Raw genomic sequence first — 57,671 nt, forward strand, 5'->3', positions numbered from 1 at the left:
GAAGTGAAAAGCGTCATCGCCGATGGTAGTGTGGGGGATCCCATGTGAGAGTAGGTCGTCGTCAAGCTTATAATTAAGAGAAGCCCCATCCTGCTACGCAGGGTGGGGTTTTTTCGTTCCAGTGCATAATAACCTCACACCTGTGTGGGGCTCTTATGAAGGAACGCATGTGAGAGTAGGTCGTCGTCAAGCTTATAATTAAGAAAGCCCTGATCGCTAACGCTGTCAGGGCTTTTTTTTGTCTGAAATAAACCAAAAAACACAGAAGGGACCTAACCCTCCTACGAAAAGTCGCCTCTTAGTCTTGTAGTAAGAGTCGTTTCTTGTTCTTCCATTTGCTTGCGCCTGTCTCGCAAGCTCGACGCGTCAGCACAAATGCAAAACAAGAGCCTTTAGTATCTATTGCGCAGGGTCAGACCCCTTAAACAGTTGCGCAGCGTTCAAGCAACCACATCATTCAACGTTTAAGAGCTCTGATCATACTGTCCAAGCATCTTTTTAAGACAGGCATGCGAAAAAGCCAGTAACCACGGCACTTTCAGCTTTTTTCGGTTTATTTTCCAGTCTTCTTCTATACTTAATTTTTGTTTACTCAAGGAAGAGGAGCAGGATTATGCCTATGCCGAGAAGTCAGCAAGTATGCTTAGACGATACCCCTTATTATCATTGCGTTGCCCGATGTGTGCGTCGGGCCTTTTTATGTGGTGAAGATCCATTCACAGGAACAAGTTATGAGCATCGGCGAGGTTGGGTAGAGAGCCGCTTGCTGTTTCTCGCCAGTGTCTTTTCAATCGATATTTGTGCCTATGCGGTGATGACCAATCACCTTCATGTGGTGCTGCATATCGATTCAGAAAAAGCGAAGCATTGGACTGTGTTTGAAGTGTTAGAGCGTTGGAATAGGATTCATAAAGGCACGACGTTTACTCAGCAATATCTAGCCGGTGGTTCGCTTCCAGCCTATGTGATTGCTTTAGCAGAAGCCGCGGCAGAAACCTATCGAGAACGCTTAACAGACTTAAGCTGGTTTATGAAAGAACTTAACGAGCCGATTGCACGGCGAGCTAATTTAGAGGATGAATGTACCGGTCATTTTTGGGAAGGACGCTTTAAATCCCAGGCTTTGCTCGATGAAGCGGCGCTTATGGCTTGCATGGCCTACGTCGATTTAAATCCAGTAAGATCAGGCATCAGCGATACCCCAGAAAGCTCTGATTTCACCAGTATTAAGAAGCGAGTGGCGGCGACGAAAGGAAAGTATCAAGCTAAGGCGCTTTATCCATTTGTCGGTAATCCACAAAAAGATATGCCAAGTGGTTTGCCTTTTAAACTAGTGGATTACTTAGAACTCATCGACATGACGGGGCGAATAGTGAAAGAAGGTAAAAAAGGCTCTATTGATGCATCGTTGCTTCCCATTCTGCAAAGACTGAATATTTCATCCGACAATTGGCTGTGTATTGCCACTGAATTTGAAGCCAGAACGGGTAGTGTTGTCGGGCAAGAGTTATCGATTGATCATTACTGTGAATTGCACAACCGGCAGTGTAATAGGAAAAGTACTCAACTACTCGCCTGAGTGATTGTTATTTAGTCTCGCTTGCTTATTACTATCCTGTATATTTTGATTTACGAGTAATAAATATGTTTCGGCATGGCGTCTAATTCTCTGTTTTTATTGGATTTATTAGGTGCCTGTCTTTAATGTTTTTTAATGAGGTTTCTTATATGTTGATTAAGTTTTACAGTGAAGAGTCGGCGAGTTTTGTCATGCTTGATGGCGTGGCTAATCAATTACTTACGATTATGGGTCACGGTAGCAGCACGGAAGGGTCAGTCAGTGGTGAGGCATTGAGCTCTGCCTTAGATTATTTGACTTTGGCGACTACGAACAACAAGGATGAATCTGTTAGTGGTAACCCTGATGAGCCAGAAGAAGTTACGTTATCAGCTCGCGCCGCACCTTTGATCGCAATGTTACGTCGAGCCAGCGATGCTGATGGTTACGTGATGTGGCGTCCGAACTAATGCTATGAAATAGTTAAGACAGGCATGATTGAAAATCAGTAAACATATGTCCTTTGGCTCTTTATGGGTTAATTCACCGTATCTTTTATAAACTTTACTTTTGTTTTCTTAAGGCAGAGGCGCTGGGTTGTGTCTGCTGCCAGATGTTAGTCGTTATTCTAATAACAGTGTCTGTCTGTTCCTTTCCGTGACCTGTGTGATGCTTGGCTACGCAATATTTAATCAGAGGTGGTAAAATTTCATATCGATATTTTCAAGTCAATGTAGCCAGTCTGCTGTTATGGAGTATGTATGTCGGATAAAGGTCTTCTTGGGTCTGTGTATGAAAAAATCGCTAATGAAGAAGATGCAAGGGCGTGTGAGAAGATTGATAGCTCGGTGTGTAAGCAGGTGCCTGGTAATTTTATCAAGCTGATCATTGCGCAGTTTTTTACCAATTTAGGCGATGCGTTGATCAATCCAAAAGTGACTTTGCCTTGGGTGTTGCAAAGTGTAGGAGCGCCGGCGTATTTATTGGGTTGGTTGGTGCCGATCCGTGAGTCTGGGTCTTTACTTCCGCAGTTGGCGATTGCGAGTGTTATTCGTAAGTTACCCATTCGAAAATGGGTGTGGATTGTTGGTAGTGTGCTCCAGTCTCTGAGTATTATTGCTATTGGCGTTGTTGCCGCTACTTTTGATGGAGCATTAGCTGGCTGGTTAATTATTCTATGTCTGATTGTATTTAGTTTAGCGCGAGGCTTGAGTTCCGTTGCTTCGAAAGATGTCTTAGGTAGAACAGTTCCTAAGAGTCAGCGAGGTCAGGTCTCTGGTTGGTCTGCGAGTTTGGCAGGCTTGGTTACGGTTGGCGTTGCGGTGATGATGATGCTCAGCGCTTTTACGGCCTTTGAGGCCAGTCCTATTGTCTATGGCGCTTGTTTGGTGATGGCGTCTATGGTTTGGTTGATCGGTGCGGCGGTGTATTCTCGGGTGGTGGAATTTCCTGGTGAAGTCGATAACGGTCGCAATGGCTTGATGGAAGCATTGAAACAGTTGACCTTGTTGAAAACAGATCGAGCGTTTCGTCTGTTTGTTGTTACGCGCTCTTTGTTTCTTTGTTCCGCACTGAGTGCGCCTTATTATGTGGTTTTAGCTCATCAAAAACTGGGCAATGGTGTCTGGGTGTTGGCGATGTTTCTCTTTGCTAGCGGCCTTGCTTCTTTAGTGTCAGCGCCTTTTTGGGGGCGTTATTCGGATCGATCTAGTAAGAAAGTGATGGTGGTTGCATGCCTTCTCAGTTCTACTGTTGGTTTTGTTCTTTTTGCTATTTCTTACTTTAAACCCTCTCTCTTTAATCAGGCTATTATATTGCCTGCGTTATATTTTCTGTTAACGATTGCTCATCAAGGTGTGCGTGTAGGGCGTAAAACGTATCTAGTGGATTTGGCTGATGGCAATAAGCGTACAAGTTATGTGGCAGTGAGTAATACGGTGATTGGTTTTATGCTGTTATTGATGAGTCTTATAGGGACGCTGACTCAAGTCATCTCAATAGAGGGGCTTGTGCTTGTGTTTGCGATTATTGCTTTGATTGGCGTGCTAATGGCTATGCGTTTACCGGAAGCATGATTAAAAATAGACAAAATAATGTTAGTAAAAAGCCGCTTAACAGTGATGTTAAAGCGGCTTTTTATTCGACATAGAATCTTAAGCAGGTAGGTTGGCTTTAAGCCATGTGATTGCTTCAGGATAAGGCGCTGGCATAGCAAGGCTGTTAAGTGCTGAATGTAACACTTCTAGATTGCCAGTACAGAAGTTTAGATGGCCGACTTTACGGCCAGGTCTGACGTCTTTTTTGTACCAATACAATTCCAAGCTTTTGATATTTAGCCATTGGTAGTCTAAATCGACACCAATCAGGTTGACCATCATGCTTTGGTTTTTGATTTCAGCTTCGACAAGAGGTAAACCTGTTACCGCGCGAACATGGTTTTCAAACTGACAAACATTACTGCCAGCTTGGGTCCAATGGCCGCTATTATGAACGCGAGGAGCCAGTTCATTGATGAGTAGCTCATCTCCCACGCGGAAGCATTCCATCGCCATAACACCAACGTAATCTAATGCATCCATCAGTTTGCTAAGCATGACTTCTGCTGTGCTTTGGTATTGATCAAGGCGTTTTAGCGGTGAAATAGATGCGTACAAGATGCCATTGATGTGAAGGTTAAGTGTGAGTGGGTAAAAATATTTTTTACCGTCTTTACCACGCACACCCACCAAGGATACTTCTTCATCAAAGTTAATTGCTTGTTCGGCAATGGCTTGGCCTTTCCAATCATCTGGGATCTCTGACTTTTCTGCTTGCTTAAGCCAATATTGGCCTTTGCCATCGTAACCGCCACGACGGCGTTTCATAAGTACACGCTCGCCTAAGGTTTGGTACGCGTAATCAGCAGTCGAGTCTTGCTCTACTGGAAACCAAGGCGCTGTCGCAAGCTCAAGGCGGTCTAGCCATTGTTTTTGCGTCAGGCGGTCTGCCAGTTGAGGGAAGGTCGCCAAGTTAACAAAGTTCTTATGTGTGGCAAGTTGTTTTGTTGCCACCGTTTCCGGCCACTCTTCACGTTCAGCCGTAACGATGTCATCCGCTTGCAAAGGCAGCGCTTCAGTGGCTTCTATGTCGACAGGGCGAACATCAAGACCAAGTGGTGTGCCTGCTTGTTTTAGCATGGCGCCAAGTTGTCCGGCGCCTAATACCCATAAAGTTGACATTTACACCTCTCGAGGGTCAGGGTGAGCAAGAACGGTTTCCGTTTGTTGAGTTCGGAACGCTTCAATTTTCTTAGCCAGCTCTGGATCAGAGTTGGCAAGAATCTGACAAGCCAGTAGGCCGGCATTAAAGGCGCCTGCCGTACCAATGGCAAGCGTGCCAACTGCAACGCCTTTTGGCATTTGTGCGATCGACAGTAAGCTGTCCATGCCGTTTAGGGCTTTGCTTTGTACTGGCACACCGAGTACAGGCAAGCGTGTGTGTGCGGCAACCATGCCAGGTAAATGTGCTGCGCCGCCAGCGCCGCCAATAATTACTTGGAAGCCTTTTTCAACGGCTTGTTCTGCAAACTGAGTTAATTTAACGGGCGTTCTGTGAGCAGAAACTACTTCTACGTGATAACTCACGCCAAGTATGTCCATTATTTCAGCGGCACTTTCCATGGTGGCCCAGTCACTTTTAGATCCCATAATAAGGGCTACTTTTGCTTGCAAAACAATTCTCCTGATGGCGGTTGTCAACGTGGTGTGCTGAGGGGCAAAGTTACGTTGGCGTATGAAATAGAGTCGCTTGATATGACGTGGCCTATCACGTGAATGAAGCGATATTAATTGGGCGATAATATAGCCGATTTTGACAAAAACAGCGAGGGGTTGCAGGGATTGCTTGTTATAGATAGAACGTTAGAGGCAAAAAAAGAGCGACTTAGAGCCGCTCTTTTAGATATTGTTCGTAATCTGGTACTTTTCGTTCGAATTCGCTATCAAATAATGGCGAAGAAACTAAAAAGTTTGCAGACGATACGCTACAGGCAATGGGGATGTTCCACACTGCCGCAACGCGCAGTAAAGCCTTTATATCAGGATCGTGAGGCATAGGTTCAAACGGGTCCCAGAAAAATATTAGGACATCGATTTTACCTTCTGCTATCAGGCCACCTAATTGCTGATCACCGCCAAGTGGCCCACTAATGAGTGCTTGTACAGGGACATTTAATTGCTTCTGCATTAAGTTCCCAGTCGTTCCTGTTGCTAATAAGTTGTGCTTGATAAGCTTTTTCTTATGCTTTTCAGCCCACTCTATTAGCTCTGGCTTCATGTTGTCATGTGCCACCAGAGCGACGTTTTTACGCTCTGGTGTTGTAATGAGTTTTTTCAGCAAGACTTTACTCGTCACTGTTGGTTATTCCTTTGCTTCGCCAACTTTCACGACTTTCATCATGTTAGTTGTACCATGACTGACTAGGTGATCACCTTTAGTAACAATAACAATGTCGCCGTCATTGATTAAACCAAGAGACTTAACGTGATCAACAAGACCTGAAACTATAGTCTCAATATTGAACTCTTTTGATGAGAATGCAACAGGAGTTACACCACGATAAAGCGTTACTTTATTCAATGTTGCTTGGTTTGGCGACAAGGCATAAATAGGTAACCCAGAGCTGATACGAGACATTAACAATGGTGTTGTACCTGATTCAGTCAAGCTGATGATCGCTTTTACGCCTTCCAAATGGTTGGCTGCGTACATTGCAGACATCGCAATAGTTTCATCAACATTTGTGAAAGTCACATCAACACGGTGTTTAGAGCGATTGATTGCAGGTTGTTTCTCTGCACCCAAGCAAACACGGTTCATGGTTTGAATAACTTCTTCAGGGTAGGCGCCTGCTGCTGTTTCTGCAGACAACATAACCGCATCGGTACCATCTAGTACGGCGTTAGCAACATCAAATACTTCAGCACGAGTAGGCATAGCGCTGGTGATCATAGTTTCCATCATTTGAGTCGCCGTAATGACTGGGCGATTCAATTGGCGGCAGCGTTTGATCATGTGTTTTTGTACACCGATTAGCTCAGCATCACCGATTTCTACACCAAGATCCCCACGAGCTACCATGACAGCATCCGATGCTAAAATAATAGCATCTAATGTTTCATTATCAGCGACGGCTTCAGCGCGTTCCACTTTAGAAACAATGCCCGCTTGCAGGCCAGCGGCTTCGGCTAATGTGCGTGCTTCATGAAGATCCGCCGCACTGCGTGGGAAGGAGACAGCAAGGTAATCCGCTTTTAATGCTGCGGCTGTTTTGATATCTTCTTTATCTTTAGGCGTTAGAGCGGCAGCCGATAAGCCACCACCTTGGCGGTTGATGCCTTTATTGTTTGATAGTGGACCACCAACAATAACTTTAGTAATAACTTCTTGGCCTTTGACTTCAAGCACTTCAAGTACGACACGACCGTCGTCAAGAAGAAGAATGTTGCCTGGTTGAGAGTCTTTCGCCAGTTGTGGGTAGTCGATACCAACACGAGACTCGTCACCATTATTTTTATCAAAACCAACATCAAGAACGAAAGTTGCGCCGTCTTTTAGTTGAACTTTTGTGTCTTTAAAGCGAGCGATACGAATTTTAGGACCTTGAAGATCTCCAAGGATCGCAACGTGGCGATTGTTCTTTTTCGCCATTTCGCGAACAATATTTGCACGATCAATATGGTCTTCTGGCTGACCATGAGAAAAGTTAAGACGGAAAACATTGGCACCTGCAAGAATCAATTTCTCAATCATTTCAGGGGAGCTAGAAGCTGGGCCAAGTGTTGCAACAATTTTAGTTCTGCGAGTCATTATAAATTACCAAACATTAGGAAGCGTGTTTCGGAGTATCAAATAGCATAAAGGCTGCATTAGCAGCCTTTATAGGTAGATATTATTTAGCGTTCATCAGCGCGATGGTGTTATCTAACATACGGTTAGAGAAGCCCCATTCGTTATCATACCAAGCCATTACTTTAACTAATTTACCTTGGACGCGAGTTTGAGTCGCATCAAAGTTAGAGGTAAAAGCATTGTGGTTGAAATCGCTAGATACAAGCGGATCATGATTTACATGAAGAACTTGAGCCAAAATTGGATCGGCTTTTACTGCATCTTCAATAATTTTATTAACTTCTTCAGTCGTTGTTTCACGAGGTGCTAAGAAGGTTAAATCTACTAATGAAACATTGATTGTTGGAACGCGAACCGCCATACCATCAAATTTGCCTGCAAGTTCAGGAATAACTAAACCAACAGCGGCAGCAGCCCCTGTTTTACTTGGGATCATATTCATTGCCGCAGCACGAGCGCGGTAAAGGTCTTCATGATAAACATCAGATAGACGCTGATCATTAGTGTAAGAGTGGATGGTAGTCATCAAGCCGCTTTCAATACCAAGCTTGTCGCTTAATGGCTTAGCTATTGGTGCTAGGCAGTTTGTTGTGCAAGATGCGTTAGAAATAACCGTCATGTCAGATGTTAGGACATCTTGGTTGACACCGTAAACGACGGTAGCGTCTACTTCTTTACCAGGAGCAGAAATAATAACTTTTTTAGCGCCAGCTTTAATATGTGCACTGGCTTTTTCTTTTGTAGTAAAGAAACCAGTACATTCATAAACAACATCAACGTCTAATTCAGCCCAAGGAAGATCAGCAGGGTTACGCTCAGAGAAAGTGCGGATTTTGTCTGAATTGACATACAGAGCTTCATGGTCAAATGTTACTTCTTCGCTGAAACGTCCATGCACAGTGTCATATTTAGTTAAGTGAGCATTGGTTTTAGAGTCACCAAGATCATTGATTGCTACAACTTGAATTTGATCACGTTTACCAGATTCGTATAGCGCTCTAAGTGTGTTGCGTCCAATACGTCCGTATCCGTTAATTGCTACTTTAATAGTCATACTCACCTCTAAATATAGTGGAACTCCATTTCGCCTTTGTCTGTAGTGCAACACCAGCAAAATGGGTAAATGTGCTCTTTGACGTAAAAATACTACATAACATGATTTTCAAGCAAGGGAAGAGGGTAAATCTTCCTTATATTGTTCGATAAATAGTCGTTCATTACGTTGTTTAAGATAATACAATAAATTATGTTACTGCTGGACGCTATTTTAAAGGAAAAATAGAGTTTTTTAACTCTTTATGTAAAAAAATTACAGTTTTTTATGGTTTATAGCGCTATGCACAGTTTTATCGCGTGATTTTTATGAAAAATGTAGTAATATTACAAAAAAATGATTACACATCAGTCGGGCAGAGACTGCTGTTTAACGAAACGGAGTAAAGTATGAATACTATCGTTACGAAAGTAACTGAAGCCATCATTGAGCGCAGCCAGTCTTTGCGCGCTCAATACTTATCCGATATGAAAAAAGCACAAGAGCAAGGCCCACACCGCGGTAAATTATCTTGTGGTAATTTGGCTCATGGTTTTGCCGCTTGTCAGCCGACCGATAAGCAAAAGTTAACATTAATGGAAGAGGCGAACATTGGCATCATCTCTTCTTACAACGATATGTTATCTGCACATCAGCCTTACAATAACTACCCTGACCAAATTCGCCAAGCGGTAGCAGAAATGGGCAGTGTTGCTCAATTTGCTGGCGGTGTTCCTGCAATGTGTGACGGAATAACTCAAGGCCAAGATGGCATGGAGTTAAGCTTATTTAGTCGCGATAATATAGCTCAAGGTGCTGCGATTGCGCTGTCTCATAACATGTTCGATGCCGCTTTGTATTTAGGTATTTGTGACAAAATTGTACCTGGTCTATTGATTGCGGCACTTCGATTCGGTCATCTTCCGGCTTTATTTGTACCTGCTGGGCCGATGCATTCCGGTATTACTAATGCTGAAAAATCGGCAGTACGCCAGCGTTATGCCCAAGGCAAAGCGAGTCGAGAAGAATTGCTTAAAGCAGAATCAGCCTCTTACCACAGTGCTGGTACTTGTACTTTTTACGGAACAGCAAACTCTAACCAATTGTTAGTAGAAATGATGGGGCTGCAATTACCAGGCTCATCGTTTGTTAATCCAGATGATCCATTGCGTGCGGCATTAACAAAACATACAGCACAACTAGCAACTAAGATTACGTCATTGGGTCGTGATTTCCGCCCATTATACGAAGTCATTGATGAGCGAAGCATCGTGAATGCGATCGTTGGCCTATTGGCTACTGGCGGTTCGACTAACCATACAATGCACATTGTCGCTTTTGCGCGTGCAGCTGGCATTATCATAACTTGGGATGACTTCTCAGCCTTGTCTAAAGTCGTTCCATTATTGACTCGTATTTATCCAAATGGCCAAGCAGACATTAACCATTTTCATGCTGCAGGTGGTATGGCGTATCTTGTTAAACAGCTGCTTAAAGGTGGTTTGCTTCATGAAGATGTGATGACCATTGTTGGTAAAGGCTTAACTCATTACACCAAAGAGCCTTTCTTGGAAGGTGACAATGTTGTTTGGCGCGATGGTACAGAACAAAGTTTGGATCTAGGCGTTGTTCGACCAATTGAAGACCCATTCAGCAAAGAAGGTGGTTTATCACTTCTTAAGGGTAATTTAGGTCGTGCGGTGATAAAAGTTTCTGCAGTAGCGGAAGAAAATCGCATTGTTGAAGCGCCAGCCATGGTATTTCATAATCAAAATGACCTAGCTGATGCAATTATTAATGGTGAGTTAGAGCACGATTGTGTTGCTGTAGTTCGCTTTCAAGGGCCAAAAGCGATTGGTATGCCAGAGTTGCATAAACTCACCCCTTATTTAGTTAACTTGCAAGACAAGGGTTATAAAGTTGCCCTAGTAACAGATGGCCGTATGTCTGGCGCATCAGGTAAAGTGCCTGCCGCAATTCATTTGACGCCTGAAGCACTAGCTGGCGGCTTAATCGCAAAAATTCAGAATGGCGACTTGGTCCGTTTGGATGCAATATCAGGTACTTTATCAGTACTTGTTTCAGACGAAGAATTAGCCTCTAGAACAGCAGTGCACCAAGATTTAACGGATTCTCATCAGGGTATGGGGCGCGAACTATTCAGTGCTCAGCGAGCGCTAGTAAACGGTGCTGAGCAAGGTGCTTGTAGCTTGTTTAACGATTAATTTAAGTGTTCCTCTGACTACTAACGTTTGTTAGTAATGGTGTTTAGGGCTTGCTTTGCAAGCCCTTTTTTTATGCTCTATAAATAATGAGTAGCAGAGTAGCAGAGTAGCAGAGTAGCAGAGTAGCAGAGTAGCAGAGTAGCAGAGTAGCAGAGTAGCAGTTGGTGTGAGGAGTAAGAGCGATAAAAAAAGCCCAGTTCAATTTACTTGAGCTGGGCTTTCTAATGGAATGCTTGTGCTTATTCCATAGTATCTAACGATTTAGTGTACTCGTCGAAAGTATCCGTCACTTTCTTCTCAGGAGCGCCACTCATCAAACTAAATATGATGATAGCAAGTGTTGAGAAGATGAAGCCTGGAACAATCTCGTACAGGTCGAATATGCCGCCATGTAACTGCTTCCAAACAACGATAGTTACGCCACCAACAATAATGCCGGCAAGAGCGCCGTTGCGGTGCATGTTACGCCAGAATAGACTCAAAAGAATGGCTGGGCCAAATGCAGCGCCAAAGCCAGCCCAAGCATAAGACACTAAACCTAATACTGAGCTGTTTGGGTTCAATGCTAATACTAGAGCTATAACAGCAATAGCAACAACACCAAGGCGTCCAACGTTTACGATTTCTTTTTGAGTTGCATTCTTATTGATGAGTTGTTTGTAGAAATCTTCAGCTAGAGCAGAAGAGGAAACTAACAGTTGAGAATCTGCGGTGCTCATGATGGCCGCTAAGATGGCGGCAAGAAGAATACCCGCTACGACAGGATGGAAAATTGCATTAACCATGATCATGAATATTTTCTCAGGATCTGCAAGCGTTCCGCCTAGATGATTATCAACAAATACAATCCCTGATAAGCCAATAGCAAGAGCGCCTGCCATACATATAATTGTCCAGCTAACTGCAATACGACGTGCAACCTTGATGTCTTTGTTAGAGCGAGAGGCTTTGAATCGTGCCAAAATATGCGGCTGACCAAAGTAACCTAATCCCCAAGCAACCAAAGAAACAATGCCAATGAAAGACAGAGGTTGGCCTTTTATGTTGGTCCAAATGTCTAGCAATTCGGGATTTTTTGCCGCCAATGTACTTGGAAGTTCAGACCAGCTACCGTCAAGGGCAACTAAAGGAACGACAACCAACGCAGCGGCCATCATTAGGCCTTGTACAAGATCTGTCCATGCAACTGCTAAGAAACCACCAAATAGTGTGTAAGACACAACACAAACTGTACCGATAATAACCGCGTAGGTGTAATCGATGTGGAAAACAGTTTCAAAGAGTTTGCCACCAGCCACAAGGCCAGAACTTGTGTAAAACAAGAAGAACAACAGGATAAATGCTGCTGAAATGGTTTGAATAAGCTTGGACTTATCTTGAAAGCGAGTCGCAAGAAAATGTGGGATCGTCAAAGAATTGTCCGCTGTAATACTGTAGGTACGTAAGCGTTTCGCACACAGTAGCCAGTTCAACCAAGTACCTACTAACAAGCCACCACCTAACCAGATGGATTCCATGCCAGAGGCAAACGCATACCCTGGTAGCCCTAGAAGTAGCCAACCACTCATATCGGATGCGCCAGCAGAAATGGCTGTTGGCCAAGGCCCTAATGAGCGTCCGCCTAAAAAGTAGTCTTCTGAACTTGATGTGAGCTTATAAGCGTAAAGCCCAATACCAAGCATGACTATAAGATAAGCTAAAAAAGTAAAGCTTATCGCAAAGCTTGAATTTTCAATCATTTTAATCCCCGATTCGGTAAAATCATGCTGATACGATGACCCGTTAAGTTAGAGCCTCAGTACTGTTAATAAAGCATCTACCAGTTTTGATAAGTGGCCTACACAGTATATTGATAGAAGGTACTTCCACCAATTCGTATCGAATAATTATAATTTTTAAATGTTTTTAACGTATAAAGCCGGTGAAATATAGTATAAGTGTTATAGTCAAATATTATATATTTTGACTATTTTTAGCACTCTTCATGACTACATTGTGCATTCTAGGTAGGTATAGATGGATTATCTTTCAAAAAACTCTGGCAAAGTTGCAAAATTATCTGGAAAGGAAATGAATACCTAAAAATAAGCGTCAGAATTTTGTCAGATTGTAAAAAGGCATCCGATCGATGCCTTTTATATTTTCTCGCTTGAGGCCAAGCCTATTTTTTTTCAACTTTAGGTAAACGTGTGTCTTGAACGCTTAACTTAAGTTTTCTAAGGTGCGCATTAAACTCTGGCCCACGTTTCAATAAAACGCCGGTGGCTAATGCGTCAATCAAGGTTAAGTAGACGATACGAGAACTCATAGGAGTATAAATATCAGTGTCTTCTGTTTCTTCAATCGGCAGCACAATAGAGCAGTGATCCGTTAATGGAGAGTCTGGATTAGTTATGCCGATGACGGTCGCTCCAGCTTCTCTTGCAACACGGGCAGTCTCAATAAGTGGTAGTGTTCTTCCTGTATAAGAAATAACAACAACCGCATCGCCTGGGTGTGTTCCTGCTGCAGCCATACGCTGAACTAAAATATCAGTGTAAGCAACAACCGGCATGTTTAAACGAAAGAATTTATGGTGAGCGTCTTTCGCAACAGGGCCTGAAGCACCTAAGCCGTAAAACTCAATGCGACGAGCTTGGGCAAGCACATCAACAGCTCGACTAATTAACGCTTCAGGTAAAATTTCTTGAGCGCGAGTTAAGTTGTTCTTAGCCGCTTCGAAGATTTTAGCTGTGACAGCACCAGGAGCATCGTCTGGTTCTACGTTAAGATTAACGTAAGGTGTCCCCGTCGCTAAACTTTGAGCCAAAGATACTTTGAAGTCAGGAAAGCCGCTGCCAATTAAGCTACGACAGAATCGGTTTACCGTAGGTTCACTTACTTCAGCTCGAGCAGCCAGTTTCGCGATGCTAGAGTGAATCGTCGTTTTAGGGTCGGCAAGAATTGCTTCAGCAACTTTGCGTTCTGATTTACTGAGAGTACCTAGACTCTCTTGTATTTTACGAATAATGTCTTCGTGTTTATTCATTGATTTGCTTCAAAATTGTCTATTGACTCGGATAGTTGTGTTTGACATTCTGACAGTGACTTACAATTGTGGCAACAAAATGATTAATTTATCTGAGTATTTTGAAAAAATGGTGGTGATTTTACCCCAATTTGATCAAATAACAGTGATACCTTTTGAAGAAGGTTTTTCAAATCATGTTTATCGTCTTGATTGGGATGGTTTCCCTCAGTTGGTATTAAGAATCCCTGCGTTGGATGAATCTGCTTTTTACATTAATCGCCAGAGTGAATTGCAGATTCTATCGATGGCGGCGCAGGTGGGATTATCCCCAGAGTTGCTTTGGCATGATGAAGCAGGGGCTTTTGTTTGTCGGTATGTTTCTCAGCCTTCTTTTGATTGGAGTGTGGCACATACTTCAGAGAATATTGACCGCATTGCGAAAGCCTTGAAAGTAACGCATCAACTCCCCGTCGTTGACCACACGTTCTGTATTTATAAAGTGATTAGTCATTACCTTAATGGTATCCAGCGTTTTCTTTCTGCTAGGCCAGAACTCGAAAAAGAGCATGCATATTTGGAGGAAAAGTTAGGGTCGCTTGAACGAGTTTCCTTTAAAGGTTCTCCTGTTGTTTGCCATAATGATTTAAATCCTAAAAACCTCTTAATGGATGAGCAAAATTTTTGGTTGATCGATTGGGAGTATGCGGGAATGGGTGATCCTATATTTGATCTTGCGGTAGTCGCGCGATCGCATAATTTAAACCAGGCTCAGCGGCAAGCCCTTATATTCGCCTATGAACCTTTTCTGGATGAGAAAGATACTTTGTGGCGTTTAGAGCAGTACTGTTTAGCGTATTCTCTCAGAGAAATGACGTGGTTATTATTGAAACACCTGACAACGCCTGATGATCCTGAGGCACTGGGCTTTTATCATGATTTCAAAACAATGCCGTCTTTGAATCCCTTTTTACTATCAGAGCCCACAATTTAGAGTTGTAATATGACACTACCTTCAAGTTGGCAAACTCGATTAGCCAGCGAATTTGACAAAGATTACATGCACTCTTTAACGCAGTTTTTAGCGGTTGAGAGACAAAAAAAGAGCATCTATCCAGAAGCCAATGATTGTTTTAATGCTTTAGTAGAAACCCCCTTTGAACAAGTAAAAGTAGTGATATTGGGACAAGACCCTTATCACGGCCCAGGTCAAGCTCATGGTTTGTCTTTTTCCGTTAAGCCGGGGGTAAAAGTACCGCCGTCGTTAGTAAATATTTATAGAGAATTGACCCGTGATTTAGGGATTCCTCCCGCCGAGCATGGCTTTTTAAATCAATGGGCAAAACAAGGCATTTTGTTATTGAACAGTGTGCTGACGGTAGAAGCCAGTAAAGCAGGTTCCCATCAGAAGAAAGGCTGGGAAACCTTTACTGATAAAATTATTGAGCTGATAAATCAAGAGCAAGAAGGTGTAGTGTTTTTATTGTGGGGAGCGTATGCCCAGAAAAAAGGCCGCTATATTGATCGCCAAAAACACTGCGTGTTAGAAAGTGTTCATCCATCGCCTTTATCTGCTTATCGTGGTTTTTTAGGGTGTGGCCACTTTTCTCAAACCAATGCGTACTTACAGAGTATTGGGAAAACACCGGTCAAGTGGGCATTAGATCCAATATGAATGAATAACAAGTCTAAAAAAAGGAGCTGATGGAAGCTCCTTTTTTTGTCGGTTACTTGGTGTTTTCAAGTCGATAGGGCAGAGGTTGCAAGGTGATCGCTTGTTCACCTAGGAAAAAATTGTCTACATCGGTTGGCTCTATATTGAGAATGATCTGCGCGATATTCAGGTTATTAAAGCGCGCGCTTTTAAATACGCTGCCAATGCTCTTCCCTTCACTGTCTAATAAAGTGGGGCTAACGTCGTGATCGCCTTCCCAGCTAAAGAGTGCCAACTGCTTTTTCGATTTTCCACGGTATTGCATTCGCGCGACAATTTCTTGCCCAGTGTAACAACCTTTCGTGAAGCTGATACCGCCAGTGCGTTGCATATTGAGCCATTGGGGGAGCACTTTTTCACTTTGTTCTACATCAATTAATGGTCGTGCAGTTAGCAAAGATAAGAGTTCGGTTTGTGACGGTGCAGGCATTTTTTCATTTACCTGTTCAACGACCGCATCGTGTTTGCGCTGTAAGCAAAGTGTTGCTCGGGTTGGACTGTCACTGATGGCCAGCGTGATCGATTCATTGCCGATCTCTACTGGCAATTGTTCAGGTAATGCGTCTGGAATAGCGCTGCTGGTGGATGTGCTAAAGTGCGATTCAATGGCATATTCTTCGCTTGCATCGCTCAGATTCACTTGGAAAAACACCGCGTATTTTTTTAAGTGGTTGAGAGCAATTTCAACCAGAGGTTTATTCATAATTAGTAAGGTATCTTCCTGTTCTTGAATAACAAAAAAGTTACTGATAATTCTGCCTTTAACGCTACATATCGCACCGTACAGCCCCGTCGATTCAGACAGCTTTGTCATATCGCAAGACGCTTGGCCTTGAAGAAGCTTACTTGCATCGCTGCCGTTTATTCGCAATATGCCAAGTTGAGTATTCTGTGCACTGACACCTTGACCAAGTAATGAGGCCACCAAGTGAGAGAAGGTATTCATAGAATAAGACCTATGGTTGTTAATATAAACAACATGATTGAGGTAATTAGAGATCTGCCAAGGGATAAGTAAACGCCTTTTTCTTAATTCACTCCCCTTAGCCTTTGCTAACTAAAATGGCGCTTTTTTTGCGGTTTTCAATTGCTTCTGCGTTAATTTGCAGGCATCTCTTCAGAAAATTGTTGTTTTATCTCTAATAGCTTAGGCAGCTCTTGTATAAGTAGCATGACTAAATAAGGGTCAAAGTGTTTGCCACTTTGGTCTTGGATGAAATCGATAGCTTCTTCTATAGACCACGCTTTTTTATAAGGTCGCTCGGAGGTTAAAGCGTCGAAGACATCGACGAGAGCAACGATACGTCCCTCGATCGGAATATCCTCGCCAGACAAACCGTATGGATAACCGCTGCCATCCCACTTTTCATGGTGAGTAATCGCCACTGAGCGAGCAAGTGCAATCAGATGGGATTTTGGATTATCTAAAATTTCCGCGCCAATATGAGTGTGGTTCTTCATGATCTCATATTCTTCTGAGGTTAGTTTTCCAGGCTTTAGGAGAATGCTGTCAGCAATGCCGATCTTGCCTAGGTCATGCATAGGGGCTGCCATCATTAATTCATCGGCAACGAATTCATTATAACCGCAGGCCATGGCCATGATTTTAGCAAAATGGCTAACGCGCTGAACATGCATCCCCGTTTCATTGTCTTTGTATTCTGCGGCTCGGCCTAGGCGTTGGATTAAATCAATGTGCGTCGCTTTAAGAACATTTGCTTGGATCAAGGACAGATGTGTTTTTACTCGAGCAAATACAATAGTTGGAGTAATGGGCTTGGTAATATAGTCGACAGCACCGATCTCAAAGCCTTTCGCCTCATCGACTGTATCCCGTAATGCGGTAACAAAAATCACCGGAATATGAGCGGTATCTGGGTTTTTTTTGAGTTTTTCACACACTTCAAACCCTGTCATTTCTGGCATCATCACATCAAGCAAGATAAGGTCGACGCTCTCTTTTTTGACTATGTTTAACGCGTCTTCTCCAGAGCGTGCAAAAGAAAGACGGTACTTATCTTCTAGTACCTTTTTTAGCACCCTAAGATTCGTTGGCTCATCATCGACCAATAAAATTCTAGGGGAGTTAATGGCGCCAAGTATCATAATGTTTCCCCTTCAGTGTATGTTTTTTTGAACTGTGCAAGCTCTATTGTGCCTTGTTCAAAATCAAAGTTGGATAAGTGATCAACGGCTTGCGTAAGCGCAGCTTTTGATGGTGTGGGCGCGCTGTTAATTAATTGCGTCATTTTGTTGTCATCCAGTTCGCCACTGTTGGCAAGTTCGATGAGTTCATCGATCAAAGAGAGGCAGATTTCTAGATTGTCTGTTTGTTCCGGATCGCTTTTTGTTTTGAGTGAGGAGTCTTCAGTGTTCGAGGTGCTAAATCGTGATAACTCAGCCAAAAAGTGAGAGAAAGCTTTCTCTAGTTTAATGATATTTTCGTCACAATCTAGATGCGCCTTAGTGCGAGCGGTGTTTTCTACGCTGCTGGCTTGTTGTGATAAGTTAACCAAAGCCAGATTGGCCGCCACGCCTTTTATAGCATGCGCAGATTGGCTGAGATCTTGATACAGTTGGTCATTCAGTAAACGTTTAAATTCTTGGCTAATGGTTGCGTTTTTCTTGGCAAATCTTTCTAATTCATCAATGTAGATAGTGCGCTCTCCCCACAAAGCGAGGCCTTTCTCAAAATGAATTTCTTTGCGCTTGAGCGGGGGAAGTTCCGCTGTGTTATTAGTGTCTAGTAATGGCAAATCGGTCATTTTTAATACGCGAGCCATTTCATTATTTAAGGCAAGTCGATCTATTGGTTTGGTTGCAAAGCCATTCATTCCCGCTTTTTTCGCATCAAGGCGGTCTTCCATTAAGACACTGGCGGTTAAGGCAATGACTGGGATATTGTCTAGATCATGACTGCTTTCGTAAGTGCGGATAATCTGAGTGGCTGTTACACCATCCATTTTGGGCATTTGTAGATCCATTAGTATTAAATTTGGCTGCAAGGATTTGTACGCTTCAACTGCTTCCAGTCCATCTCGAGCGGTAAATACCGTGTGTCCTTGGCGAGAAAGAAGGTGTGATAGCAAGGTAATGTTTTGAGGTATATCGTCTACTACCAAAATATCTTGAGGAGGAATGCAAACTAATGCACTGTTTTCCGTTTCAGTCGGTGGCGCTGACATTTCAAGAGGAATGTCAAAATAAAAGGTACTGCCAACATTTATTGTGCTTTTAGCGTGTATGGTACCGCCCATTAAGGCAACCAGTTGTTTAGATATGCTGGTACCCAGTCCAGTACCACCAAAGCGTCGGCTCATAGAAGCATCCGCTTGGGTGAACGGGTCAAAAATATTTTCTAATCTATCTGTCTCAATGCCTATGCCTGTGTCGGTTATTTCAAAACGAATAAAAGGAGGGGTCATCGGGAAAACTCTCAACTCGACGTGTCCAGACTCTGTGAATTTAATCGCATTGCCGATTAAGTTGATAAGAATCTGTCGAATGCGTTCACCAGCCCCCATGTAAGCGGTAGCAAGGGAGTCATCCATATCGAACTGCAATGAAATCCCCTTGTTCTTCGCTTGTAGCCATAGAGTAGAAATAGATGAATCAACTAGGTCAGAAAGAATAAAGGGACGAAGATCGAGCTCCAGTTTATTCTTTTCTAATTTAGCGCTGTCTAGAATATCGTTGAGTAAGTACAGTAAAGAGCGTGCGGACTGGCAAATGGTGTCTAGGTATTTTTGTTGCTCTGGTTCGTTACCCATTTCGAGTAATAGCTCTGAAAAGCCAATAATGGAGTTCATTGGTGTTCGTATTTCATGGCTCATATTGGCAAGGAATGCCGCTTTACTTTCGGCGGCCACTTCAGCTTCTTCTTTTGCTTGACGCAGAGCGCTTTCCATTTCAACTCGCTCGGTAATATCGAGCATGACACCGTCTATCCATTCAGGAATACCGTCTTCATTAAAAACAATATTCGCGTTTTCCAGCACCCAAACTGTGCTGCCTTCTTTGTGTTGTAGTCTATATTCTAGAGAGTAGGAACGATGTTCAGCGATTGCAGTGTTTACCGTCTGTTTGAGTCGGTCTATGTCATCGGGGTGTATGGTTTTTGATACAGTAACCTTACTTTGGTAAAAGTCATCCGCTTGCCACCCAATTAGCTGTTGTACTGCCTCGCTAATAAAAATAGGAGGCATATCTTGATTGAATAAACTTCGAAAAGAGACACCAGGAATATTCCTAATAAGGGAGCGATATTGCTCTTCGCTTTTCTTTATTTTTTCTTCCATCTCTTTGCGGACAGAAATATCCGTAACGAAGCCGACAAACATAGGTTTTTTTCCAACAACGTCGACTCGTCCAATAGCCAGACGGATAGGAATAATATGGCCATTTTTATGAAGAACTGTAATTTCGTTATCTAAACCATCATGCTGTTTTATCGCGCTTTTTAAATAGGTTATGAGGGCTTTTCGGCTGTGTAAGTTATTCGATTTTGGCAATAAAACAGAAATACGCTTGCCGATTAGCTCTGATTCTGTCCAGCCAAAAATCTGTTCTGCCGCTTTATTAAAAGCGAGAATAATACCTTTAGCATCCATCGAAATAATGCCATCAATAGCGGTATCAAGAGTAGTTTGCAAGCGCAATTCATTGTCTGCTTTCTCTTTAAATAGCTGGCGATAGCGTATTTGAGATGTGATATTAGTGGCCAATATAGACAATAAAATGGTAATCGTCGCAATGGTTATAGATAGGCCGTCGTGGTTGTTTTCCGTTGCGATCATTGTATGTTGGCCGGCTGGCATAATAAAACGTGCGCCTTCCATGCCAGCATAATGCATACCCGAAATCGCCGCTCCCATAATCGAGGCGCTAATGACATTGATAATCTGTAGGTTCCAGGAAGGCCAGGTTTTACTGATGTAATAACGTGCAGATAAAGCAATGATGGCCAGCGCAACCGCAATAGCAATCGATAAAAAGAACCAAAAAGGGTCGTAAAGCAAAGTTGCATGCATATTCATCCCAGCCATCCCCATGTAGTGCATGGTACCTATACCTGCGCCTACCGTAATGCCGCTGATAATTAAGCGAAGAGGAGTGAGGGTTTGCGTGTCCGCCAACATTCTTAATGCGACATAGGATGCAATCAAACTAGGGAATATAGAAATAAGTGTTAGAAAAAAATCGTATTCTATGCTGCCGCTCATTTGGAAGGCGAGCATGCCTATAAAGTGCATGCTCCAGATACCACCGGCCATGATAAGAGAGCCTGAAATAAGCGCTATTTTTTTGTAAGCAGATGAGGTGATGTGTTGCGCTGCCGTTGCAAAATGCAAGGCGAAAAATGAGGCCGCGGCGGCAACAATAATAGAAAGCGCGACTAACGCGTAATCATAATGCCCTATCATCAACTGGTTTTGAGGTATGGTCTGAGTTGTAAAAAATGTATTTAGCCAAAGCATACTTTATAAATTACCTGCATTTTATCGGCTCAATTGGCCTTTAGGGATAATATTGAATGTGACTTTCATTATTAGACGTTATGTTAGAATTCAAGGTATCTACTTACTACACTCTGTATTCACAACGAAAATTGCAATGTTAAAAATTAAACCTTTAATCAAGAAAAGTGTTTTTTTGCTTAAAAAATGTCAAAAGAAAGTCTGCGTACTATAACTGTTTTGGGCTTTGTTAGGTGTGCAAAATTGATGTATTTTGTGGTCTTTTAGTACGAAAGGTGCAAGTTCATAAATTACGTTTGACTCATTGGTAAAATATTTTCAATATGAGCTTAAAGCCCGTAAAAATAAACAACAAAAACATACGATCAACATGAGAATAATAAGCTATGTATTTAGGCCTTGATCTTGGAACCTCTGGACTGAAGGGTGTTGTCATTGATGATAATGGCAATTTAATAGCTCAAGAGTCGGCAGAACTCAGTGTTAGTTCACCGTATCCTATGTGGTCCGAGCAAGACCCGCTGTCTTGGTGGCAAGCTTGTCTGGATGTTGTTGATCAACTTCAACAAAGATTAGACCTCAGTAAGTTAAAGGCGATTGGCTTATCAGGGCAAATGCATGGTGCAACGCTGCTAGATGCCCAAGGCGATATTTTACGACCTTGTATTTTGTGGAATGATGGCCGTAGTCAGCAACAATGCCAAACCTTGATGGAACAATGCCCCGAATTTGTTGAGCGTTCTGGAAACTTGGTGATGCCGGGGTTCACTGCGCCTAAAGTGCAATGGGTGAGAGAAAATGAACCTGAGATATTTTCCCGTTTGAGTCATGTCTTGCTGCCTAAAGATTACCTTGCTTATCGTCTGACGGGTGTTTTTTCAACCGATTGTTCTGATGCAGCAGGTACCTTGTGGTTAAATCCCGCGACCCGTCTGTGGGACGATGTTCTGCTGGCGGCAACCGGGTTGACGCAAAAAAATATGCCGACCGTGTATGAAGGTTGTGGTGTGGTGGGGACTTTGTCTGAAGACGTGGCAGCGTTGTTAAACATCCCAGTAATTTCTGTGGTGGCTGGTGGCGGTGACAACGCAGTTGGTGCGGTCGGTATGGGTATTGCACGACCGGGACAAGGGCTGCTGTCTTTGGGAACATCTGGTGTGTATTTTGCGGTGAGCGAGTCCCATAAAGCCAACCCGAACAATACTGTCCATGCTTTTTGCCATGCGCTCCCCAATCGTTGGCATCAAATGGGGGTAACTTTAAGCGCTGCTAACTCTTTGTCATGGTGGGCAAAAACAGTCAATCTTTCTGTACAAGCATTATTAGAGGCGCTTGAGCACTCCGAACAGACACAAACTACCGTCATCTTTTTACCTTATCTTAATGGTGAGCGCACTCCGCATAATGACCCTTATGCGCAAGGACAATTCGTTGGTTTGAACAATTCGACAACGCTTGATGATATGACACTCGCTATATTAGAAGGCGTGGCTTTTTCATTATTGGATTGTCAAAATGCATTAGCGACAGCAGGTACTATTGTGTCGGATTTATCATTAATCGGAGGTGGTGCGCGTTCGGCTTTTTGGCGTCAACTCTTATCGAACGTCTTAAACAAACGTCTTATTTACCGTGATGGTGGTGAAGTTGGACCGGGATTAGGTGCCGCTCGTTTGGCATTGATTGGTGATAAGCACAAAACAGAAGGCTCTATTGAAACATTGATTGAACAATATTGCTTTTTGCCTGATGAGCTAGATTCCCATGAGCCTGAGAAAGAGTTTGAGGGCTATTACCAAAGGAAGTACAAATTATACCAAGACTTTTTCACATCAACTCAACATTTAAATAAATCGCTTTCAAACTTATTAAATCCAGAATAATAAAAAGCGGTTATGTTATTAGACATGACCGCTAATTTTTCGTCTTTATATTTTAATATGTATGACGTTATGCAATACGTTTAGAGCTTTGTGAACGGAAGTCACGTGGTGTGACGCCTTTGAGTTCATGAAAACGTCGGTTAAAGTTAGCGACATTATTAAACCCAACTTGAAAGCAGATATTTGCAATCTGTTGATCTGTTTCTGTTAATAAATTGCAGGCTCGGCTAATTCGAACTCGATTGACAAATTCGATAAAACGGTTGCCTGTGGCTTTCCTAAAGAATCTAGAAAAGTGACTGTCAGACATATTGATCAAACTGGCCGCGTTCGACAAGCTGATATCTTGGCTGTAATTCTGTGACACATAATCGACAACCGTATTGACTTTACTCTGCAAGGCTTCATTTGATTTTAAGTCAATTTGAACCGTCGAAAGAAGACGATAATTTTGACTTTGAGCCAGTCTTTTAAGAAGAGGAAGTGACTTAATGACTCGCTGTAATCCCGTGCTGTCGCGAACAGATCCAAAGGTTTCTTTTAAGTCATCCAGTTCGATGTCGAAGAACTCGATGCCAGATTTGGCTCTGAGTAACATAGGTAATATCTCTGCCAGCTCAGGAATAATCTTCATTCCGTTGGAAAACGATTCATGATCAAAGCGAATCACCATGTCTCTAACTTGAACGGGGTCTTGATTGTTTTGGCAAATCCAGTTGTGAGGCAGCCTTGGGCCAGTCAAAATGAGTTGGCCAGGATCGTAATTGCCAATATAGTCACCGACAAATACCTTTCCAGACGTTGCTACCATGAAATGTAATTCATAGTCATCATGGGCATGCCAGCGAATGAGGTCGCTAGGATATCCGTGTTCTAGATAGCGGATAGTTTCAATACCGTTATCGACCAGTTCATATTCTGGTGTATTGCGTTTTGTTGTTGTGGACATAAAATTCACCTAAAACAAAAATCAGAGTCTTGCTTTAATAACGCGTAGAGAGGCTTGTAACAAATGTAGATTTGTATAGAGCGACTTTTTGACTCAGGTTTTAATAGTGAGGCCATTATTCCCTAGCAATTACCATATAGCAAAAACCGAGTTTAAAAAATTATTACTTACTCGGTTGCTTCGTTATTAATCGTATTTTTTCTGTTCTTCATGAATCGATTTTGCTAGATCCGTCGCGAAACTTGGATAATCTGTTGCTAAACTTCCCCATAAATAAGGGTCTGTCGCGAACGCTTGAATGCCCTTTTTATCGTTTGTAAACGAAGACATAGAAGACAGGTTAGGCTCATGATACTCGATTGCTAATTGCCCCGCTGCGGCTTTATGGATAAACACAAACCAGCAAGCAATGCCTTGGATCGTTTTTGTTGGCGTACCACCGATACGATATACACCTTCTAAAGAAGGGTAAACAAAGATAGGGAACTTTGCGTAGCCATCGGTACAAATTCGTTCTACGGTGTCACCGATGTTTGTATTGCTAAAGCGTGCCGCAATAATATCAAAATACGCGGGTAAATCGACGATAGAATTGCCTATCGCAGGGATAGAATCTTGCTTAATGAAGTCTGTAAAATACTGCTTTAATTCATCATCACGCATTGCTTCATCGAAATAGGTGAGTCCCTTCAAGGCCGCTTGATATGTTACGCAAGTATGGCCGGCATTAAGAATACGAATTTTCGCCTCTTCGTAGGGATCAACCTTGTCAACAAATTGTACGCCGACAAGGTCCAACGCAGGCTTTTCTCCTGCAAAATTATCCTCGATGACCCACTGGGCAAAGTCTTCACCCATGACGGTCATTTCATCGTCAATGCCAAATCGATCTTGCACGTCTTTGACATGAATAAGGCTTGGTTTCGGTGTGATCCTATCTACCATGGCACAAGGGAAAGAAACATTTTCTTTCACCCAGTTAACAAGTGTTGTATCGCCTTTAGCGGATAAAAATTGCATTAGCCCTGTTTCTAATAGCTCGCCATTGTGGCGTAAATTGTCACAACACAGTAAGGTTATTTTAGCATTAGATGTCTCGCTACGTTTCTTCAGACCTGCGTGTAAAAAAGCGTACAGCGTATTTCTGGCACCTTCAATATCTGCTTTTATAGCAGGATGAGAGGTCATGAGTACACGTTTTTCATCTAGGTAATAACCGCCTTCCGTTACTGTGGAGGTGACTAATTGTGTGTTGGCATCAGCCATAGCATCATCAACATCATTCGGTTTTTGAGCACCGTCAATTTGGCGAATAATGGAGCGAATATGTTCATACTCTGTCGCACCATTTGGCGCCATTGTTTTAAGAACATACTCTCCTTGTTGGGCCATGAGGCGGGCAAAAGATTGACTGTCTTGAGGTCGAACGTTTACGCCGATCAACCCCCACTTTTTGCCTTCAGGAAGCGCCAAGAACCGATCAAAATACATTGCCTGATGGGCTCGATGAAAAGCACCAACACCAAGATGAATAACGCCTGGGCTAATATCCTCTTTTGCATATGGCTGAACTGACAATTGATCACAGTGCCGAGTTGCGGTAAGTGTATTAGGCATTACTTGCACCCTCAGCAATGATGGAAATAACTTGGTCATCTTGGTTAAACAAGATGGCTTCACTTGAATCGATATTGATGTGAACGACATCATCATCTTTTAGAACACTGCGCGCTGAAGCTTTTAAGATGATCATTTGATCATTACTTAATTGGATATGCGCATAAGATTCAGAACCAAGGTGCTCAACAAGCTCTACGCGTCCAGTGATATCACCATTTTCTTCTACTAGGGATAAATGCTCTGGACGTATGCCTAGGGTAATCGCTTTAGGCAATGAGCCTTTAATGCGGTTGGCAGGGAAAGTGACGCTACTGTTGAGTAGATTCAATGTTAAAATTTCACCTTTTTCAGCAAAGCTATCAACGTCAATAAGATTCATTTTTGGCGTGCCAATAAACTCCGCAACGAAGCGGTTGTTCGGTTGGCGATACAGTTCTAAAGGCGTACCTACTTGTTCAATTTGACCTGCATTGAGTATGACGACACGATCTGCCAATGTCATGGCTTCTATCTGGTCGTGTGTTACATAGATCATTGTCGTGCCCAGTTTTTTGTGTAAACGGGCTAATTCAAGGCGCATTTGTACGCGCAAGGCTGCGTCCAAATTTGATAAGGGTTCGTCAAACAAGAAAACCTTAGGTTGACGAACGATGGCGCGACCAATAGCAACACGTTGACGCTGACCACCAGACAATTCTTTTGGCTTGCGATCTAGTAATGGGTCAAGCTGTAAGGATGCCGATACAGAGCGAACCTTCTCTTGAATTTCATTATCTGGCACTTTAGCAAGGCGTAAAGCAAATGACAGATTATCTGCTACTGTCATGTGCGGATAAAGTGCATAGGATTGAAACACCATTGCTAAGTCACGTTTGGAAGAGGCGACTTCCGTAATGTCTTTTCCATCTAATTCAATCGATCCACCTGAGGATAATTCTAGACCGGCAATGGTGCGTAATAAGGTCGATTTCCCACATCCAGATGGCCCTACGAAGACAAGAAACTCACCCTCGGTAACGTTAAGGTTTATGCCTCTTAACGCATGATAGCTATCGTAATGTTTTTGCAATTCTGAAATAACTAAATAACTCATGGCTAATATTCCTAATAATTATTTTACGGCACCAAATGTAAGGCCTTGGACGAGTTGTTTTTGGCAGAACCAACCAAACACGACGATCGGAGCGCACGCCATCGTTGATGCAGCAGACAGCTTGGCCCAAAATAAGCCTTCAGGGCTTGAGTAAGATGCAATCATTGCCGTCAATGGGGCGGCATTAGAAGCGGTTAAATTGAGTGACCAAAAAGCTTCATTCCAGCATAAAATGATGGATAACAATCCTGTAGAGGCAATGCCACCGATGGACAAAGGAAGCACGACTTTGATCATTTCATCCCATGGCGTAGCACCATCCATTCTGGCGGCTTCAAGAATCTCTTTGGGTAGATCTTTAAAGTAAGAGAACAGCATCCAAATAATGATGGGCAAGTTCATTAACGTGAAGATAATGATCAAACCTGTACGACTGTCTAATAGGCCGTTATTACGAAACATTATGTAAATAGGTACTAATACACCCACGGCTGGTAGCATTTTCGTCGACAACATCCACAACAAAATATCTTTGGTGCGTTTGCTAGGGAAAAATGCCATTGAGTAGGCGGCCGGAATCGCGATGATCAAAGCGATAAAGGTGGAGCCAAATGAGGTGACCACAGAGTTCATTGCATGCAATAAATAGTCACTGCGTTCCTGCACTATTTTGTAGTTGTCTAGTGTTGGCTCAAAGAACAGGGTGGGCGGCACAGAAATAGCCTGTAGCTCTGTTTTGAAAGACGTCAAAAACATCCAGAAAATAGGAAAGAATAAAAGTAATGCGACAAACCAAGCCAACAGGCCAGTTATGAGTGTTTTAAGTTTTCGTTGCTGATTAAGAGTCATCTTGTTACCTCACACCGTTAGGTTTTTGCCGACGGCACGAATTAGGAAGAAAGCGACGATATTGGCAAGCAACACCGCGAATAAACCACCGGCAGACGCCACGCCTACGTCATATTGAAGCAGTGCTTGGTTGTAGATTAAGTAAGCTAAGTTAGTGCTGGCATAGCCAGGACCACCCCCAGTAGTTACAAAAATCTCAGCAAATACGGCCAATAAGAAAATAGTTTCAATCATCACCACCACGGCAATGGGTCGTGCTAAGTGAGGAATGGTTAAGTAACGAAAAATATGCCAGCCCGTTGCACCGTCCATTTGAGCCGCTTCTTTTTGCTCTGTGTCTTGAGACTGTAACGCCGTTACAAAAACGAGAATCGCAAAAGGCAACCACTGCCAGCTAACCATAATAATCACTGACATCAGCGGATAAGTGCCTAGCCAGTCGATAGGTTGCAAGCCGAGTGATTCAGAAATCCAGGCAAAAATGCCATAGACAGGATTCATCATCATGTTTTTCCAAATCAAAGCGTTGACCGTAGGCATAATGAAGAAAGGTGAGATCAATAAGACGCGAACAATGCTGCGCCCAAAAAATGGTTTATCGATAAGAGCGGATAGCATCACGCCCAAAACGACAGTGATGACCAAGACAGACAAAAGCAGAATTAATGTGTTTGCAACCGCGGTAATAAAACCAGGATCCGTGACAAAAAACTCATAGTTCATTAAGCCAACAAAGCGATTTTGGCCCGGATACAAAAGATTGTAACGAATGGTCGAGAAGTAGATGGTCATCGATAACGGCACGATCATCCACACTAAAAGCATGATGACGGATGGCGCCATTAATAAGCGAGTGATTGAGCGCTTCATGGTGAGTATCTCTTATTATAATGAATAGGGCGTCGTGCGACAGGTCACAATAAGCAAATAAGGTAGCGGTCGTCCGCTACCTTATTTCTAGTGAAGGCTAGTAATAGCCTGCTTGACGCATCTGACGCTCTGCTGCTTTTTGAGCATTGTTTAATGCTTGATCAACAGTCATTGCGCCAGCAAGTGCTCCAGAAATCATTTGCCCTGTTGTCGTACCAATTGCTTGGAACTCAGGGATAGAGGCAAATTGGACACCTACGTAGGGGGAAGGTTTTAGTGTGCTGTCTTCAGGGTCGGCTGATTTAATGGCTTTCAGCTCCGCACTGGCAAACACCGCTGCTTTTTGGAAGTTAGGGTTTTCATAGGTGCTTTCACGAGTGCCTGTAGGGACAGAGCCCCAGCCTTCGTTTTTTGCAACCAATTTTATATAGTCTTTAGAGGTCGCCCAGCGCACAAATTTTTGCGCGGCCGCTTCATGTTTGGTGGCAACCGGTACCGCTAGAGCCCAAGCCCATAACCAGTTAGAACCTTTTTTAGTCACTTCATATGGGGCTTGTGCAAAGGCTACTTTATCAGCGACTTTACTTTGCTTAGGATCTGTTACGAAGGACGCAGCAATGGTTGCATCAATCCAAATACCACATTTGCCTTCGTTGAAAAGGGCTAAGTTTTCATTAAAACTGTTTGAACTGGCACCTGGAGGGCCATATTTTCCAAGTAAATCAACGTAGAAGCTAACTGCTTTTTTCCATTCAGGAGAGTTGATTTCTGGTTTCCATTTTTCGTCAAACCAGCGGCCGCCAAATGAGTTTGCCATGGTCGTAACAAGCGCCATGTTATCTCCCCAGCCAGCTTTACCGCGTAAGCAGATACCATAAATACCTTTTTTAGGGTCGTTAATTGCTTTTGCTACATCGCGGATATGGTCCCAGCTATCATGATCGCTGATTTTCATACCGGCTGCTTTTACTAGGTCTTTACGGTACATAACCATGGAACTTTCGCCATAGAATGGTGCTGCGTAAAGTGTTCCTTTATAAGACAATCCGCTACGAATAGAAGGAAGAATGTCTTTTTCATCATAACTACCACTGGCGTCAATAGGTTGTAACCAACCACGTTGACCCCAAATAGGCGCTTCGTACATACCAATGGTCATCACATCGTATAGACCGCTTTTATTGGCGATGTCTTGTGTGACATTTTGGCGTAATACACTTTCTTCTAAAGTAACCCATTTTACTTTTATACCAGGGTTGGCTTTTTCAAAGTCTGGGGTGAGTTTCTGCATCTCAATCATGTGGCCGTTGTTTACGGTAGCCACTGTAATTTGAGTGTCGGCGAAGGCATTTGCTGTTGTTATCGCTGTCGCTAAAGACACGGCGCAAGCAATGGTATTTTTAGAAAGGCTTTTCATTAGGTTTTCCCTATTTTGGGGCTTTTGTTTTTATATTCATACCTAGTCTTGGAAATTGACTACCAAGTGACTATTAATATAGGTAGATGTGAATTGACTCGCTAGTACGGAAAAGGCTAATAAATGTACTATTTTGTTTCTTTTTAATTAAATTGTTAAAAAATGAGTCAAAATAATACTCTTTTGTTGGTGTTGTTCTTTTCTGAGCGTATTTATGTAACGGCATTTTAGTGATTAATATCAGGGAATCTTGATAAGCAGTTTTCCGTCCAGTGGCAAATAGATATAATTGAGATATTCTTATAGAGGGTAATTTAATGAGTGATACAGCGGACTCCATCGCCTTTAGGCGTCTTAAAATGCAGTGTCGACGAGGTATGTTGGAGTTAGATGTACTTCTTGAACCATTTTTGGAAGATGTGTTTTTAACACTAGATGAGGAAGATAAGCAGCGTTTCAATACCTTGCTAGCCTGTGAAGACCAAGAGTTATTCGAATGGTTTATGCAAAGAGAAGTACCAGAAGATCCAGACTTTGCTCGTATTGTTGATATTATTCTGACCCGTGTTCAGCCTGCAAACTACCGCACTTAAATCTTCTTTAATTGGCATAACACTCTGGTTATTATTTTCAGGGTGTTGTGCTCTTTTAATGAGGCTATTTTGGTTTCCCCCTTTCTTGTGGATTACCATTTCTTTGCTTGTCTTCTTTTTGTTTGTGTACTTTATTGCTCGAAGACTCAAATTAGGTATGCCACGCGTAGGCATTGATGAAAAGGGTGTTTATTGGCAAGAGGGTGACCAGTCTTATCGATTAGATTTTGTGCGAGCAAATGGGGTTCAGTTGATTGCCAAAGTGAGAGGGAATTCTCGTTGGCAAGACGGTATTTGGCCTTCTTATCGTGTGATTTATCGAGACAGTTTGTCTTATCACGATTATCGAGTGCTGCGTTCCTTCGCTGCGCAACAAAAAATTCTGAAGCGTAGCGAAGTTACCGTTAAAAAGTAGTTAAGCCGTGGTGTCTGGGCTTAAGATAGTAGGCTTGCTGTTTTCCATTTTGTTTGGGTAGTCCAAGGTAAAATGTAAACCACGACTTTCTTTTCGAGACATCGCAGAGCGAATAATCAAATCAGCAACAACCGCTAAGTTACGCAGTTCCAGTAAATCACTGGACACTTTGTAGTTACTGTAAAACTCTTGAATTTCTGAACGCAGAAGGTCAACTCGATGTTTTGCTCTGAGTAGCCGCTTGTCTGTTCTCACAATACCGACATAATCCCACATGAAACGTCTCAGTTCCTGCCAGTTATGTGTAATGACAACGTCTTCATCTGAATCGGTTACTTTTGTTTCGTCCCAATCAGGAATATAAATGTCTTCATAATGTGTTTTGGTATTAAGAATATGTTGTGCCGCAGAACGCGCGTAAACAATACATTCAAGTAGCGAATTACTTGCCAAACGGTTAGCGCCATGGAGGCCTGTATAGGCGGTTTCTCCAATGGCATAAAGGTTGTTTATATCGGTTGCTCCGTGTTGATCAACAACGACCCCCCCGCAAGTGTAATGGGCAGCGGGTACAACGGGTATCGGGCCCTTCGTCATATCATGGCCATAGGTTAAGCAGCGCTTATATATAGTAGGAAAGTGTTCTTTAATAAAGCTTTCGTCTTTATGGGAAATATCCAATAAAACGTGGTCTATTCCCAAGCGTTTCATTTCATGGTCAATGGCACGAGCGACAATGTCTCGAGGTGCTAATTCGGCTCTTTCATCAAACTCTGGCATAAACCGTGAACCATCAGGAAGCAACAATTTCCCACCTTCACCGCGCACGGCTTCCGAGATAAGAAATGTTTTAGCCTTGGCATCATATAAGCAAGTAGGGTGGAATTGATTGAACTCCATATTGCCAACACGACAGCCCGCACGCCAAGCCATGGCGATGCCATCTCCAGATGCCGTGTCAGGATTACTAGTATAAAGATAAACTTTACTGCTTCCTCCACAGGCTAAGGAAACGGATTGCCCTTGGAACACCTCAATAACATCATCGTCCAGATTAAGGGCGTAAACGCCAACGACTCTGTTGTCACCTGCTAAGCCAAGTTTTTGAGTCGTAACAAGGTCTATTGCCACTCGGTCTGGAAAAAAGGTGATGTTAGGGTGATTGATAGCATTTTTAATCATCGTCTTAGAAATGGCTAAACCTGTTGCATCAGCGCTATGAATAATTCGACGATGACTATGACCACCTTCTTTTGTTAAGTGGTAATTTTCGCTTTCTCCATAGCGGGTAAAAGGCACACCTTGCTCAATGAGCCAATTAATACTTTCTTTAGAGTGCTCTACCGTAAACCGAATGGCATCGGGATCACCTAGTTCGACACCCGCATCTATGGTGTCTTCAATGTGAGATTCGATCGTATCTTCGTCTGAAAGCACCGCCGCCACGCCACCCTGGGCATAAAGTGTCGAGCCTTCTCGAATGTCTGCTTTTGTTAAAATAGCGACACTGTGAGTGTTGGCAAGTTCTAGTGCTAAGGTCAGCCCAGCAGCACCGGCCCCAATGATGACGATATCGTGTTTAAAGTGACGGCTCATAATATTGATCTGATTCATGTCTAAAGTATTAATGTTACTATTGTTATTGTGAAATAGTGAACAATTTTTGAAGATACATTTTTTTCTCAAAAATCTGTACCCTGTAAAAATATAAAGTCTCTATGACATTTATGGGAACTCGCTTTGTGTCTCGTTGTCTTCTTAGTGAATAAGCAGCACAGGCGCGTCAATGAGGTTTATTAAGAGGTGCCTATGCAGCCCGAAACGTCTTCAGATCAGGCGTTAGTTAAAAAAGTCCAACAAGGCGATAAAAAGGCCTTTGATCTGTTGGTTCTAAAATATCAATACAAGGTCATTGGGCTGATTGGTCGTTATGTTCAAGATAAACATGAAGTTCTGGATGTCGCTCAAGACAGCTTTATAAAAGCGTATCGTGCCATCCACTCCTTTCGAGGAGACAGTGCTTTTTATACTTGGCTTTATCGTATTGCGGTTAACACAGCAAAAAATTATTTGGTGAGTCGCTCTCGTCGTCCGCCAGGGTCAGATGTTGAATTGGATAACGATGAAGCCTTTAGTATTCATGATGCGTTACTAGATTCTACTACGCCTGATGCCATTTTAAACAGAGATCGTCTCGAAAGCGCGATTCATGAAGCCATTCGTGCACTTCCTGAAGAGCTTCGTGGTGCGTTGAGTTTAAGAGAATTTGATGGACTTAGTTACGAAGATATTTCACAGATAATGGATTGTCCCGTTGGGACCGTTCGATCAAGGATTTTCCGCGCACGTGAAGCCGTGGAAAAACAAATACGTCCATTTATGGATGGAGGAAATGACCTATGACAACCTCTAATGATAGTAAACAAGCGGTTTTAGAAAGCCTATCTGCGATGTTTGATGATGAGGCAAATGAACAAGATCTTCATGATTTGTTGAAGCAGGATTCTGCTGAGCTAAATAAGCAAATGGAAGCCTTTCATCTAATTCAGCAATCGTTACGTAAAGACTCAGGTTCTGAAGCTGAAATTGATCATGGTTTTAATTTTGCCGAACGAGTGAGTCTTCAATTAGACGAAGAGATGCATCAATCACCTGCTAATAACCTAGTGGCATTGATGCCCATGTTAGAAGAAAAGATAATACCGAAGAAGCGTCCGTTGTGGGCTGGCTTCGCGATTGCGGCAAGTGTGGCTTTTGTTGTTGTATTAGGTGGTGATCTTATCTTAGATACCGGCTCGACTAGTACTACGGCTTTAGCTGCAAAAACGACACCTAACAACTTACACACTCATGTAGCGTCGTTATCTGATTTGAAAAAACAACCAATGGACGCTAATAATCTACGGTTGAAAAATTATTTACGTCAGCATGCCGAGCAAGCAACGATGACAGCGGGTCAGGGTATGATTCCGATGGCGCGTATTGCTAGCTATCCGACAAAAAAAGAGTAAAGACATGAAGTTGTCCGTGTTGTTACGAGTTTACTTACTGATGTTGGGGATGCTGCTGTCACCTTTTGGTCATTCGGCAGAAATCAAGCCTGATGCAGTTCAGTTGCTAAGAGAAATGTCTCAATCTTTTTCTCAACTGGATTATGACGGTGTTTTTATACATTCTGAAGATACTCGAATAAATAGCATGCGAGTGAAGCATGAACTTAGAGATGGCAAGGAATACGAAAGCCTTGTTGATCTAGATGGCAATAAAATACAAGTTATTCGAGTCGATAATATGGTTATCTGTGTTTACCCTAATGAAGCCATCGCTGATAAGCATATTGTATCCAGTACACCATTTAAGCGCTTTATAGGGCTGGATAGTGAGCGCTTAAAATTAGGTTATAACTTTGTCGTGAGACCAGAGATGGGACGCATCGCTGGCCGTGAAGCGTTTAATATTCGTCTAATTCCTAAAGATCAGTACCGTTATTCTCATGAAATTTGGCTTGATAAACAAAATAGCTTTTTATTAAAACACGACGTGATTGATCAAAGTGGTACCTTGCTCGACAGAATACAATTTACCTCGGTAAACTTTGCACCAGACTTGAAAGAGGGAGATTTTATCCCCAAGAAAGAGTCGTACTTGAAGAAAATGGTCGAGCCTAAACCGAGGCGCATTAAGAGTCATTGGAAATTTGATTGGTTGCCTGATGGCTTCTCTTTGGTTTGGCCAGAGGCAAGAGCATTGAATCATGGTACGAGCATGTTGCTATTATCCGATGGCATGGCGACTATCTCTATTTTCGTCGAGCCAGTTAAGAAGGAAAAAGCGACGTCTTATTTATCTATGAATGCGACAGTTGCGGGTGAAAAAACGATTAAAGTTGGTAAGCAACTGTACTTGGTTACTATGGTTGGAGAAGTTCCTGAAGTGACCATAGAAAAACTTATGTCCGTATTTATGCCAAAGGCAGAATTATGATTGAAGAATCCGGTACCGTACTTTCGACTGAGAAAGGTTTTGCCGACGTAGAAACCATACGAACCAGTAGTTGCACCTCTTGTCGTGCAAGACACGGTTGCGGACATCATGCTATTGCTCAAGTGTCTGCTAGTAATCGTATGCGAATGAAAGCAATTGATACCTTCGATGTTGAAGTCGGCCAAAAAGTAATTATTGGTATCCCTGAAGATACCTTGCTGCAAGCTTCTTTGTGGGTGTATCTCGTTCCTTTGTTAGGCTTGGTAGGCGGTGCAACACTTCCTTCTCTTTGGCACGCTAGTAACGGCGAATCTGTTGTTTTATCGTTAGTTGGTCTTCTTTCAGGACTCTGGTTAGCAAAGAAAAAATCACAGAAAGAAGAGAATAACCCCGATTTTTATCCCAAAATTTTACGAATTTCACCCACTCAGGGAAACCAAATTCCTTTAGTCTTTACTCCCTGAACCTTAAAAACCTTCATTTAGTACAATACAAAGCTTGATACGTCTTAAGGAGACTAGTCAATGAACAGATTGCTTAAGCAAATAAACATAGGGGCCGTCAGTGTTTTTATGATGTTTTCTATGTTCGCCAACGCTGCTGAACTTCCTGATTTTACTAAGTTGGTGGAAAAGGCATCGCCTGCTGTCGTCAATATCAGTACTGAGCAAATGGTAAAAACCAAAGCGGTAGCAGAAGACGGCAATCCGCAGATTGGACAAAATAGCAAAGAATTAAATGAGTTTTTCCGTCACTTTTTTGGCCAACAGCCTTTTAATGGCGGGGATTCACAAGCACCAGAAGAAAGTGAAAGAAGCTCTTTAGGGTCGGGTTTCATTATATCTTCAGATGGTTACATTTTAACCAACAACCATGTTGTTAAGGGTGCTGATGTTATTCACGTTAGTTTAAATGACCGTCGTGAGTACACGGCTAAAGTCGTTGGTACTGACAGCCGTACCGATTTGGCTTTACTTAAAATTGATGCGAAAGACCTTCCTACCGTGAAAATGGGGGATTCAGATAAGCTGAAAGCGGGTCAGTGGGTGCTAGCAATAGGCTCGCCATTTGGTTTTGACCATACGGTAACCGCAGGTATTGTCAGTGCAACAGGACGTAACTTACCTTCTGATAATTATGTGCCATTTATTCAAACAGATGTAGCGATTAATCCTGGTAACTCAGGTGGTCCTTTATTTGATTTGAATGGTGAAGTTGTTGGTATTAACTCACAAATTTACACTCGCTCTGGTGGCTTTATGGGGGTTTCTTTTGCGATCCCAACAAACGTTGCCATGTCTGTTGTTAAGCAATTAAAAGCGAGCGGTAAAGTGTCTCGTGCTTGGTTAGGTGTGTTGATTCAAGATGTGAATAATGACTTAGCTGAATCATTTGGTCTAAAACGTCCGCATGGTGCTTTAATTAGCCGTGTTATGCCGAAATCTCCAGCAGAGAAAGCAGGGTTGAAATCAGGCGATATTATCTTGGCATTTAATGGTAAAGATATTAATCACTCAGGTGAGCTTCCTTACATTGTTGGTCAAATGAAAGCCGGTGATAAAGTTGATGTAGAAGTCTTCCGAGATGGAAAAGACAAAACGATTCCTTTGACGCTAGAAACTCGTCCTAACAATCAAAAGTCTTTGGCCCAGAAGAAAGAAGATCAAAGCCGTTTAGGTATGATCGTCGGTAATTTACCTGCTGATTTAGCAAAACAACTGGATATCAAAGGTGGTGTTGTTGTTGAGCGTGTAATTGGTGGTGTCGCTTCTCGAAATGGTCTTGCAAAAGGTGATGTGATTACCATGCTAAATGGTCAGCATATTAAGGGCGCGGCAAACTTCTCAGAAATTGCGAAGAAAGTGCCTAATGATCGTTCTGTACCAATGCGTGTTATTCGCGATGGCTACCCAATGTTTATTCCATTCAAGATCACTAAATAATTTGTAGTGTCTTGCCTAAATGCTAAAAAGCCTCTGTTTGTTAATACGAACAGAGGCTTTTTTATAGATTAAAAAAAACGGCCTTGTTAAGGCCGCTTATGGTTATATTTTACTTCTTTGCTACCGCTTCTAATTAGAGCTGCTTAGAGAAGATTTTTGAATTACGTTGGTAGTTATAAAGTGCTTGTTTCTTCGCGGGCAAACTAGAAAGAGATGTTTCACTAAATCCGCGTTCTATAAACCAATGCGCTGTTCGAGTCGTTAATAAAAAGACGGTTTCTAAATGAAGATTTTTAGCAGCCTGTTCGATGCCTTTTAACAAACGATCACCTCTATTAGAGCCACGGTAGTCTGGTGAAACCGCTAAGCAAGCTAGCTCTCCTGAATGCTCTTGTTCGAAAGGATAAATCGCGGCACAGGCAACGATAGCACCGTCTCGCTCAATAACAATAAAGCGATCAACTTCATTTTCCAGCAGCTCTCGTGAGCGACGTACTAAAACACCTTTTTCTTCCAATGGTGCTAATAGCGCCATCATACCGCCGACATCATCAATATGGGCAGGACGAAGCTGCTCGTAGCTGTCTTCGTCAATCATGGTGCCAGCACCCTCGCGACTGAATAGCTCTTGTATTAGCCCACCATTTTCATTAAAAGAAATGATATGAGCACGGGGCACATGCTGACGAACGGCTGAAACACAAGCTTCCAATGCGGCATGAGTGATTTTATTCAGTGTTTTACCGTTTAAAATAATGTCAGCATCGTGCGTTAGTAATTCTGAATAAAGTTCGCCACATTGATCGAAAATACCTTCTTCTTCAGTGAAAATTATCAGTTTATCGGCTTTTAGTTGTACTGCCGCTTGAATGGCAACTTCTTCTCCTTTCAAGTTAAAGACTTCACCAGTGGGCGAAAACCCTAAGTGTGGTAACAGCACCATGTTGTCATCTTCGAGCAGTCTAAAAATCGCATCAGAATCGATACGGCGAACTTCTCCAGAGTGCCCATAATCAATGCCGTTGACCACACCGAGTGGACGAGCAATAACATAATTACCACTGCACACTTTTAGTCGAGCGCCTGCCATAGGGGTATTAGAAAGGCCCATGGATAGCTGAGCTTCAAGTTGGACTCTTACCGCCGCAGATGCTTGTATTATGTCCATCAATTGATCTTGAGGCGTTATGCGATAACCTGCTTCGAAAGTACTAGGGTGTTCTCTACTTGCTAGCATTTTATCAATTTGTGGGCGAGCGCCTTGAACTAATACAAGCTGAATGCCCAGTGAATCTAGCAGTGTTAGGTCGTGTATGATGCCTGAAAAATAAGCGCTTTCTAGCGCTTCGCCAGGAATCAAAATGACAAAAGTTTTTCCCCTATGGGCATTAATATAAGGAGATGAGTGGCGAAACCAGTCCACATATTTTAGTTGGTCAGACACGCTGTTCCTCATTTTCTGGATGATTAGATTGATTGTTTTGCAAACAATAGCGTTCGATTAAGCCACGCAGTACTTGTTGCATTGGTTTGATCTGGTTTAATGCCATAAACTCGTTTGGTTGATGGGCTTGATCAATTGAACCTGGGCCTAATATTAATGTTTCAATACCTAACTGATTGAAAAACGGACCTTCTGTGGCAAAACCCACGCTTGTCGCGGTATTTTTAGTTAACTTTTCACAGGTTTTAATTATGTCTGATTCTATAGGGGTGAAGAAAGAGGGAATGTTGGTAAATAAACTATCCATTTCTATTTTCGTGCCTGTTTTGCTTTCAATACTTGGCAGTAATCTAGATATTTCATCAACCAAAGATTGATTGCTCATACCGGGTAATGCGCGTAAGTCAAAATCTATCTCACAACGTCCACAAATACGGTTTGCACTGTCGCCACCATGGATACAACCAAAATTCATGGTTGGATAATCTATGACGAAAGAAGCATCGCGGTATTTTTTCTTCAAATTATCGCGAAAAGCCATTAGCTCAGTCATAACAGAATGCATGGCGTCCATGGCACTGTTGCCAAGATCTGGGTTAGATGAATGACCAGATTGTCCAGTAACGCGAATGCGCTCCATTAAAATCCCCTTGTGAGCATGCACAGGGGTGAGGGAGGTAGGCTCTCCGATTAAAGCATAACGGGCTTTTATTTTATTCTGAGATACTAAGGCGCGAGCGCCAGCCATCGAGGTTTCTTCATCTGCAGTAGCAAGGACAATCAGAGGCTGTTTAAGATTCTTCAAATCCATTTGCCGAACAGTATCGATAACAATAGCAAAGAAGCCTTTCATATCGCATGAGCCAAGGCCGTAAAGTCTGTTGTCTCGTTCTTCCAGTAAGAAGGGATCAGATTGCCAACGACCTTGATCATAAGGCACTGTGTCGGTATGACCTGAAAGCACCAAACCACCATCGCCTTTGCCCAGTGTCGCAATCAGGTTTACCTTGTTTGGGTATCCTGGAATTGGCATGACTTCACATTGAAACCCTTGTGAAGAAAGCCACCCTTCTAATAATTCAATGACGTCTTTATTTGACTGATCCCAGTTTGATTGACTAGAACTTATAGATGGCGATGCAATAAGCTGTGACATCATATTAATAAGCGATGGTAGTGCGGCCATGACGGCTCCTCCCGCAGAGTAGTTATCTAATATTACTATTGTCGGCTAGGCATCTGATACAATTAAAACGAAGATTATGCGGTCTCTGATGTTAGTCAAACATCAGAAGTAAAAGAGGTTTTTATATTTATGGCTACCGAGCTAGAGCTTAAGTTAATGGTTCAGTCCGAGTATCTCAAGTCCACAAGTGAGTTTCTGGATGAAATTTGTGCGCTTTCGCAATCAAAGACAACATCGCGCCAAGCAACCTTGTCCTTGATGAACGGTTATTTTGATACTGAAAATGCCACTTTAATGCAAGCCGGGATAGCTTTGCGTATACGTGCTGTGAATCAACAATTTATCCAAACAGTAAAAACCCGCGGTAGCAATAGAGTGGGAATGCACGCGCGTGGTGAATGGGAATGGACGATTCCGAGTGATCAGCTAGACCTGTCTCTCCTTGATGAAGTGCCATTGCCAGAGACACTCAAAGATATGGCGTGGAGTCGAGATCTTGTTGAAGTCTTTCGTACCGACTTTGAGCGTCAAGTTTGGCTGATACAAGAGCAAGATACCTTAATGGAAGTTGTGTGTGATTTGGGCAAGGTCACATCACCTTATGGTGAGGACGCCATTAAAGAGCTAGAGCTTGAGCTTAAAGCAGGCGATGAAACTGGTTTGTATCGTTTTGCATTAACTTTAGCAAAACAACTGCCGTTGCAAGTTAGTACCGTCTCGAAAGCACAAAGAGGTGTGCGTCTGAAACAAGGCACTATTGAGTTTCCTAATAAGCCTCATAGCTCTGCAACGACATTGGAGTTAGCCACGTATTGGTATGAAGTCTGGCTTGTATATTGGGAAGCAATGTTCTTTATGAAAGACGATGTGTTAATACAACCCATTCGCCATTCAATGACGCAACTGAGCCGTTGCTTACCAAAGGAATTTGCTAAACGCTTAGAGCTTTTAGACGAGGCTTATCAAGCAGTGCTGCATACTGATGGTGATTTGATTTCTGGATTTGCTAGCTTGAAAGAAACAGGTATTGTGATGTTAGAAGTTGGTCAGTGGTTAAATAATGCCTCGCATGATACGACTCACTGATACCTATATTGTGCTTGCATGAAAAGTTAAAGTGCTTATAAAAGCCGAGCAGTAATATACCGTTAATAACAAAATTGCTAATAAGGATCTCGTTTTGATTTCTCCTGTTTCAAATCCAGCTTACGCATCTTTTTGTGAACAACAAGAAAATCGCAGTTTATTAGCCGAAGCGATTCAAGACGCCCGACAACGGCATGGATTGTCTAAATTAACGGATCAACAAGTGGCTATTGTAGAGCCGCTTTGGTTATTAAGTGACTATCTTCATCAGCAGTGTGAACGATTTCCTCATTGGTTAGATGACTTGCTAGGCTTAGAGGCGCTTCCTGACTTGCCTTCGATTGATGACTTAATCACTGGAGACTTTTTTGTTTCAGCGTCGTCAGGCGCTAGTTTAGCACTTGTCGATCTTGATGAAGCCGCTTTAATGAAGCGGCTCAGGTCGTATCGACAGTGGTGGATGGTGCGACTGATAGCGTTAGATATTCAGCAAAAAATCACACTAACAGACCTGACGTTAAGATTGAGTGTTTTGGCTGATGTGTGTGTAAATGCGAGTTTGAATTGGACAGAGAGTCATTACCAAGCACTGTACGGGCAAGCGCTGGATGAGAGTGGTGAGCGCCAGTCTCTGATCGTTATTGGGATGGGGAAATTGGGTGGTAATGAGCTTAATTTGTCATCGGACATTGACCTGATCTTTGCTTTTCGTGAGCACGGTGAGACACAAGGTGGCAAAAAAAGCCTGACTCACCAAGAATATTTTACAAAGCTTGGGCAAAAGCTTATCCAACATCTAGATCAACTGACTGCGGACGGTTTTGTCTTTCGCGTCGATATGCGACTACGTCCATTTGGGCAGTCCGGTACGTTAGTCTTAAATATGGATTCATTGGAAAACTACTACCAAGATCAAGGTCGAGATTGGGAACGTTATGCAATGATCAAAGCTCGTGTAATGTCTGGAAATGAAAAAGACATTGCTGCATTTGAAATGCTAAGAAAACCGTTTGTATACCGAAAATATTTAGACTTCGGTGCCATTGGTGCTTTGCGAGATCTGAAAAAGATGATCGCTAAAGAAGTGCGTCGTAAAGATATAGAGCACAATATTAAGTTGGGTGAAGGCGGGATTCGTGAGGTTGAGTTTATCGCCCAAGCCTTGCAAATTCTTCATGGCGGACGGGACAGCAGACTGCAATGTCCTGCGTTATTAAAGGTTTTACCTTATCTTAATGAACAAGAGTATTTGACCACCACTGAGGTAGAACAACTCACCGATGCATATCAACTGTTAAGACGCACAGAGCATGCTTTGCAAGCGGTAAAAGATGAACAAACCCAGTTGCTGCCAGACGATGAGTATGAACGCTTGCGCATTGCTCTGATGGTCGGATTTTCTTCATGGCAGGCTCTAGATGAGGCTCTTTGGAAAGTACGCCATAACGTACACAGTGTGTTTCAAGAGCTCATCGATGACGGTGAAGAAACCAGTGAAGAAATTAAAACCCAAGACACATGGCGATTATTGCTAAAACACGCCGACAATAACGATAAAGAAGCCATTAGCGACGCATTGGATGGCATCGTTTGGCAAGATAAAGACGCCATTGTTCAGCGTATTGCTATTTTTCTATCGTCTAAAAGCATCGCCTTTATGCAACCTATCGGGCAAGAGCGCCTTGCGATCTTCTTAGCCATGTTTGCCACTCAATTAACCCATGAAAGTAAGCCTGATTTAGTAACAAATAGAGTGTTGCCGATTTTAGAAGCCGTATTGCGTCGCACCGCTTATCTTGTACTGCTCTGTGAGAACCCAACCGCGATCACGCATCTTATCCGCTTGTGTCGAGAGAGCGCTTGGTTCAGTGACGCTATTTCAGCAACGCCGTCACTGTTGGATGAGCTACTTGATGCCTCTACCTTATTTTCGCCCCCTACTAAAAGCATGTTAGAGGATGAGTTACAGCAGATATTATTACGCCTACCAGAAGAAGATGAAGAAGCGCAAATGGATGCGATGCGACGTTTTAAATTGTCGATTATTTTGCGCATTGCAGCCTGTGATATAACAAACATATTGCCAATAATGAAAGTGAGTGATCACTTAACATGGCTGGCCGAAGTGTTGTTAGAGCAGGTGCTTCATCAAGCTTGGCGCTACTTAACTCACAAACATGGCTTTCCTGTCAGCGATGGCGTCGAGGCTGAACATCCACAATTCGCGATTATTGGTTACGGAAAATCTGGTGGTTGGGAGTTAGGTTATGACTCAGATTTAGACCTTGTTTTTATTCATGGCGCAAAAGCCAGCGGGTATACAAATGGTGCGCGAAGTATTGATAACTTAACCTTTTATACTCGTTTAGGTCAGCGTTTGATTCATATTATTACCAGCTTTACAGCGGCAGGTCGCTTATATGAAGTAGATATGCGTTTACGCCCTTCGGGTAATTCTGGGCTGTTAGTCACCAGTTTAGAGGCTTTTCAAGATTATCAACAGAACAAAGCCTGGACATGGGAGCACCAAGCATTGACCCGTGCACGAGCGTTGGCTGGAGAGCCTTTGTTAAGAGGTAAGTTTGAAGACAGCCGTAGAGCCTTGATTAGCTCGCAACGCAATCGAGAAGACTTAAAAGCCGAAGTCGTGAAAATGCGTGAAAAAATGCGTGTTCATCTTGATACTGGTGGCAAGGAAAAGGGTTTTGATCTTAAGCAAGGTGCTGGTGGTATTATAGACATTGAGTTTATTGTCCAATACTTTGTTCTGGCTTGGTCTTGTCGTTACCCAGAACTTATGGAGTATTCAGACAATGTACGTCAGATAGAAGCGGCGTCTAAAGTGGGTTTGATTTGTTCTGAAACCGCAGAAAAAATGATCGATACCTACACGCTTTATCGCTCCCATACCCATAGATTAACCTTGCAGAAGCAAGGTCGAGTTATTCAGGGGGATGCATTGATAGCGAATCAAGAGTGGGTTAGTCGTTACTGGGATGAATTCGTAAATTCACCGGATCTTTAATGAGCAGGTCTTATTGCGAAGTAAATCTACTGATACAAAGATGGTAGTCTAGAATAAAAGTTGGTCGTAAAGTGATCAATTTTTCGTTATAGTGACTTAATAGGTTTATTTTTGATCAGTGATAGCTGTGCTTTATCTATTGCAGCTACATGAATAGATTGGGAGTGATTGATTATGTCAAGTATTAGCGATTCAAGCTCGGCAGTGTCTTATGCAAAAGAAGCGTATGGCGCTAGTTTGGCTAAAGTGGCTCACGTCGATAAAGGTCAGCAAGCTTTAGATTTGCTAGAAAGCGCTAAAGTGGTGAATCCTACTCCGGCTGCGAGCAGTGGTAGTCATATGACAACAGATAATCTTGGCCAAAGTGTGAATATTCACGTTTAATGCCGTATATCTCTTTTATAGGTTCATAACCAGTTCAGTGAGCTGATTTTTGACCAAACTGTCGATGTAAAAAAGCCCGTATGTTTAATTTCATACGGGCTTTTTTAATGTCTATGAGAGGGATTAAGTGGTGTTATTTACCAATAAACTCTTTATCAATCTCAGGTAGAGGCTGGTCGTTAATCGCTGCTTCAAAAGCTTTTAGGCGCTTATGAATAGACAGTAATTCCACAATGGTTGTCCAAGAGTTTACTAAGAACTGGAAAGAGCTTTCAACTTGACCAAAAGCATTGGAAATTCGCTGCATTATACCTAGAGTAAAGGCACCTGCGACGATAGAAGGACCTAAAGCGATCAGTGGAATTAACACCCCAGCTTGTAGATAGCCATAACGAACAACGTTGAAATATAGGTAGTTAAAATAGAGACGGAAATAGTTTTTTCGTACATTGGCGAACAGCTCTGATAACTTAGCCGGTTCTGCACGGTCTTCGAAATCTTCCCCATAAACCAATTCTTTTCGATAAGCGGCTTCAACTCGTTGGTTTTTGAATTCCAGACCAGGTAAGCGAATACCTGCAACCGCTAATAAAGTGGTACCAATAATAGCCCAAAGAATAGCGACAAATACCAAAGCCTGAGGTACTTCTCCTATTAGAGGTAGGGAAGTCACGTAAGAAGAAAGTCCCCATAATACAGGCAAGAAAGCCAGTAAAGTCATGATGGAGTCTAAAAAGCGAACGCCAAGACTTTCTACAATACTGGCAAAGCGCATAGTATCTTCTTGGATACGTTGTGACGCCCCTTCTATTTGGCGTACCTGCTGCCATTTTGACGTGTAGTAGTTATTCATCGCGGTGCGCCAGCGGAAAACATAATGGCTGACAAAAAAGTTGTTTAGAACAGAGACCGTAATGGCAACAAGCGCGATAGTTGCGAAGGTCGATAGCTCTGAATAAAATTCGGTTAACGTGATGCTGTTAGGTGCGCTTAAGGCTTTCTGGATAAGGTCGTAAAAACTACCATACCATTCGTTAATCATGACGCTAATTTGCACTTGGAACCACGTTATAAAGACGATTAAACCGGACCCTATAACAGACCATTTAGCCCATTTTTGGCCGCCGTAAGCAACCCACGCCCCGATAAAAAGGGCATAACAAACAATCATGTATTGGTATAACCAGACGTCGAGTGCGACCTCTTGATTATGAGAAAAAGCCGCTTTTTCAGCGGCACTAGCACCTTGTGCTAAGGCTTCAGGAAAGTGCACATTAAACAATGAACCTAAACTTAGCGTATCGCCTAAATTTTGTACCGTAAGATACCAGCCGATAACACAGACAAGTGCCCATAAGGCAAAGCTCAAAAAGAATAACTTGGGTTTCGGAAAAAAGGATAAAAACACGGATAGTTCTCTCTTTGGCTAATTTAAAATCGAAGGGTAGGCTAAGCGATTGATCTAACAAATACTTGCCTAATAATGCTTATTTGAAGCTTAAACTAGTACCGAGTGAAGAACAATAAAACTCCCATTAAGGAAGCTGTAAACAAAGAATAAAAATGCGTGAGTTATTGGGATTGGTAAATAAGCAGCTCGAAATCGAGCATAACGTTAGCGGCGACTTAACGGTTCTATATTTCATGATTTAAAGGTAAAAAAAACGGGCCTTAGATAAAATCTAAGTCCCGATTTTTAATGTTGATTAAGTCTAATAACGCTCTCTAAGTGTTGTTACCTGAGAGTAAGAAGCGTTAGATTAATCTTATTTAGTCAGATTATGCTCTGCAGCAACTTGTGCAACAGCACGCTCTAAACGAACGAAACCTTCTGCAATATCGGCTTCAGGGATGATAAGAGATGGCGCAAAACGAACCACATCGGCACCCGCTACCAAGATAAATAAGCCTTCTTTCGTCGCAGCGTTAAGAATCGCTTTCGCTTGGCCTTTCAAACTATCAACCACTTCAGCGCCGATCAACAATCCCATACCACGAATATCTTTAAAGACATGATATTTTTCATTAATAGCCGTTAAGCCAGCAACAAAAAGATCGTGGCGTTTGTTTACTCCACTTAGTACGTCAGGCGTATCGATAATATCAACAACGGCTTCTGCAATAGCACACGCCATTGGATTACCGCCGTAAGTACTACCATGAGTACCAATCGCTAAGCTTTTAGCCACGTCCGCAGTTGCCAGCATGGCACCAACAGGGAAACCATTGCCCAGAGCTTTTGCTGTTGTAAGTACATCAGGTTTAACGTCTAGTTGCTCATAAGCATAGAAGGTACCTGTACGGCCAACGCCTGATTGCACTTCATCGAACACAAGCAGTGCATTATATTGATCACATAATTCACGAACTTGTTTAGCAAATTCTTTATCTGCTGGAATAATACCGCCTTCGCCTTGGATGGGTTCCATGACAACCGCGCAGGTCTTATCAGATATTAAGGCTTTTAGCTGATCAATGTTGTTGTAGTCACAGTGGCTAATGCCTGCAGGTGTTGGCTCGAAACCTTCTTTATATTTAGGTTGTCCGCCAACAGAAACTGTAAACAAGGTGCGTCCGTGGAATGATTTATTAAACGCGATAATTTCGTTTTTTTCTGGACCGTAATGATCAAACGCGTAACGGCGAGCAAGTTTAAACGCAGCTTCATTCGCTTCGCCACCGCTGTTACAGAAAAATACGCGATCAGCAAATGTTTTTTCAGTCAGCTTTTTAGCTAAGCGTAACGCTGGCTCATTTGTCATAACATTTGATAAATGCCAAAGTTGGTCAGCTTGCTCGCGCATGACGTTGACTAGCGTTGGGTGTGAATGACCTAATGCCGTTACCGCGATGCCGCCAGCAAAATCAATATACTCTTTACCTTCCTTGTCCCATACGTGAGAACCTTCACCACGTACTGGAATAATCGCAGAAGGTGCGTAGTTAGGAACCATTACTTCGTCAAATGTTGCTCTCGTTACTTGTTCAGTCACTTGTATACACCTCTTAAAATGGGCGGCTGTAGTGCCAGCCGCCATTTGCTTTATATCAGATTTCTCAACTCGCGAATAGCGACAGTTACCATAGCAAGCGTGAGTTCACCTCCAGATTTAATTTCTTTGAAAGTGGTTCTGTAATGCTTGATATTGTCACTATTTTGTTCGCTCCAGTAGGCCAATCTTTTGTCGAGTTCTTTGATGTCAGAACTCGACTGAATGACTTCCTGAGTGAGGGTTCTTAAGCTGTTATCTACTTCGTCTCCAAGGCCTGCTTTTGCACGGCGCTGCCACATATCATCCGCAGACAATTCTTGAACACTGTGGCGTAACCAATGCAGTTCTAGGTCCATCTCCAAAGCAAAGTACGTTTGTGCGACATCTAATACTTCTTTTTCAGTATTAGAGGCGACACGAATAATGTCTAATCCGTAGAAAAGGTAATGCAGAGCCGATAGCTTTTCAGCAACGTCAGCGGTAATACCTTGTGCAATGAGATCAGCATTAATTTCTGCTAAATGCGCTTGGCTAGGTTCTGTTAGAATCGCCTGCATATTGGCACGAATAATTTCAACACCCGGTTTGTAAGTGTCTTTCAAACGTTGAATAGACAGACTTTCACGAGTATTGCGTAGCAACCAAAGCGTAGCTCGTTCTAATAACGCCTGAATGCGGATTAACAAACCATTTAAGACAGTATTAGGTACTTGGAAATCCAAGCTATTAATTCCGTCCCATAGCGATGAAATATCAAAAATATCTTCCGCAGCCATATAAGCACGAACAAGATTCAGAGCCGATGCGCTGGTTTCTTCTTGCACATAAGTACTGAATGTTGGCCCCATTCGATTGCCAAGGTTATTCGTTACATGGCCGGCAATGATTTCTTGTGCCAATGGGTGCGACGCCATTTGATCGCCAAAGCGTTTGCTTAGTTCTTTCGGGAAGTACTGATGGATTTGGTTTATCAAATCTTCATCTTCGCCAATATTATTTTCAACCAACTGCTCTGATAACTTAATTTTGGAATAAGCCAATAATACAGAAATCTCAGGGCGGGTTAAGCCTTGATGTTTGTTCAAGCGCTTTTTGATTTGTGCATCGCTTGGTAAAAACTCAATGTCACGATTTAGTCGACTTTCTCGAACCAGCGATTGGATTAAGCGCCAGTGATCAGCCAAACGTTCGGGTGCTTGAGCATTGGCTAAGGACAATACATGGCTTTGTCCTAAGTTATGATGCAGAACAAGATGACCAACTTCGTCTGTCATTTGAGCAAGCAAAGTATTACGTTGCTTCTCTGTCATATCGCCATTTTCGACAACACGGTTAAGTAATATCTTGATGTTTACTTCATGGTCAGAACTGTCTACGCCTGCGGAGTTATCGATGGCGTCTGTGCTGATTAAGCCGCCACTTTGCGCAAACTCAATACGGCCAAGTTGTGTTAAGCCAAGATTACCGCCTTCACCAACTATTTTACAGCGCAGTTCTTTACCATTAACGCGCAGTGAGTTATTACCGCTGTCACCAACGTCCGCGTGTGTTTCGCTTTCTGCTTTGACGTAAGTACCGATACCACCGTTCCAAAGCAGATCTACTTCCGCTTTTAGAATGGCATTAATCAAGTCTGTTGGTGCCATAGACTTGGTATTGCCTTCGATGCCCAGTGCTTTACGAATATCTGCATTAATCGGAATAGATTTCGCAGAACGGTTAAATATGCCGCCGCCTTTTGATATCAACTCTTTGTTGTAATCTTCCCATGATGAGCGCGGTAATTTAAACATACGCTGGCGTTCTTCAAAGGAACTAGCAACATCCGGTGTAGGGTCAATGAAAATGTGCATATGGTTAAATGCAGCGATTAGACGGATATGTTTAGACAACAGCATGCCGTTGCCAAATACATCACCGGCCATATCGCCCACACCAACCGCCGTAAAGTCAGTGGTTTGGCAATCTATGCCAATTTCTTTGAACTGACGTTTAACCGATTCCCAAGCGCCGCGAGCGGTGATACCCATTTTCTTATGGTCATAACCGTTGGAACCACCAGAAGCAAAAGCGTCGCCTAACCAGAAACCATATTGTTCAGAAATGCTGTTAGCAAGATCTGAGAAGGTGGCGGTGCCTTTGTCAGCAGCAACAACTAAGTATGGGTCGTCTTCGTCGTAACGTTCAACCGACAGAGGTGCAACCACTTCGTTTTGTACTAGGTTGTCGGTGATGTCTAACAAGCCACTGATAAAGGTGGTGTAACAACGAACGACTTCCGCTTGAACTTCTTCGCGAGAGGCATTTTTCTTAAGCTGTTTGGCAACAAAGCCACCTTTTGCACCGGATGGCACAATGACGGCGTTTTTCACCATTTGCGCTTTTACAAGACCAAGGACCTCAGTACGGAAATCTTCCATACGATCTGACCAACGCAAGCCACCACGTGCGACTTTACCGCCACGCATGTGAACACCTTCAACCCAAGGAGCGTAAACGAAGATCTCAAATTTAGGGCGAGGCAGTGGCACCGCAGGAATCAAAGAAGGGTCTAATTTGAAAGACACGTAATCTTTAATTTCGCCATTGACATCAGGTTGGTAGAAGTTAGTACGAATCATCGCCTGAATGACAGACAAGTAATGTTTCAGAATGCGATCTTCGTCCAAGTTCGCCACTTGATCCAATTCTAGATCAATTTTCTCAAGCAGTTTCTGTACTTTTTCATCGCGTTTAGCCGTTAGGCTAGGATCGAAACGTTGTTCAAATAATTGCACTAATAAACGCGCAATGCTGGCGTTCTTTTCTAGCGTTTGTTGCATGTACTGTACTGAGAAGGGTACTTGTAACTGCATTAAGTATTTGGTCAATGCGCGCAGCATAGTGACTTGGCGCCACGTCAAAGAGGCATCCAATACTAGGGCGTTAAAGCGGTCATTCTCAATACGACGGCTAAAGACTTGGTTGAATGCATCTTGGAAAGCCAAACGTTGTGCACTTTTCTCAAGATTTACGTCGGCATCCACACTAATGGCAAATTCTACAATCCAAGTGTTTTTGATGTTTTCTTCGTGATTGTCTAATTCGTAAGGGCGCGCTTCAAGAACGCGTAATCCCATACATTCAAGGATCGGCAATACATCAGACAGTACTAAAGACGTACCAGAGCCGTAGACTTTAAAGAAGTAGTTGTTTTTGTTTTGGCCCACTTGGCGGTATAGGTGAGTACTAATGTCGCCTTCACCGGCTAAAGAGTTAAGACGCTCAATATCTAAAACAGCCGTGTTTGGAGAAAAGTCTTCACGGTAAGCCGCTGGTAAGTAATGGGCGTATTGAGAAAAGAGGGTGTTGCCCGTCTCTTCACCATTGCTGGTTTGTAATGCGGCTAGAAGCTTGTCTTCCCATGAACTCATCGCCTCTTGCATCTTACGTTGGATGTCTTCCACATCGATAGAAGGGCTGTTCTGTGGATCAGCGATTTGAATAGTGAAGTTGACCCGGGCCAATACCAGCTGAGAAAACTGAACATTAAACTCAGAGCTTGTCCCATTGCAGGCATTCATCAAGATGCCTTGCATATGAACACGCAATTCAGTGTTGTAACGGTCACGAGGTACATATACCAAGGCGTTTAAGAAGCGGCCGTAAATATCTTTGCGCAAGAATACGCGTAATTGACGGCGTTCTTGAATTGCCAAGATGCTTTCGATTGTATCGTACAGTTCCGCCACTGGAGCTTGCAGCATTTCATCGCGCGGGTAGCTATTTAGAATGTGCTTGAGGTTCTTGCCTTTATGGCTATTCGGATCCACATTTGCACGCTCAATAATATGATCGAGCTTTTTACGCAATAAAGGAATATCTTGTAAACGAGCAACATACGCGGCAGAAGAATACAAACCGAAGAAGCGCCATTCACCAATGACCTTGCCTTGTTTATCGAAACGTTTCACCCCTAAATAATCTAGGTGAACAGGGCGGTGAACGGTGGATATCGCGGTTGATTTCGTTAAGATAAGTACGTTTGTGCTGTCTATTGCCAATTCGGCTAGGCGATTATTAAGAATAATATCGCGTTTGACCTTTTTGTCATTCACATCGCGGAACGTGCCAAGACCAGACCCGTTAACTAATTTAAGATGCGTTTCTTCTTTTTCGACAACGAGGTCATAGGCGCGAAAACCAATAAAGGTAAAATGGTTGTTTGCTACCCAGCGTAAAAAATCAAGATTCTCTTGGTGTTCTGCATTGTTCTTTAAATGAACAATTTTTTCAGATTCACTGATGATTTCATTTAGATTTGTGCGCATCGTAGGCCAGTCAGTAACGGCTTTTTTGACATCGATTAAGCTTAAAAGTAGTTCGTCTTTTATTTCATCTAATAAATTGGTATCAGACAAGTGATCAATCTCAAAGCGCATTAGGGCTTCATGAGATTCGACAGGACCATCTACATTGATAGATTGCAGATCGCCTTTTTTATTACGAGTAGTAGAAATTACCGGATGAGCGGTTAAATGAATGGTATGACCCAAACGTACCAATGCCATATTGAAAGAGGAGACGAGGAAAGGCATATCATCGGTTAAAATTTCGATAACAGTGTGTGTTGAATGCCAGCTATGCTCTTCATAGTTTGGGTTATAAACACGAACCTTAGGCTCAGAGCCAGATCGCTGTTGTAAAAAATCCCATAGGCATACAATAGTGCCATATAAGTTTTCGATGGATTCGTTCACCATGTCTTCCGTTAATGAATCTTGGAAGTATGAATGGGTCAGATGAACGAGATTTTTAGCTTCGTTAGCACTAAAGTTATCTCGGATTTCAGCTTCAATTCGGTCGATTAATTCGCATTTTTTATTATCAGTCATTAGAACTCATCCTCATGAGTGGTGTTCTTTATAAAACGAGTTGTCATAGCAAGATCACAAAAGTACTGTATTAGGACTGCAAAGTGATTATTATGAAAACTAGTCTCCTTTGAAAGGGATCAATTTTTGTAATAGCGACATTTAGTTCTCTTATTTGAATGTTTTTAATAAATAGAGCTTGATTCAAACAGGAAAACCCTTTGTTATCCATTTTAAACGAAATAAACTTCTTTTTTACTCACTGATCGCAGGATAATAATTTGTACAAGAGTGAATTTGCATCGAGAGAAATCATGCAGGCGAGTAAAAAACCACAAAAATACGGTTTTTTGCTGCTACCCAACTATTCAATGCTAGGTTTTTCTTCCGCTATAGAAACTTTGCATATGGCAAATTGGGTAACAGGAAAAGACTTATATCGTTTCTGTACGATTGGTCATGGAGGGAGTGAAATCCTCTCAAATACAGGCGTTACAACGCATACTGACTACCTAACAGTGGACACACCTAAGGATCTGGATGCTATTTTTGTGTGTGGTGCCTCACCTGTGACACAAAACGAAAGTCAAACTTTAGAAAATTGGTTGAAAAAGCAAGCGCAAAAGCAGATTCACCTTGGTGGGCTTTGCACCGGAAGCTACTTATTGGCCAAAGCTGGGCTGTTAAATGGTTACCGCGCGACCATACATTGGTGGAATATTGCCAATTTACGCGATGAGTTTCCCGATACGATTGTATCGAGCCATCTTTTTGAAGTTGATCGTGACCGGTTTACTTGCAGTGGCGGAACGGCAGCGATGGATATGATGCTGTTTCTAATTGGCAAACAGCATGGCATGACGTTGGCAAGTACGATATCTGAGCAGTTTGTTTGCGAGCGAATTCGGACCCACGATGACCCTCAGCGAATTCCATTGCAGGCTCGTATTGGAACAGGCCAGCCAAAATTGGTTGAAGCCGTGCAATTAATGGAAGCGAATATTCGAGAGCCTTTATCTTCTGATGATATTGCTTATCATGTGGGTGTCTCTCGACGTCATTTAGAACGGTTATTCAAACAGAATTTGAGCGCAGTGCCCTCTCGATACTATTTAGAGCTACGACTACAGCATGCAAAACAAATGCTAGTGCAGACGGATAAGTCGATTACAGAGATTGGATCAGAGTGCGGATTTACCACCGCGCCCCATTTTAGTACAACGTATAAAAGCTTTTTTGGGTTGTCTCCAAGGGCTGAAAGAAAGAATTTGCAAATTAAGGTGAGTCAACCTGATCAAACCGACAGGAAAAAAAGACAATTGTGGAAAAAATAATTTAAAATATGTTCAATGGGTTGTTTTGAGCTACGAATGATTTTTTTTCGTGCTCATCGGAAAACTGGAACAGTATTTGAATGTGCTATTTTCGTACTTGAAAATAAAAACGATATATAAAAAGGTAATAAACATGTCGAAAGTCCCAGCTCTAGAGCTAATAGACATTCATAAGACGTTTGGTAATGTAGAAGTGCTTAAGGGTATTTCACTTAAAGCCTATGACGGTGATGTTATTTCTATTCTTGGATCAAGTGGCTCAGGAAAAAGTACATTTTTGCGTTGCATCAATATGCTGGAAAATCCAACTCAAGGAGAGATCATTTTTAATGGCGAATCTTTGAAGTTGACTCCTGGTGGAACCGACTTGGTTCCTGGGGATATGAAGCAACTGACGAAAATGCGTCAACAAATTGGTTTTGTTTTCCAAAGTTTTAACTTGTGGCCACACATGACTATTTTGCAAAATGTCATGGAAGGTCCAGCTCATGTGCTTAAGCGTCCACGACGTGAAGTGATTGAATACGCGGAGCATCTACTGGATAAAGTAGGCATCGCAGATAAAAAAGACATGTATCCAAACCAATTGTCTGGTGGTCAGCAGCAGCGTGTTGCGATTGCTAGAACACTGGCGATGGACCCGCAAGTCATTTTGTTTGATGAACCTACTTCGGCGCTTGATCCAGAATTGGTTGGCGAGGTGTTAGGTGTTATGCGTAAATTAGCTGATGAAGGCAGAACCATGCTAATCGTAACTCACGAGATGAATTTTGCTCGAGAGGTATCCAGCGAGGTGGTGTTTCTTCATCAGGGTGTGGTTGAAGAAAAAGGCATACCAAGTAAAGTCTTTGGATCTCCAGATTCAGAGCGATGCAAAGCGTTCATATCAAGTGTGTTTTAGAAAAAAGACTAAGCAGCTGTTTGGTCGCAGAAATGAAAAAAATAATTATTCACTAAGGAATCTTTCATGAAATTAAAAACTATTATAATCGGGTCGGCTCTTTTTGTTGGTGCTGCACTAACAGGTGTTTCTGCTCAAGCAGCAGAAAAAATTCGTTTTGCGACAGAAGGGGCTTGGGCACCTTTCAACTACATTGATTCCGCTGGCAAGCCACAAGGTTTTGATGTCGATATTGCTCATGCATTGTGTAAGCAAATGAAAGCAGATTGTGAAGTGGTTACTCAGGATTGGGATGGTCTTATTCCTGGTCTGAAAGTACGTAAATTCGATGCTATTATCGCGTCTATGTCCATCACGCCTGATCGTGAGAAAGTCGTTGATTTCACAAACAAATACTACTCTGGCGGTTTGCGTTTCTTAGGTCGCACTGGAGAAAAATTTGATCTTAAGAATTTAGACGGCAAAACGATTGGTGCACAGCGTGCAACACTTGCCGCGCAATATTTGGAAGATCACTACACGGGCAAAGCAAAACTTAAGTTTTATGACAACCAAGACAATGTTTACCTAGATCTAGTATCTGGCCGTCTTGATATCGTATTGTCTGACGAACTGCCTACTTACAACTGGTTGAAAACATCAGGCAACGGCAAAAAATTCGATTTTAAAGGCGCTGCCTTCATGAAAAATGACAAAATCGGTATTGCTGTTCGTAAAGGCGATAAGTTAAAAGATAAGTTAAATGAAGCACTAAAAGAAATTTTAGCGAACGGTACTTACCAAAAAATCAACGCTAAATACTTCCCATTTTCTATCTACTAAACAATAGAAAATCGACATACCCTTTGGCTCTGTTACTGAGTCAAAGGGATTGTTTTCTGCTTAATTCTGAGAAAAAAATATGATTGATCTTCATGGATTCGGTCATCAGCTGTTACAAGGCGCATTGGTCACGGTAGAGCTTGCTCTTGCTTCTTTAGTTGTTGGTCTTGTGCTTGGTTTATTAGGCGCCGCCGCTAAGTTATCGTCAATAAAACCGCTACAGTGGATTGCGAATATCTATACGACCTTGATTCGGGGTATTCCGGAATTATTGACAGTATTGATTATTTATTTTGGTGCTACGTCCGTATTAATGGCGATTGCCAGTGTGTTTGGTTACGACAAATATATTGAAATAGGTCCGTTTGCTGCCGGTGTAACGGCGCTAGGATTGACGTTCGGTGCTTACGCGACAGAAGTGTTTCGTGGTGCTCTGCAGTCTATTCCTAAAGGACAGAATGAAGCAGCCGTCGCATTAGGGATGGGGCCAGCTCGTAAGTTTTATCGAATAATTTTACCGCAGGTTTGGCGGATTGCTTTACCAGGTTTAGGTAATTTATTTTTAGTATTGCTAAAAGATACAGCATTGGTGTCTATCGTTGGTCTAGAAGACATTATGCGTAAGGCTAATATTGCAGTGAGCAGCACTAAGCAGGCTTTTTTGTTCTATCTAGTGGCTGCTTTTATGTATCTGGCATTGACCGTGGTTTCTATGGTTGTGGTTTCTTATTTGGAAAAGCGCGCACGTCGTGGCTTAACAAGAGGGTAGACGATGGATTTCTCAGTAATTGTAGAATACTTCCCTCGTTTATTAGAAGGGGCTTGGGTTAGCTTACAATTGGTTATCTTGTCGATTGTACTAGGCGGAGCTTTAGCATTACCGGTAGCGTTAGCACGCATTTCTCCTGTGCTATGGATACGCGCGGTACCATTTGCTTATATCTTCTTTTTTCGCGGTACGCCGTTGTTGGTACAGATTTTCTTAGTTTATTATGGCGCGTCACAATTTGATGCCGTTCGCGATAGTTTTCTATGGCCAATTTTGCGAGAGCCATTTTGGTGCGCAATTATTGCCTTTACCTTAAATACTTCTGCTTACACTGCGGAGATATTTCGTGGTGCTATTCAGGCGATTCCACAGGGTGAGGTGGAAGCGTGTAAAGTGGTTGGTATGAGCAAAGTACAAATGTACCGTCGTGTACTTTTACCACGTGCATTTGGCATAGTGTTGCCTGCTTACGGTAATGAAATTATCTTGATGTTAAAAGGCAGTGCCTTGGCCAGTACCATCACGATTCTGGATCTGACCGGTATGGCGCGAACCATTATTGCTAGAACGTATACGCCAATGGAAATATTTCTAGCAGCGGGGGTTATTTATCTAGCGATTAGCATTGTTATTATTGCTATTTTCCGTCAGATAGAAAAACGTCAAAATCGCTATTTGGGAACAGTATCTATTAAGGTGCCAGATAAAGGTTAATCCACTACGTGGACGGATCAGTATCAAAATGGTGGTGTGAGCTGTTTTACCAAACGCCACCATAAAAAAAGAGGCTCAGCCTCTTTTTTTATGGTGATTTGCATTGTGCTTTTTTGTTCAGACAATACTTTTAGGGCTAAACAGCGAGACGCTTAGATCGCATCGGCACCTGTTTCACCGGTACGGATGCGGATAATTTGTTCGAGATCGGTAACAAAGATCTTACCATCGCCAATTTTTCCTGAGTTTGCGCTGTGTTGGATTGCTTCAATAGCACGTTCCATTTGATCAAGATCAACAGCAAGTTCGAGTTTCACTTTTGGAAGAAAGTCGACAACATACTCTGCACCTCGGTATAGCTCAGTGTGACCGCGTTGGCGACCAAACCCTTTTACTTCAGTGACGGTAATACCACTAATACCTATTTCAGATAACGCTTCGCGTACTTCATCTAATTTAAAAGGCTTAATAATGGCGGTGATTAACTTCATTGTTTTTTCTCCATACAAGTAAATATGCATTGTTTAAGTAAAAGTAACACTCTCGTGTAAAACTGGCTACTGACGAATTCGTTATGGTCTATATTAGTTGTCCCACTGATGGATCGTTGAGGTGTAATATGCAAAATAATGACTCTTTTCTTGTCTTCAAGTCTGAAATAGAAGGATTTATGGCACGCTTAATCCAGAGTTTGCAGAAAGTGGCCAAGATGCATTTTATTAGAACCTCAGTGCCGCAGAATTTAATGAGTTTCTCTGTTCAAAACAGCAGCATGAATCTTCAGCTTAGATTTGTTGTGATCGGCCAAGGAAAGGACATGACACTAGGTCGATTGTCTTGGTTAGACCAAAGAGGCTATGACCATGTTTGTTGTTATGTAAATGATGGCTTTAAATGTATGAAACGTACAGAAAATGGTGTTTGGCGTGAGCAAAATAAACGCGTAGACGAAGCCTGTACGCATCGTTTATTAGCTATCAAAGCCGCTTAACGCAAGATCGTAGAATAAAAAAGGCGCCTGCTTTAATCACTATTAAAGCAGGCGCCTTTTTCTGTGCTAGCAAAATCACATCGTCAAATTGACGTTATGAATCCAAGTCATTTAATGAGTCTAGGTCATCGAATTTTTGTTCGTGGTATTTTACGCTAAGTTCGTGAACTGCATCGATCATGTATTTAGGTTGATCAGGGTCTACAAATTGATGAATACCATGGCCCAGATTGAAGACATGCCCGGTGCCATGACCAAACCCTTCTAATACCGTTGCTACTTCTCTTTCGATAATGGCTTTATCCGCATAAAGCACACATGGGTCCATGTTGCCTTGAAGTGCGACCTTATCGCCAATACGTGCACGAGCTTCAGCTATGTCGGTAGTCCAGTCTAGGCCGATAGCATCAGGCCCAGTAGCGGCAATGTTTTCTAGCCATTGTCCGCCGTTCTTGGTGAATACAATGACTGGGATTTGTTGACCTTCATGATTACGGATTAGACCATCCATAATTTGTTTCATATACATCAGTGAAAATTGTTGGTACATAGGGCCGCTTAGTACGCCACCCCAAGTGTCAAAAATTTGAACCGCTTGAGCGCCAGCAAGAATCTGGCCGTTAAGATAGGCCGTAACAGATTGAGCAAGC

At 42.5% G+C, this 57,671-nt stretch carries 47 protein-coding genes (1 of these 47 running past the window's edge); 23 read left to right on the forward strand and 24 right to left on the reverse strand.

The features are described from left to right. Nucleotides 1-613: 613 nt before the first annotated feature. The 3 genes from V6259_RS15495 (at nucleotide 614) to V6259_RS15505 (ending at nucleotide 3,633) form a co-directional block, all read left to right on the forward strand. Nucleotides 614-1,579: a transposase gene (locus tag V6259_RS15495; RefSeq protein ID WP_341585314.1), complete on the forward strand. Its 966-nt coding sequence runs from the start codon at nucleotides 614-616 to the stop codon at nucleotides 1,577-1,579. Nucleotides 1,580-1,728: 149 nt separating this feature from the next. Continuing rightward, nucleotides 1,729-2,028 carry a DUF1840 family protein gene (locus V6259_RS15500; RefSeq protein ID WP_341585316.1) on the forward strand — a complete coding sequence of 100 codons (300 nt, stop codon included), beginning with the start codon at nucleotides 1,729-1,731 and terminating at the stop codon, nucleotides 2,026-2,028. 291 nt (nucleotides 2,029-2,319) lie between these two features. Then, a complete protein-coding gene (locus tag V6259_RS15505; RefSeq protein WP_341585318.1) occupies nucleotides 2,320-3,633 on the forward strand; it encodes an MFS transporter in 1,314 nt (437 codons plus the stop codon). A gap of 78 nt (nucleotides 3,634-3,711) precedes the next feature. On the opposite strand, the gene purK is transcribed toward V6259_RS15505, so the two are convergent. From purK to gap, 5 genes are all read right to left on the reverse strand, one after another. Continuing rightward, nucleotides 3,712-4,776, reverse strand: a complete 1,065-nt coding sequence (purK, locus tag V6259_RS15510; protein WP_133011861.1) for a 5-(carboxyamino)imidazole ribonucleotide synthase — start codon at nucleotides 4,774-4,776, stop codon at nucleotides 3,712-3,714. Then, complete coding sequence (gene purE / locus V6259_RS15515) at nucleotides 4,777-5,268, reverse strand: 5-(carboxyamino)imidazole ribonucleotide mutase (protein ID WP_133011860.1); 492 nt, start codon at nucleotides 5,266-5,268, stop codon at nucleotides 4,777-4,779. A gap of 211 nt (nucleotides 5,269-5,479) precedes the next feature. Beyond that, the gene (locus V6259_RS15520) at nucleotides 5,480-5,950 is read right to left on the reverse strand and encodes a methylglyoxal synthase (protein WP_341585322.1); all 471 of its coding nucleotides are present in this window, start codon (nucleotides 5,948-5,950) and stop codon (nucleotides 5,480-5,482) included. 6 nt (nucleotides 5,951-5,956) lie between these two features. Then, nucleotides 5,957-7,405 (reverse strand): pyruvate kinase, encoded by a 1,449-nt coding sequence (pyk, locus tag V6259_RS15525; protein ID WP_341585323.1) that lies wholly within the window; start codon nucleotides 7,403-7,405, stop codon nucleotides 5,957-5,959. 82 nt (nucleotides 7,406-7,487) lie between these two features. Further along, entirely contained in the window at nucleotides 7,488-8,501 is a 1,014-nt protein-coding gene (gene gap / locus V6259_RS15530) for a type I glyceraldehyde-3-phosphate dehydrogenase (protein WP_341585325.1), read from the reverse strand. Between the two features lie 389 nt (nucleotides 8,502-8,890). Between gap and edd the strand changes: the two genes are divergently transcribed. Further along, nucleotides 8,891-10,705 (forward strand): phosphogluconate dehydratase, encoded by a 1,815-nt coding sequence (gene edd, locus V6259_RS15535; RefSeq protein ID WP_341585327.1) that lies wholly within the window; start codon nucleotides 8,891-8,893, stop codon nucleotides 10,703-10,705. A 239-nt stretch (nucleotides 10,706-10,944) separates the two neighbouring features. Here the strand turns inward: edd and putP are convergent, their stop codons facing one another. After that, the gene (gene putP / locus V6259_RS15540) at nucleotides 10,945-12,444 is read right to left on the reverse strand and encodes a sodium/proline symporter PutP (protein WP_341585329.1); all 1,500 of its coding nucleotides are present in this window, start codon (nucleotides 12,442-12,444) and stop codon (nucleotides 10,945-10,947) included. Nucleotides 12,445-12,866: 422 nt separating this feature from the next. Beyond that, the gene (hexR, locus tag V6259_RS15545) at nucleotides 12,867-13,733 is read right to left on the reverse strand and encodes a transcriptional regulator HexR (protein WP_341585331.1); all 867 of its coding nucleotides are present in this window, start codon (nucleotides 13,731-13,733) and stop codon (nucleotides 12,867-12,869) included. Between the two features lie 79 nt (nucleotides 13,734-13,812). Between hexR and V6259_RS15550 the strand changes: the two genes are divergently transcribed. Beyond that, on the forward strand, nucleotides 13,813-14,706 hold the full coding sequence (locus V6259_RS15550; RefSeq protein WP_341585333.1) for a phosphotransferase: 894 nt from the start codon (nucleotides 13,813-13,815) through the stop codon (nucleotides 14,704-14,706). A gap of 9 nt (nucleotides 14,707-14,715) precedes the next feature. Further along, nucleotides 14,716-15,387 carry a uracil-DNA glycosylase gene (ung, locus tag V6259_RS15555; RefSeq protein WP_341585335.1) on the forward strand — a complete coding sequence of 224 codons (672 nt, stop codon included), beginning with the start codon at nucleotides 14,716-14,718 and terminating at the stop codon, nucleotides 15,385-15,387. Between the two features lie 52 nt (nucleotides 15,388-15,439). Here ung and ygfZ read toward each other — a convergent pair whose 3' ends face one another. From ygfZ to V6259_RS15570, 3 genes are all read right to left on the reverse strand, one after another. Continuing rightward, nucleotides 15,440-16,372 carry a CAF17-like 4Fe-4S cluster assembly/insertion protein YgfZ gene (ygfZ, locus tag V6259_RS15560; protein ID WP_341585337.1) on the reverse strand — a complete coding sequence of 311 codons (933 nt, stop codon included), beginning with the start codon at nucleotides 16,370-16,372 and terminating at the stop codon, nucleotides 15,440-15,442. Between the two features lie 152 nt (nucleotides 16,373-16,524). Continuing rightward, on the reverse strand, nucleotides 16,525-17,532 hold the full coding sequence (locus V6259_RS15565) for a response regulator (protein WP_341585338.1): 1,008 nt from the start codon (nucleotides 17,530-17,532) through the stop codon (nucleotides 16,525-16,527). Next, a complete protein-coding gene (locus V6259_RS15570; protein ID WP_341585340.1) occupies nucleotides 17,529-20,903 on the reverse strand; it encodes a PAS domain S-box protein in 3,375 nt (1,124 codons plus the stop codon). Before V6259_RS15570 ends, V6259_RS15565 begins: the two co-directional genes overlap by 4 nt. Nucleotides 20,904-21,289: 386 nt before the next feature. On the opposite strand from V6259_RS15570, the gene xylB reads away from it, so the two are divergent. Beyond that, the gene (gene xylB, locus V6259_RS15575; RefSeq protein ID WP_341585342.1) at nucleotides 21,290-22,786 is read left to right on the forward strand and encodes a xylulokinase; all 1,497 of its coding nucleotides are present in this window, start codon (nucleotides 21,290-21,292) and stop codon (nucleotides 22,784-22,786) included. 67 nt (nucleotides 22,787-22,853) lie between these two features. Here the strand turns inward: xylB and V6259_RS15580 are convergent, their stop codons facing one another. The 6 genes from V6259_RS15580 to V6259_RS15605 all read right to left on the reverse strand — a co-directional run bounded on the left by V6259_RS15580 (nucleotide 22,854) and on the right by V6259_RS15605 (nucleotide 29,584). Continuing rightward, nucleotides 22,854-23,735 (reverse strand): AraC family transcriptional regulator, encoded by an 882-nt coding sequence (locus tag V6259_RS15580; RefSeq protein ID WP_341585344.1) that lies wholly within the window; start codon nucleotides 23,733-23,735, stop codon nucleotides 22,854-22,856. Between the two features lie 186 nt (nucleotides 23,736-23,921). Further along, entirely contained in the window at nucleotides 23,922-25,352 is a 1,431-nt protein-coding gene (locus tag V6259_RS15585) for a mannitol dehydrogenase family protein (protein ID WP_341585345.1), read from the reverse strand. Then, nucleotides 25,345-26,448, reverse strand: coding sequence for an ABC transporter ATP-binding protein (locus tag V6259_RS15590; RefSeq protein ID WP_341585347.1), 1,104 nt, complete (start codon nucleotides 26,446-26,448; stop codon nucleotides 25,345-25,347). Before V6259_RS15590 ends, V6259_RS15585 begins: the two co-directional genes overlap by 8 nt. A gap of 18 nt (nucleotides 26,449-26,466) precedes the next feature. After that, on the reverse strand, nucleotides 26,467-27,297 hold the full coding sequence (locus tag V6259_RS15595; RefSeq protein ID WP_341585348.1) for a carbohydrate ABC transporter permease: 831 nt from the start codon (nucleotides 27,295-27,297) through the stop codon (nucleotides 26,467-26,469). Nucleotides 27,298-27,306: 9 nt separating this feature from the next. Beyond that, nucleotides 27,307-28,167, reverse strand: coding sequence for a carbohydrate ABC transporter permease (locus tag V6259_RS15600; protein ID WP_341585349.1), 861 nt, complete (start codon nucleotides 28,165-28,167; stop codon nucleotides 27,307-27,309). Between the two features lie 97 nt (nucleotides 28,168-28,264). After that, the gene (locus tag V6259_RS15605) at nucleotides 28,265-29,584 is read right to left on the reverse strand and encodes an ABC transporter substrate-binding protein (RefSeq protein ID WP_341585350.1); all 1,320 of its coding nucleotides are present in this window, start codon (nucleotides 29,582-29,584) and stop codon (nucleotides 28,265-28,267) included. A 317-nt stretch (nucleotides 29,585-29,901) separates the two neighbouring features. Between V6259_RS15605 and V6259_RS15610 the strand changes: the two genes are divergently transcribed. Beyond that, complete coding sequence (locus V6259_RS15610; protein ID WP_133011841.1) at nucleotides 29,902-30,177, forward strand: FAD assembly factor SdhE; 276 nt, start codon at nucleotides 29,902-29,904, stop codon at nucleotides 30,175-30,177. Between the two features lie 58 nt (nucleotides 30,178-30,235). After that, on the forward strand, nucleotides 30,236-30,592 hold the full coding sequence (locus tag V6259_RS15615; protein ID WP_341585351.1) for a hypothetical protein: 357 nt from the start codon (nucleotides 30,236-30,238) through the stop codon (nucleotides 30,590-30,592). Here V6259_RS15615 and nadB read toward each other — a convergent pair whose 3' ends face one another. After that, a complete protein-coding gene (gene nadB / locus V6259_RS15620) occupies nucleotides 30,593-32,188 on the reverse strand; it encodes an L-aspartate oxidase (protein ID WP_341585352.1) in 1,596 nt (531 codons plus the stop codon). It abuts the gene before it with no gap. A gap of 213 nt (nucleotides 32,189-32,401) precedes the next feature. Here nadB and rpoE point away from each other — a divergent pair, with 213 nt between their 5' ends. Genes rpoE through V6259_RS15645 form a run of 5 tightly spaced genes read left to right on the forward strand, consistent with a single transcriptional unit; the run spans nucleotide 32,402 to nucleotide 36,519 of the window. Further along, on the forward strand, nucleotides 32,402-32,995 hold the full coding sequence (rpoE, locus tag V6259_RS15625; RefSeq protein ID WP_341585353.1) for an RNA polymerase sigma factor RpoE: 594 nt from the start codon (nucleotides 32,402-32,404) through the stop codon (nucleotides 32,993-32,995). Continuing rightward, nucleotides 32,992-33,603 (forward strand): sigma-E factor negative regulatory protein, encoded by a 612-nt coding sequence (locus tag V6259_RS15630; RefSeq protein WP_341585354.1) that lies wholly within the window; start codon nucleotides 32,992-32,994, stop codon nucleotides 33,601-33,603. Before rpoE ends, V6259_RS15630 begins: the two co-directional genes overlap by 4 nt. A 4-nt stretch (nucleotides 33,604-33,607) precedes the next feature. Next, nucleotides 33,608-34,576: a MucB/RseB C-terminal domain-containing protein gene (locus V6259_RS15635; protein WP_341585355.1), complete on the forward strand. Its 969-nt coding sequence runs from the start codon at nucleotides 33,608-33,610 to the stop codon at nucleotides 34,574-34,576. Beyond that, the gene (locus tag V6259_RS15640; protein WP_133011835.1) at nucleotides 34,573-35,040 is read left to right on the forward strand and encodes a SoxR reducing system RseC family protein; all 468 of its coding nucleotides are present in this window, start codon (nucleotides 34,573-34,575) and stop codon (nucleotides 35,038-35,040) included. The genes V6259_RS15635 and V6259_RS15640 overlap by 4 nt, the downstream gene beginning before the upstream one ends. A gap of 60 nt (nucleotides 35,041-35,100) precedes the next feature. After that, nucleotides 35,101-36,519: a DegQ family serine endoprotease gene (locus V6259_RS15645; RefSeq protein WP_341585356.1), complete on the forward strand. Its 1,419-nt coding sequence runs from the start codon at nucleotides 35,101-35,103 to the stop codon at nucleotides 36,517-36,519. Nucleotides 36,520-36,652: 133 nt separating this feature from the next. Here V6259_RS15645 and argA read toward each other — a convergent pair whose 3' ends face one another. Together argA and argE are read right to left on the reverse strand one after the other, a co-directional pair. Continuing rightward, complete coding sequence (argA, locus tag V6259_RS15650) at nucleotides 36,653-37,975, reverse strand: amino-acid N-acetyltransferase (RefSeq protein ID WP_341585357.1); 1,323 nt, start codon at nucleotides 37,973-37,975, stop codon at nucleotides 36,653-36,655. Then, the gene (argE, locus tag V6259_RS15655; protein WP_341585358.1) at nucleotides 37,956-39,149 is read right to left on the reverse strand and encodes an acetylornithine deacetylase; all 1,194 of its coding nucleotides are present in this window, start codon (nucleotides 39,147-39,149) and stop codon (nucleotides 37,956-37,958) included. The genes argA and argE overlap by 20 nt, the downstream gene beginning before the upstream one ends. 129 nt (nucleotides 39,150-39,278) lie before the next feature. Between argE and V6259_RS15660 the strand changes: the two genes are divergently transcribed. The 3 genes from V6259_RS15660 (at nucleotide 39,279) to V6259_RS15670 (ending at nucleotide 43,644) form a co-directional block, all read left to right on the forward strand. Next, entirely contained in the window at nucleotides 39,279-40,235 is a 957-nt protein-coding gene (locus V6259_RS15660; protein ID WP_341585359.1) for a CYTH domain-containing protein, read from the forward strand. A gap of 94 nt (nucleotides 40,236-40,329) precedes the next feature. Then, nucleotides 40,330-43,260, forward strand: a complete 2,931-nt coding sequence (gene glnE / locus V6259_RS15665; RefSeq protein ID WP_341585361.1) for a bifunctional [glutamate--ammonia ligase]-adenylyl-L-tyrosine phosphorylase/[glutamate--ammonia-ligase] adenylyltransferase — start codon at nucleotides 40,330-40,332, stop codon at nucleotides 43,258-43,260. A 174-nt stretch (nucleotides 43,261-43,434) separates the two neighbouring features. Next, nucleotides 43,435-43,644, forward strand: a complete 210-nt coding sequence (locus V6259_RS15670) for a hypothetical protein (protein ID WP_341585362.1) — start codon at nucleotides 43,435-43,437, stop codon at nucleotides 43,642-43,644. Between the two features lie 133 nt (nucleotides 43,645-43,777). On the opposite strand, the gene sbmA is transcribed toward V6259_RS15670, so the two are convergent. The 3 genes from sbmA to V6259_RS15685 all read right to left on the reverse strand — a co-directional run bounded on the left by sbmA (nucleotide 43,778) and on the right by V6259_RS15685 (nucleotide 51,511). Next, entirely contained in the window at nucleotides 43,778-45,052 is a 1,275-nt protein-coding gene (sbmA, locus tag V6259_RS15675) for a peptide antibiotic transporter SbmA (protein WP_341585363.1), read from the reverse strand. Nucleotides 45,053-45,410: 358 nt separating this feature from the next. Next, a complete protein-coding gene (locus V6259_RS15680; RefSeq protein WP_341585364.1) occupies nucleotides 45,411-46,637 on the reverse strand; it encodes an aspartate aminotransferase family protein in 1,227 nt (408 codons plus the stop codon). A 50-nt stretch (nucleotides 46,638-46,687) separates the two neighbouring features. After that, complete coding sequence (locus V6259_RS15685; RefSeq protein WP_341585365.1) at nucleotides 46,688-51,511, reverse strand: NAD-glutamate dehydrogenase; 4,824 nt, start codon at nucleotides 51,509-51,511, stop codon at nucleotides 46,688-46,690. Between the two features lie 293 nt (nucleotides 51,512-51,804). Here V6259_RS15685 and V6259_RS15690 point away from each other — a divergent pair, with 293 nt between their 5' ends. From V6259_RS15690 to V6259_RS15710, 5 genes are all read left to right on the forward strand, one after another. Continuing rightward, entirely contained in the window at nucleotides 51,805-52,824 is a 1,020-nt protein-coding gene (locus tag V6259_RS15690) for a GlxA family transcriptional regulator (RefSeq protein WP_133011875.1), read from the forward strand. Between the two features lie 133 nt (nucleotides 52,825-52,957). Further along, complete coding sequence (locus V6259_RS15695) at nucleotides 52,958-53,725, forward strand: ABC transporter ATP-binding protein (protein ID WP_341585366.1); 768 nt, start codon at nucleotides 52,958-52,960, stop codon at nucleotides 53,723-53,725. Between the two features lie 66 nt (nucleotides 53,726-53,791). Beyond that, nucleotides 53,792-54,547 (forward strand): transporter substrate-binding domain-containing protein, encoded by a 756-nt coding sequence (locus V6259_RS15700; protein ID WP_133011824.1) that lies wholly within the window; start codon nucleotides 53,792-53,794, stop codon nucleotides 54,545-54,547. Nucleotides 54,548-54,626: 79 nt separating this feature from the next. Continuing rightward, the gene (locus V6259_RS15705) at nucleotides 54,627-55,316 is read left to right on the forward strand and encodes an ABC transporter permease (protein WP_341585367.1); all 690 of its coding nucleotides are present in this window, start codon (nucleotides 54,627-54,629) and stop codon (nucleotides 55,314-55,316) included. Nucleotides 55,317-55,319: 3 nt separating this feature from the next. Further along, nucleotides 55,320-56,030, forward strand: a complete 711-nt coding sequence (locus tag V6259_RS15710) for an ABC transporter permease (RefSeq protein ID WP_341585368.1) — start codon at nucleotides 55,320-55,322, stop codon at nucleotides 56,028-56,030. A gap of 152 nt (nucleotides 56,031-56,182) precedes the next feature. Here the strand turns inward: V6259_RS15710 and V6259_RS15715 are convergent, their stop codons facing one another. Continuing rightward, on the reverse strand, nucleotides 56,183-56,521 hold the full coding sequence (locus V6259_RS15715; protein WP_133011821.1) for a P-II family nitrogen regulator: 339 nt from the start codon (nucleotides 56,519-56,521) through the stop codon (nucleotides 56,183-56,185). Between the two features lie 128 nt (nucleotides 56,522-56,649). Here V6259_RS15715 and V6259_RS15720 point away from each other — a divergent pair, with 128 nt between their 5' ends. Continuing rightward, the gene (locus tag V6259_RS15720) at nucleotides 56,650-57,021 is read left to right on the forward strand and encodes a hypothetical protein (RefSeq protein ID WP_341585369.1); all 372 of its coding nucleotides are present in this window, start codon (nucleotides 56,650-56,652) and stop codon (nucleotides 57,019-57,021) included. 94 nt (nucleotides 57,022-57,115) lie between these two features. Here the strand turns inward: V6259_RS15720 and hemE are convergent, their stop codons facing one another. After that, a protein-coding gene (gene hemE / locus V6259_RS15725) for a uroporphyrinogen decarboxylase (protein ID WP_341585370.1) crosses the window boundary here: on the reverse strand, nucleotides 57,116-57,671 show its 3' portion. The gene runs 551 nt beyond the window's last position; 556 of the gene's 1,107 nt are visible here — the last part of the coding sequence; the start codon falls outside the window, past its right edge; the stop codon is at nucleotides 57,116-57,118.

Source organism: Marinomonas sp. TI.3.20 (assembly GCF_038155025.1).
GTDB lineage: Bacteria > Pseudomonadota > Gammaproteobacteria > Pseudomonadales > Marinomonadaceae > Marinomonas > Marinomonas flavescens.

Excerpts from the sequence above, each read along its gene's own strand:
- V6259_RS15660 (WP_341585359.1), top strand. The coding sequence starts at position 39,279 with ATGGCTACCGAGCTAGAGCTTAAGTTAATGGTTCAGTCCGAGTATCTC.
- V6259_RS15600 (WP_341585349.1), bottom strand. The coding sequence starts at position 28,167 with ATGAAGCGCTCAATCACTCGCTTATTAATGGCGCCATCCGTCATCATG.
- V6259_RS15585 (WP_341585345.1), bottom strand. The coding sequence starts at position 25,352 with ATGCCTAATACACTTACCGCAACTCGGCACTGTGATCAATTGTCAGTT.
- rpoE (WP_341585353.1), top strand. The coding sequence starts at position 32,402 with ATGCAGCCCGAAACGTCTTCAGATCAGGCGTTAGTTAAAAAAGTCCAA.
- putP (WP_341585329.1), bottom strand. The coding sequence starts at position 12,444 with ATGATTGAAAATTCAAGCTTTGCGATAAGCTTTACTTTTTTAGCTTAT.
- pyk (WP_341585323.1), bottom strand. The coding sequence starts at position 7,405 with ATGACTCGCAGAACTAAAATTGTTGCAACACTTGGCCCAGCTTCTAGC.
- V6259_RS15605 (WP_341585350.1), bottom strand. The coding sequence starts at position 29,584 with ATGAAAAGCCTTTCTAAAAATACCATTGCTTGCGCCGTGTCTTTAGCG.
- argE (WP_341585358.1), bottom strand. The coding sequence starts at position 39,149 with ATGGCCGCACTACCATCGCTTATTAATATGATGTCACAGCTTATTGCA.
- ung (WP_341585335.1), top strand. The coding sequence starts at position 14,716 with ATGACACTACCTTCAAGTTGGCAAACTCGATTAGCCAGCGAATTTGAC.
- ygfZ (WP_341585337.1), bottom strand. The coding sequence starts at position 16,372 with ATGAATACCTTCTCTCACTTGGTGGCCTCATTACTTGGTCAAGGTGTC.
- V6259_RS15610 (WP_133011841.1), top strand. The coding sequence starts at position 29,902 with ATGAGTGATACAGCGGACTCCATCGCCTTTAGGCGTCTTAAAATGCAG.
- V6259_RS15550 (WP_341585333.1), top strand. The coding sequence starts at position 13,813 with ATGATTAATTTATCTGAGTATTTTGAAAAAATGGTGGTGATTTTACCC.
- V6259_RS15685 (WP_341585365.1), bottom strand. The coding sequence starts at position 51,511 with ATGACTGATAATAAAAAATGCGAATTAATCGACCGAATTGAAGCTGAA.
- V6259_RS15570 (WP_341585340.1), bottom strand. The coding sequence starts at position 20,903 with ATGCTTTGGCTAAATACATTTTTTACAACTCAGACCATACCTCAAAAC.
- V6259_RS15565 (WP_341585338.1), bottom strand. The coding sequence starts at position 17,532 with ATGATACTTGGCGCCATTAACTCCCCTAGAATTTTATTGGTCGATGAT.
- V6259_RS15705 (WP_341585367.1), top strand. The coding sequence starts at position 54,627 with ATGATTGATCTTCATGGATTCGGTCATCAGCTGTTACAAGGCGCATTG.
- purK (WP_133011861.1), bottom strand. The coding sequence starts at position 4,776 with ATGTCAACTTTATGGGTATTAGGCGCCGGACAACTTGGCGCCATGCTA.
- V6259_RS15710 (WP_341585368.1), top strand. The coding sequence starts at position 55,320 with ATGGATTTCTCAGTAATTGTAGAATACTTCCCTCGTTTATTAGAAGGG.
- V6259_RS15670 (WP_341585362.1), top strand. The coding sequence starts at position 43,435 with ATGTCAAGTATTAGCGATTCAAGCTCGGCAGTGTCTTATGCAAAAGAA.
- gap (WP_341585325.1), bottom strand. The coding sequence starts at position 8,501 with ATGACTATTAAAGTAGCAATTAACGGATACGGACGTATTGGACGCAAC.
- V6259_RS15615 (WP_341585351.1), top strand. The coding sequence starts at position 30,236 with ATGAGGCTATTTTGGTTTCCCCCTTTCTTGTGGATTACCATTTCTTTG.
- V6259_RS15630 (WP_341585354.1), top strand. The coding sequence starts at position 32,992 with ATGACAACCTCTAATGATAGTAAACAAGCGGTTTTAGAAAGCCTATCT.
- nadB (WP_341585352.1), bottom strand. The coding sequence starts at position 32,188 with ATGAGCCGTCACTTTAAACACGATATCGTCATCATTGGGGCCGGTGCT.
- edd (WP_341585327.1), top strand. The coding sequence starts at position 8,891 with ATGAATACTATCGTTACGAAAGTAACTGAAGCCATCATTGAGCGCAGC.
- V6259_RS15690 (WP_133011875.1), top strand. The coding sequence starts at position 51,805 with ATGCAGGCGAGTAAAAAACCACAAAAATACGGTTTTTTGCTGCTACCC.
- V6259_RS15635 (WP_341585355.1), top strand. The coding sequence starts at position 33,608 with ATGAAGTTGTCCGTGTTGTTACGAGTTTACTTACTGATGTTGGGGATG.
- xylB (WP_341585342.1), top strand. The coding sequence starts at position 21,290 with ATGTATTTAGGCCTTGATCTTGGAACCTCTGGACTGAAGGGTGTTGTC.
- V6259_RS15640 (WP_133011835.1), top strand. The coding sequence starts at position 34,573 with ATGATTGAAGAATCCGGTACCGTACTTTCGACTGAGAAAGGTTTTGCC.
- V6259_RS15720 (WP_341585369.1), top strand. The coding sequence starts at position 56,650 with ATGCAAAATAATGACTCTTTTCTTGTCTTCAAGTCTGAAATAGAAGGA.
- argA (WP_341585357.1), bottom strand. The coding sequence starts at position 37,975 with ATGAGGAACAGCGTGTCTGACCAACTAAAATATGTGGACTGGTTTCGC.
- V6259_RS15495 (WP_341585314.1), top strand. The coding sequence starts at position 614 with ATGCCTATGCCGAGAAGTCAGCAAGTATGCTTAGACGATACCCCTTAT.
- V6259_RS15700 (WP_133011824.1), top strand. The coding sequence starts at position 53,792 with ATGAAATTAAAAACTATTATAATCGGGTCGGCTCTTTTTGTTGGTGCT.
- hexR (WP_341585331.1), bottom strand. The coding sequence starts at position 13,733 with ATGAATAAACACGAAGACATTATTCGTAAAATACAAGAGAGTCTAGGT.
- V6259_RS15580 (WP_341585344.1), bottom strand. The coding sequence starts at position 23,735 with ATGTCCACAACAACAAAACGCAATACACCAGAATATGAACTGGTCGAT.
- V6259_RS15590 (WP_341585347.1), bottom strand. The coding sequence starts at position 26,448 with ATGAGTTATTTAGTTATTTCAGAATTGCAAAAACATTACGATAGCTAT.
- V6259_RS15505 (WP_341585318.1), top strand. The coding sequence starts at position 2,320 with ATGTCGGATAAAGGTCTTCTTGGGTCTGTGTATGAAAAAATCGCTAAT.
- V6259_RS15595 (WP_341585348.1), bottom strand. The coding sequence starts at position 27,297 with ATGACTCTTAATCAGCAACGAAAACTTAAAACACTCATAACTGGCCTG.
- V6259_RS15500 (WP_341585316.1), top strand. The coding sequence starts at position 1,729 with ATGTTGATTAAGTTTTACAGTGAAGAGTCGGCGAGTTTTGTCATGCTT.
- V6259_RS15645 (WP_341585356.1), top strand. The coding sequence starts at position 35,101 with ATGAACAGATTGCTTAAGCAAATAAACATAGGGGCCGTCAGTGTTTTT.
- V6259_RS15715 (WP_133011821.1), bottom strand. The coding sequence starts at position 56,521 with ATGAAGTTAATCACCGCCATTATTAAGCCTTTTAAATTAGATGAAGTA.
- V6259_RS15695 (WP_341585366.1), top strand. The coding sequence starts at position 52,958 with ATGTCGAAAGTCCCAGCTCTAGAGCTAATAGACATTCATAAGACGTTT.